The organism is Candidatus Pyrohabitans sp., assembly GCF_054014795.1.
On record NZ_JBPMGE010000028.1, the window covers coordinates 1 to 46891 of the forward strand.

General features: G+C 52.9%; 66 protein-coding genes. 45 read left to right on the plus strand and 21 right to left on the minus strand.

Annotated features, from left to right (window positions below; all coding sequences use genetic code 11):
• The first annotated feature begins 140 nt into the window (after positions 1–140).
• Positions 141–581: a rhomboid family intramembrane serine protease gene (locus ACXJJW_RS03025; protein WP_456474249.1), complete on the plus strand. Its 441-nt coding sequence runs from the start codon at positions 141–143 to the stop codon at positions 579–581.
• On the opposite strand, the gene ACXJJW_RS03030 is transcribed toward ACXJJW_RS03025, so the two are convergent.
• Genes ACXJJW_RS03030 through ACXJJW_RS03050 form a run of 5 tightly spaced genes read right to left on the minus strand, consistent with a single transcriptional unit; the run spans position 553 to position 4409 of the window.
• Complete coding sequence (locus ACXJJW_RS03030) at positions 553–2562, minus strand: monovalent cation:proton antiporter family protein (protein WP_456474250.1); 2010 nt, start codon at positions 2560–2562, stop codon at positions 553–555. The two genes, ACXJJW_RS03025 and ACXJJW_RS03030, sit on opposite strands and share 29 nt — an antisense overlap.
• A gap of 2 nt (positions 2563–2564) precedes the next feature.
• Positions 2565–3032 carry a cation:proton antiporter regulatory subunit gene (locus tag ACXJJW_RS03035; protein ID WP_456474251.1) on the minus strand — a complete coding sequence of 156 codons (468 nt, stop codon included), beginning with the start codon at positions 3030–3032 and terminating at the stop codon, positions 2565–2567.
• Between the two features lie 19 nt (positions 3033–3051).
• Complete coding sequence (locus tag ACXJJW_RS03040) at positions 3052–3555, minus strand: M48 metallopeptidase family protein (protein ID WP_456474252.1); 504 nt, start codon at positions 3553–3555, stop codon at positions 3052–3054.
• A 16-nt stretch (positions 3556–3571) separates the two neighbouring features.
• A complete protein-coding gene (locus tag ACXJJW_RS03045) occupies positions 3572–3949 on the minus strand; it encodes a hypothetical protein (RefSeq protein ID WP_456474253.1) in 378 nt (125 codons plus the stop codon).
• Positions 3930–4409 carry a Mut7-C RNAse domain-containing protein gene (locus ACXJJW_RS03050; protein ID WP_456474254.1) on the minus strand — a complete coding sequence of 160 codons (480 nt, stop codon included), beginning with the start codon at positions 4407–4409 and terminating at the stop codon, positions 3930–3932. Before ACXJJW_RS03050 ends, ACXJJW_RS03045 begins: the two co-directional genes overlap by 20 nt.
• A 72-nt stretch (positions 4410–4481) precedes the next feature.
• On the opposite strand from ACXJJW_RS03050, the gene ACXJJW_RS03055 reads away from it, so the two are divergent.
• The gene (locus tag ACXJJW_RS03055) at positions 4482–5036 is read left to right on the plus strand and encodes a CBS domain-containing protein (protein WP_456474255.1); all 555 of its coding nucleotides are present in this window, start codon (positions 4482–4484) and stop codon (positions 5034–5036) included.
• 12 nt (positions 5037–5048) lie between these two features.
• A complete protein-coding gene (locus ACXJJW_RS03060; RefSeq protein ID WP_456474256.1) occupies positions 5049–5843 on the plus strand; it encodes a CBS domain-containing protein in 795 nt (264 codons plus the stop codon).
• A 2-nt stretch (positions 5844–5845) separates the two neighbouring features.
• On the opposite strand, the gene ACXJJW_RS03065 is transcribed toward ACXJJW_RS03060, so the two are convergent.
• Positions 5846–6046 carry a histone family protein gene (locus tag ACXJJW_RS03065; RefSeq protein ID WP_456474257.1) on the minus strand — a complete coding sequence of 67 codons (201 nt, stop codon included), beginning with the start codon at positions 6044–6046 and terminating at the stop codon, positions 5846–5848.
• Positions 6047–6273: 227 nt separating this feature from the next.
• Between ACXJJW_RS03065 and ACXJJW_RS03070 the strand changes: the two genes are divergently transcribed.
• The 3 genes from ACXJJW_RS03070 (at position 6274) to ACXJJW_RS03080 (ending at position 8125) form a co-directional block, all read left to right on the plus strand.
• A complete protein-coding gene (locus ACXJJW_RS03070) occupies positions 6274–7374 on the plus strand; it encodes a class I SAM-dependent methyltransferase (RefSeq protein ID WP_456474258.1) in 1101 nt (366 codons plus the stop codon).
• Positions 7375–7457: 83 nt separating this feature from the next.
• On the plus strand, positions 7458–7667 hold the full coding sequence (locus ACXJJW_RS03075; protein WP_456474259.1) for a hypothetical protein: 210 nt from the start codon (positions 7458–7460) through the stop codon (positions 7665–7667).
• A complete protein-coding gene (locus tag ACXJJW_RS03080) occupies positions 7664–8125 on the plus strand; it encodes a type II toxin-antitoxin system VapC family toxin (RefSeq protein ID WP_456474260.1) in 462 nt (153 codons plus the stop codon). The genes ACXJJW_RS03075 and ACXJJW_RS03080 overlap by 4 nt, the downstream gene beginning before the upstream one ends.
• 137 nt (positions 8126–8262) lie before the next feature.
• On the opposite strand, the gene ACXJJW_RS03085 is transcribed toward ACXJJW_RS03080, so the two are convergent.
• Positions 8263–8424, minus strand: coding sequence for a hypothetical protein (locus ACXJJW_RS03085; RefSeq protein WP_456474261.1), 162 nt, complete (start codon positions 8422–8424; stop codon positions 8263–8265).
• Positions 8425–8572: 148 nt separating this feature from the next.
• Here ACXJJW_RS03085 and ACXJJW_RS03090 point away from each other — a divergent pair, with 148 nt between their 5' ends.
• Entirely contained in the window at positions 8573–8965 is a 393-nt protein-coding gene (locus ACXJJW_RS03090) for a response regulator (protein ID WP_456474262.1), read from the plus strand.
• Between the two features lie 40 nt (positions 8966–9005).
• Here ACXJJW_RS03090 and ACXJJW_RS03095 read toward each other — a convergent pair whose 3' ends face one another.
• Positions 9006–10196 carry an MFS transporter gene (locus tag ACXJJW_RS03095; RefSeq protein ID WP_456474263.1) on the minus strand — a complete coding sequence of 397 codons (1191 nt, stop codon included), beginning with the start codon at positions 10194–10196 and terminating at the stop codon, positions 9006–9008.
• 95 nt (positions 10197–10291) lie between these two features.
• Here ACXJJW_RS03095 and ACXJJW_RS03100 point away from each other — a divergent pair, with 95 nt between their 5' ends.
• The 9 genes from ACXJJW_RS03100 (at position 10292) to rpl12p (ending at position 16522) form a co-directional block, all read left to right on the plus strand.
• Positions 10292–10876 carry an HAD family hydrolase gene (locus ACXJJW_RS03100; protein WP_456474264.1) on the plus strand — a complete coding sequence of 195 codons (585 nt, stop codon included), beginning with the start codon at positions 10292–10294 and terminating at the stop codon, positions 10874–10876.
• Positions 10867–12135 (plus strand): D-aminoacyl-tRNA deacylase, encoded by a 1269-nt coding sequence (locus ACXJJW_RS03105; RefSeq protein WP_456474265.1) that lies wholly within the window; start codon positions 10867–10869, stop codon positions 12133–12135. Before ACXJJW_RS03100 ends, ACXJJW_RS03105 begins: the two co-directional genes overlap by 10 nt.
• A 29-nt stretch (positions 12136–12164) precedes the next feature.
• Positions 12165–13286: a cell division protein FtsZ gene (gene ftsZ, locus ACXJJW_RS03110; protein ID WP_456474266.1), complete on the plus strand. Its 1122-nt coding sequence runs from the start codon at positions 12165–12167 to the stop codon at positions 13284–13286.
• Positions 13287–13292: 6 nt separating this feature from the next.
• The gene (locus tag ACXJJW_RS03115) at positions 13293–13496 is read left to right on the plus strand and encodes a protein translocase SEC61 complex subunit gamma (RefSeq protein ID WP_456474267.1); all 204 of its coding nucleotides are present in this window, start codon (positions 13293–13295) and stop codon (positions 13494–13496) included.
• An 81-nt stretch (positions 13497–13577) separates the two neighbouring features.
• Complete coding sequence (locus tag ACXJJW_RS03120; protein ID WP_456474268.1) at positions 13578–14048, plus strand: transcription elongation factor Spt5; 471 nt, start codon at positions 13578–13580, stop codon at positions 14046–14048.
• Positions 14032–14511: a 50S ribosomal protein L11 gene (locus ACXJJW_RS03125; protein ID WP_456474269.1), complete on the plus strand. Its 480-nt coding sequence runs from the start codon at positions 14032–14034 to the stop codon at positions 14509–14511. The genes ACXJJW_RS03120 and ACXJJW_RS03125 overlap by 17 nt, the downstream gene beginning before the upstream one ends.
• A gap of 4 nt (positions 14512–14515) precedes the next feature.
• The gene (locus ACXJJW_RS03130) at positions 14516–15163 is read left to right on the plus strand and encodes a 50S ribosomal protein L1 (protein ID WP_456474270.1); all 648 of its coding nucleotides are present in this window, start codon (positions 14516–14518) and stop codon (positions 15161–15163) included.
• 2 nt (positions 15164–15165) lie between these two features.
• Positions 15166–16191 carry a 50S ribosomal protein L10 gene (locus ACXJJW_RS03135; protein WP_456474271.1) on the plus strand — a complete coding sequence of 342 codons (1026 nt, stop codon included), beginning with the start codon at positions 15166–15168 and terminating at the stop codon, positions 16189–16191.
• A 13-nt stretch (positions 16192–16204) separates the two neighbouring features.
• Complete coding sequence (gene rpl12p, locus ACXJJW_RS03140) at positions 16205–16522, plus strand: 50S ribosomal protein P1 (protein WP_456474272.1); 318 nt, start codon at positions 16205–16207, stop codon at positions 16520–16522.
• Positions 16523–16561: 39 nt separating this feature from the next.
• Here rpl12p and ACXJJW_RS03145 read toward each other — a convergent pair whose 3' ends face one another.
• Positions 16562–16849, minus strand: coding sequence for an EMC6-like membrane protein (locus ACXJJW_RS03145; RefSeq protein WP_456474273.1), 288 nt, complete (start codon positions 16847–16849; stop codon positions 16562–16564).
• Positions 16850–16871: 22 nt separating this feature from the next.
• Here ACXJJW_RS03145 and rqcH point away from each other — a divergent pair, with 22 nt between their 5' ends.
• A complete protein-coding gene (gene rqcH / locus ACXJJW_RS03150) occupies positions 16872–18863 on the plus strand; it encodes a ribosome rescue protein RqcH (protein ID WP_456474274.1) in 1992 nt (663 codons plus the stop codon).
• Positions 18860–18994, plus strand: coding sequence for a hypothetical protein (locus ACXJJW_RS03155; protein WP_456474275.1), 135 nt, complete (start codon positions 18860–18862; stop codon positions 18992–18994). The genes rqcH and ACXJJW_RS03155 overlap by 4 nt, the downstream gene beginning before the upstream one ends.
• On the opposite strand, the gene ACXJJW_RS03160 is transcribed toward ACXJJW_RS03155, so the two are convergent.
• The 4 genes from ACXJJW_RS03160 to ACXJJW_RS03175 all read right to left on the minus strand — a co-directional run bounded on the left by ACXJJW_RS03160 (position 18991) and on the right by ACXJJW_RS03175 (position 20934).
• Positions 18991–19242: a PRC-barrel domain-containing protein gene (locus tag ACXJJW_RS03160; RefSeq protein WP_456474276.1), complete on the minus strand. Its 252-nt coding sequence runs from the start codon at positions 19240–19242 to the stop codon at positions 18991–18993. The two genes, ACXJJW_RS03155 and ACXJJW_RS03160, sit on opposite strands and share 4 nt — an antisense overlap.
• A gap of 77 nt (positions 19243–19319) precedes the next feature.
• Positions 19320–19724: a type II toxin-antitoxin system VapC family toxin gene (locus ACXJJW_RS03165; RefSeq protein ID WP_456474277.1), complete on the minus strand. Its 405-nt coding sequence runs from the start codon at positions 19722–19724 to the stop codon at positions 19320–19322.
• Positions 19725–19728: 4 nt separating this feature from the next.
• Positions 19729–19962 (minus strand): AbrB/MazE/SpoVT family DNA-binding domain-containing protein, encoded by a 234-nt coding sequence (locus tag ACXJJW_RS03170; RefSeq protein WP_456474278.1) that lies wholly within the window; start codon positions 19960–19962, stop codon positions 19729–19731.
• Positions 19963–20022: 60 nt separating this feature from the next.
• Positions 20023–20934: a DHH family phosphoesterase gene (locus ACXJJW_RS03175; RefSeq protein WP_456474279.1), complete on the minus strand. Its 912-nt coding sequence runs from the start codon at positions 20932–20934 to the stop codon at positions 20023–20025.
• A gap of 227 nt (positions 20935–21161) precedes the next feature.
• Here ACXJJW_RS03175 and ACXJJW_RS03180 point away from each other — a divergent pair, with 227 nt between their 5' ends.
• Positions 21162–21308: a hypothetical protein gene (locus ACXJJW_RS03180; protein ID WP_456474280.1), complete on the plus strand. Its 147-nt coding sequence runs from the start codon at positions 21162–21164 to the stop codon at positions 21306–21308.
• Here ACXJJW_RS03180 and ACXJJW_RS03185 read toward each other — a convergent pair.
• The 4 genes from ACXJJW_RS03185 to ACXJJW_RS03200 are packed head-to-tail and all read right to left on the minus strand — an operon-like array spanning position 21298 to position 24724.
• Positions 21298–21990 (minus strand): twin-arginine translocase subunit TatC, encoded by a 693-nt coding sequence (locus tag ACXJJW_RS03185; protein WP_456474281.1) that lies wholly within the window; start codon positions 21988–21990, stop codon positions 21298–21300. The two genes, ACXJJW_RS03180 and ACXJJW_RS03185, sit on opposite strands and share 11 nt — an antisense overlap.
• 9 nt (positions 21991–21999) lie before the next feature.
• Positions 22000–23085, minus strand: coding sequence for a formate--phosphoribosylaminoimidazolecarboxamide ligase (locus ACXJJW_RS03190; RefSeq protein ID WP_456474282.1), 1086 nt, complete (start codon positions 23083–23085; stop codon positions 22000–22002).
• Positions 23086–23093: 8 nt separating this feature from the next.
• Complete coding sequence (locus ACXJJW_RS03195) at positions 23094–24230, minus strand: formate--phosphoribosylaminoimidazolecarboxamide ligase family protein (RefSeq protein WP_456474283.1); 1137 nt, start codon at positions 24228–24230, stop codon at positions 23094–23096.
• Positions 24231–24232: 2 nt separating this feature from the next.
• Positions 24233–24724: a multiprotein bridging factor aMBF1 gene (locus tag ACXJJW_RS03200; protein WP_456474284.1), complete on the minus strand. Its 492-nt coding sequence runs from the start codon at positions 24722–24724 to the stop codon at positions 24233–24235.
• A 76-nt stretch (positions 24725–24800) separates the two neighbouring features.
• On the opposite strand from ACXJJW_RS03200, the gene endA reads away from it, so the two are divergent.
• Positions 24801–25298 carry a tRNA-intron lyase gene (gene endA / locus ACXJJW_RS03205; protein WP_456474285.1) on the plus strand — a complete coding sequence of 166 codons (498 nt, stop codon included), beginning with the start codon at positions 24801–24803 and terminating at the stop codon, positions 25296–25298.
• Between the two features lie 3 nt (positions 25299–25301).
• On the opposite strand, the gene ACXJJW_RS03210 is transcribed toward endA, so the two are convergent.
• Positions 25302–25547 (minus strand): hypothetical protein, encoded by a 246-nt coding sequence (locus ACXJJW_RS03210; protein WP_456474286.1) that lies wholly within the window; start codon positions 25545–25547, stop codon positions 25302–25304.
• Positions 25548–25653: 106 nt separating this feature from the next.
• On the opposite strand from ACXJJW_RS03210, the gene asd reads away from it, so the two are divergent.
• From asd to ACXJJW_RS03315, 21 genes are all read left to right on the plus strand, one after another.
• On the plus strand, positions 25654–26703 hold the full coding sequence (gene asd / locus ACXJJW_RS03215; protein ID WP_456474311.1) for an aspartate-semialdehyde dehydrogenase: 1050 nt from the start codon (positions 25654–25656) through the stop codon (positions 26701–26703).
• A 1-nt stretch (position 26704) separates the two neighbouring features.
• A complete protein-coding gene (locus ACXJJW_RS03220; protein ID WP_456474287.1) occupies positions 26705–27688 on the plus strand; it encodes an AAA family ATPase in 984 nt (327 codons plus the stop codon).
• Positions 27689–28576: a DUF58 domain-containing protein gene (locus ACXJJW_RS03225; RefSeq protein ID WP_456474288.1), complete on the plus strand. Its 888-nt coding sequence runs from the start codon at positions 27689–27691 to the stop codon at positions 28574–28576.
• Position 28577: 1 nt separating this feature from the next.
• Entirely contained in the window at positions 28578–29510 is a 933-nt protein-coding gene (locus ACXJJW_RS03230; protein WP_456474289.1) for a VWA domain-containing protein, read from the plus strand.
• Positions 29511–29518: 8 nt separating this feature from the next.
• Positions 29519–30535, plus strand: a complete 1017-nt coding sequence (locus ACXJJW_RS03235; RefSeq protein ID WP_456474290.1) for a cobalt-precorrin 5A hydrolase — start codon at positions 29519–29521, stop codon at positions 30533–30535.
• The gene (locus ACXJJW_RS03240) at positions 30528–31325 is read left to right on the plus strand and encodes an RAD55 family ATPase (protein WP_456474291.1); all 798 of its coding nucleotides are present in this window, start codon (positions 30528–30530) and stop codon (positions 31323–31325) included. Before ACXJJW_RS03235 ends, ACXJJW_RS03240 begins: the two co-directional genes overlap by 8 nt.
• A gap of 498 nt (positions 31326–31823) precedes the next feature.
• Positions 31824–32192: a 50S ribosomal protein L7Ae gene (rpl7ae, locus tag ACXJJW_RS03245; RefSeq protein ID WP_456474292.1), complete on the plus strand. Its 369-nt coding sequence runs from the start codon at positions 31824–31826 to the stop codon at positions 32190–32192.
• Between the two features lie 5 nt (positions 32193–32197).
• A complete protein-coding gene (locus ACXJJW_RS03250; RefSeq protein WP_456474293.1) occupies positions 32198–32419 on the plus strand; it encodes a 30S ribosomal protein S28e in 222 nt (73 codons plus the stop codon).
• An 8-nt stretch (positions 32420–32427) separates the two neighbouring features.
• Positions 32428–32598, plus strand: a complete 171-nt coding sequence (locus ACXJJW_RS03255) for a 50S ribosomal protein L24e (RefSeq protein WP_456474294.1) — start codon at positions 32428–32430, stop codon at positions 32596–32598.
• 3 nt (positions 32599–32601) lie between these two features.
• A complete protein-coding gene (gene ndk / locus ACXJJW_RS03260; RefSeq protein ID WP_456474295.1) occupies positions 32602–33054 on the plus strand; it encodes a nucleoside-diphosphate kinase in 453 nt (150 codons plus the stop codon).
• A 47-nt stretch (positions 33055–33101) separates the two neighbouring features.
• A complete protein-coding gene (gene infB, locus ACXJJW_RS03265; RefSeq protein WP_456474296.1) occupies positions 33102–34880 on the plus strand; it encodes a translation initiation factor IF-2 in 1779 nt (592 codons plus the stop codon).
• Between the two features lie 22 nt (positions 34881–34902).
• Positions 34903–35304 (plus strand): 30S ribosomal protein S6e, encoded by a 402-nt coding sequence (locus ACXJJW_RS03270; RefSeq protein ID WP_456474297.1) that lies wholly within the window; start codon positions 34903–34905, stop codon positions 35302–35304.
• Positions 35305–35319: 15 nt separating this feature from the next.
• Positions 35320–36534, plus strand: coding sequence for a translation initiation factor IF-2 subunit gamma (locus ACXJJW_RS03275; RefSeq protein WP_456474312.1), 1215 nt, complete (start codon positions 35320–35322; stop codon positions 36532–36534).
• A gap of 2 nt (positions 36535–36536) precedes the next feature.
• Positions 36537–36920, plus strand: a complete 384-nt coding sequence (locus ACXJJW_RS03280; protein WP_456474298.1) for a type II toxin-antitoxin system VapC family toxin — start codon at positions 36537–36539, stop codon at positions 36918–36920.
• 13 nt (positions 36921–36933) lie between these two features.
• Entirely contained in the window at positions 36934–38982 is a 2049-nt protein-coding gene (locus tag ACXJJW_RS03285) for a sodium-translocating pyrophosphatase (protein ID WP_456474299.1), read from the plus strand.
• A gap of 33 nt (positions 38983–39015) precedes the next feature.
• On the plus strand, positions 39016–39600 hold the full coding sequence (locus ACXJJW_RS03290) for a DNA-directed RNA polymerase (RefSeq protein WP_456474313.1): 585 nt from the start codon (positions 39016–39018) through the stop codon (positions 39598–39600).
• Between the two features lie 2 nt (positions 39601–39602).
• Positions 39603–39794, plus strand: coding sequence for a transcription elongation factor subunit Spt4 (gene spt4, locus ACXJJW_RS03295; protein ID WP_456474300.1), 192 nt, complete (start codon positions 39603–39605; stop codon positions 39792–39794).
• Entirely contained in the window at positions 39794–40318 is a 525-nt protein-coding gene (locus ACXJJW_RS03300) for a GTP-dependent dephospho-CoA kinase family protein (RefSeq protein ID WP_456474301.1), read from the plus strand. Before spt4 ends, ACXJJW_RS03300 begins: the two co-directional genes overlap by 1 nt.
• Positions 40319–40327: 9 nt before the next feature.
• Complete coding sequence (locus tag ACXJJW_RS03305; RefSeq protein WP_456474302.1) at positions 40328–40678, plus strand: 30S ribosomal protein S24e; 351 nt, start codon at positions 40328–40330, stop codon at positions 40676–40678.
• A 9-nt stretch (positions 40679–40687) separates the two neighbouring features.
• On the plus strand, positions 40688–40846 hold the full coding sequence (locus tag ACXJJW_RS03310; protein WP_456474303.1) for a 30S ribosomal protein S27ae: 159 nt from the start codon (positions 40688–40690) through the stop codon (positions 40844–40846).
• Positions 40847–40902: 56 nt separating this feature from the next.
• Positions 40903–42165, plus strand: coding sequence for a 3-isopropylmalate dehydratase large subunit (locus ACXJJW_RS03315; protein WP_456474304.1), 1263 nt, complete (start codon positions 40903–40905; stop codon positions 42163–42165).
• Positions 42166–42322: 157 nt separating this feature from the next.
• Here the strand turns inward: ACXJJW_RS03315 and ACXJJW_RS03320 are convergent, their stop codons facing one another.
• Positions 42323–43138 (minus strand): CheR family methyltransferase, encoded by an 816-nt coding sequence (locus tag ACXJJW_RS03320; protein ID WP_456474305.1) that lies wholly within the window; start codon positions 43136–43138, stop codon positions 42323–42325.
• The gene (locus tag ACXJJW_RS03325) at positions 43135–44151 is read right to left on the minus strand and encodes a protein-glutamate methylesterase/protein-glutamine glutaminase (RefSeq protein ID WP_456474306.1); all 1017 of its coding nucleotides are present in this window, start codon (positions 44149–44151) and stop codon (positions 43135–43137) included. Before ACXJJW_RS03325 ends, ACXJJW_RS03320 begins: the two co-directional genes overlap by 4 nt.
• A 136-nt stretch (positions 44152–44287) precedes the next feature.
• Between ACXJJW_RS03325 and ACXJJW_RS03330 the strand changes: the two genes are divergently transcribed.
• Positions 44288–45007, plus strand: coding sequence for an RAD55 family ATPase (locus ACXJJW_RS03330; RefSeq protein WP_456474307.1), 720 nt, complete (start codon positions 44288–44290; stop codon positions 45005–45007).
• On the opposite strand, the gene ACXJJW_RS03335 is transcribed toward ACXJJW_RS03330, so the two are convergent.
• Positions 45000–45341, minus strand: coding sequence for a hypothetical protein (locus tag ACXJJW_RS03335; RefSeq protein ID WP_456474308.1), 342 nt, complete (start codon positions 45339–45341; stop codon positions 45000–45002). The genes ACXJJW_RS03330 and ACXJJW_RS03335 overlap by 8 nt on opposite strands.
• Positions 45342–45442: 101 nt before the next feature.
• On the opposite strand from ACXJJW_RS03335, the gene ACXJJW_RS03340 reads away from it, so the two are divergent.
• The 3 genes from ACXJJW_RS03340 to ACXJJW_RS03350 form a co-directional block, all read left to right on the plus strand.
• Entirely contained in the window at positions 45443–45937 is a 495-nt protein-coding gene (locus ACXJJW_RS03340) for a hypothetical protein (RefSeq protein WP_456474309.1), read from the plus strand.
• A gap of 161 nt (positions 45938–46098) precedes the next feature.
• Positions 46099–46767, plus strand: coding sequence for a flagellin (locus tag ACXJJW_RS03345; protein WP_456474310.1), 669 nt, complete (start codon positions 46099–46101; stop codon positions 46765–46767).
• A 44-nt stretch (positions 46768–46811) separates the two neighbouring features.
• Positions 46812–46891, plus strand: an 80-nt coding sequence (locus ACXJJW_RS03350; RefSeq protein ID WP_456474314.1) for an archaellin/type IV pilin N-terminal domain-containing protein, incomplete at its 3' end; no start/stop codon positions are given.

The window sequence follows — 46891 nt, forward strand, 5'->3', positions numbered from 1 at the left end:
CCAATAAATAAAAATACCTCCTTCAGCATACCAGTGGTATGCTGGTCACCTTTGCTATAGTGTTCATAAACATTGGTGTTTACCTCTTCTTCGCAGCTCATGCTTCCTCCCCTCTCACGGTTGAGGAGTTTTCATCCAGCATGGCACTAACCGTGGATGCCCTGGAGAGGGGGGAGTTCAGCAGGTTGATAACCAACCTCTTTTTTCACTTTGACTTTCCTCATCTGGGATACAACATGGTCTTTCTGACAATTTTCGGGATTAGATGTGAGAAAATCTTTGGTTCACGAAAGTTTCTATTAATCTACTTTATTTCCGGCATCTTCTCCTCGCTTTCAATCTTTCTCTATCCCCAGGGCAGTGTTCTGGCAGGCGCTTCAGGAGCAATTTTTGGGATTCTCGGCAGCATACTGGTCGCCCAGCGCACCCTCTATGCCCACGGCTTCGCAACCTCCCTGCTCTACGGCATGGTCTTCTTCATCATAGCTGTCACCACCGGCTTCATGGCCCATCTCCTGGGTCTGATAATGGGCTTTGTTCTGGGGTACGTGCTTACCTACGGTGAGGGGCAGCGCCCCTGATAAGCCTCTCCAGTTTTGCCCTCTCCTCACGTGAACCGAAGACTATGATCACGTCTCCTGCCAGGAGCCTTTCCTCTGGTGAGGGATTGTGAATTATCCTCTCCCCCCGCGCTATTGCAAGAATTGTCGCTCCGGTGCGCTCCCTCACATTCAGCTCAGAGATGCTCTTACCCACAGCGAAATCTCCCTCAGTGACATAAATCTCGTCTATCACCTCCCCCTCCTTTAGCCCCTGGAGTATCCTCTTTTTTGCGCTGCTCCTCACCCTCAGCACCCCCTCACTGCTGAAAACGCTTTCCACCATCCTCTCCACACCACGATAGAAGTTCCTGACGGTTCTCCACGAGAGGTATAGAATCACGAAGAAGAGGAAAAGCACCGCTGAAGATATGGCGATACTGCTGCTGGTGAGGAAGCCCAGTAGAGGTGGGAGAAAGTAAAGGGCAGAGAAGAGAAGTAGAAGCAGAAGGGAGAGGTTCCTGAAGGTGGCTCTGAGCAGGTCGCTGCCCATTGGGAGGTGCCTTCTGCTGAGCAGTGTTATGAGGATATCCACTATCTCCATAACCCGCTGAAGCGCCAGGTAGAGGGGCGGGATTATTAAAATGAAGGTTATCAAAAAGCTGAGCTCTCTGCCAAGATGCATGTGAGCTTCTGCATACCCCACTGCCTTTAAAAGGAGCAGGGCCACTGTAAGGTTGATGAAAACCCGCACCGCCTTTTTCCTTATCAGGGTGTACTCTTCGCCTCCCTGCAGGAGCCTGTACTTGGCCTGACTCATCCACATTGCAGAGTAGCTGAAGAAGTTCTTCAACGCAGAGGGTGCGTGCTTCTCAAGCAGCGATGCCAGGCTCTTCGAGGATTTCAGGGAATAGGGTGCGGCGAAGGTGGTGAGCGCAGCCACTGCAACCACAATTGAGTAGAGAAAGCTGCTGACCACGCCCAGGTCAACGCCCTGCTTTACTATTGCAAAGGAGAACTCGCCTATCGGCACCAGACCAAGGCCAATCGCCAGTGAAGTCTCACCCCGTACACCCAGGAGGTAGCAGGACAGGCTTCTGCTTGCCACCTTGGCGAGGAAGGTCACCATCACCACCAGAATAATCAGCGGAAAATAGGTGAAGATATACCTCACGTCGATGAGCATTCCAACACTCACAAAGAACAGCATGACGAACATGTCCTTTATGGGAGATACGCTTCTCACGATTCTCTCCGCCAGCAGGCTCTCAGAGACTATCGCCCCCATTACAAAGGCACCCAGAGCTAGAGAAAAACCAAGCATCTGTGCAAATACAGCGAAGGAGAAGCACAGAGCCAGGGAAGCCAGAAGGAGCATCTCACCTGTACTGCTCCACCTCTCAACCGCTTCAAGCAGGGCGGGAACAACTTTCACGCCCAGCACATAGGCGGTAAAGAAGAACAGGAATATCTTCATGAGAACCTCAAGCACCACCTGTGCAGATAGTGGGGTAAGCAGGGAGATGCTGGAGAAAAGGGTTAGAAGCACCACTGCCGCAACGTCCTCCACAACCAGAATGCCCAGCATTATGGGTGCATACTCCCTGTGAAGGTGCCCCATGTCTGTAAGCAGCTTAACAACAATTGCGGTGCTGCTTATGGCGAGTGCTGCACCCAGAAATGCTGCGTCTGTGGCGCTAAAACCAAGAGCTATCCCCAGCGTCTGACCCACACCGAGAAGAAACAGCACCCCTGTGAGAGAGGCAATCACAGATACTGCGCCCACTTTGCGGAGCTTTCTTATATTGAACTCAAGACCAAGGGAGAACATGAGGAGCATCAAACCGAGGTCGGCGAAGGCGTTAACAACCTCCTGATTCTCCACGAGCTTCAGAGCATAGGGGCCGGAGGCAACACCCGCGATGATGTAGCCAAGCACCACGGGCTGGCGAAGCCGCGAGAAGGCTGCGCCTATAGAAAAGGAGAGGAGGAGCACTATCGCCAGGTCGCGCAGGATAAGCATATCTAACCCACAAGCTCCTTGAGCTTCTGGATTTCCTCCAGTTTGCCCGCAGCTATAAGCACATCCCCTGCTTTTATCTCTGTCGCAGCATTCGGGTTGGGAATTGTATCCTCACCTCTGACTATTGCAATAACACTCGCGCCCGTGCGCCGCCTTATGTCAAGCTCGCCTATCGTCCTGCCCGCCCCTGTCCTAACCCGGATCCACTCTATCTTAACCCTGCCCGCGAGGGCGCTGCTGAGCACTTCCATGGGCGCGGGTTTGAAGTATGCTCCTGCCAGGATTAACCCCACCTTTCTCGCCAGCTCGTCGCTGAGGGAGATTATTACGGGCTCCTTTCCAGCCTCTTCGTAGTAAATCTCCCTCCGCCCGTCCTCGTGCACCACTATGTCGAGGGTTCTATCCTCTCCAAGCTTCAAAGTGTACTTCTTTCCCACTCCTGGAAGCTCAGCCTCATATATCTCCTCCATAAGAACACCTCCCTCACCTTTACTCTTCCACCTCGTCCTCTTCCATGCTCTTGCATATTAAAAATCCCCGGGCACGCTCCGCATATTTATACTCATTCACCTTCCTCCAGAACACCTTTGAGTGGTTGGGGTGGAGCAGGTGCGTCATCTCGTGAATGAGCACATAGTCCAGAACCCATTCGGGCATACCCCTGAGCCTATCGCTCAGTCTTATTGTCCTTCGCCCCGGATTGCAGCTTCCGAAGCGTGAGTTCATCCTCTTGGAAAACTCTATCCTCTCCACCCTGAGCGAGCCGCCGAAGTAGCGCCTGTTCATAGCCTCAAACTTCCTGCGCAGGTACTCATCATCCTGCTCTGTTCCAAGCCTCCTCTTCATCCTTTCCACAAAAAATTCAACCCAGCGCTTCTCCTCGCTCTCTGAGATGCTCGCAGGCATGTAGACGAGAAGCTCTCTGCCCCTGAGCTTCGCCTCCACGGTTTTCTTTCTCCTCGGACTGCGTATTACCCTGACAGAGAAGTCCATAGAGGTATGTCTCTGCCTAAATATAAAAAATGTACCTCCTCGGCTCCATATTTCCCCTCTCGACCCGGTATCCGCAGTGTGTGCACCTCTTTCCGAGCTTGACCCTGTTTCCGAAGAGGTCAATTCCATGCAGGTCTTCCAGAGGGGAGCCGCACAGGGGGCATAGCCTGGGGCTTCGCCTGGCTTTTCTCTTCTCAACCCTGATTCTAACTCCTGGCGCAGTTGCGAGGATTTTAAGCAGTCTCGCTTTTGAAACCCTGTAGTACCTGTTTTTCTTTTTCAGTCTTTCCAGCACCAGGCTGTGCATCTGGGCAAGGGAGTTCACCTCCCTCTGCGTCCTGAGCACATCCCGTGCAGCTTTTTCAATCTCCTCCCTATCCGGAAGGCGGTACATCACCCTCAATTTCACCCACCCTTTTGGCTATGCTTCGCCAGTGCTTGCCGTGCCAGTAAACCTTGCCGCACTGCGAGCAGCGGTAGAACTCCCTGTGAGCCTCAAGCACACCACTGGGCACCTCTCCCGCGATCTCGCTCCTCTTCACCTCCTCCAGTGCGCCGTTGCATCTCGGGCACAGCGCCTTTGAAGGCGTTTTTTCATAGCTCACCCCCAGCTCCCTCTTAAGCTGGAGGAGCTGCTTCTCAATAGAGTTGCTCTTTATCATCACCACATTAATTCCGCGCCTGCCAGCTTTTTTCACAAGCTTCGCATCCCTGGTTAGAAGTACCCTTGCCTCACTCTCCGCTGCTTTCAGTAATTCTTCATCCTCGGCACTCTTGTTATAGTACACGTCGTATCCGCTCAGGCGGAGCCACCTTGCAAGCTTTCCCAGCATGGCGTCTGCAGCAAAACGCATGCTTTTATATTTCTGAGAACAAAATATTTATACCCCATACATAAATCCACAATCGTAGAAGGAGGTAAACCCATGGACACCGAAGTGAAGGTCAGGGAAGCCATGACGCGACCTGTGGTAACCATCGATGCAAATGCCACAGTCCAGGAAGCTGCAAAGCTGATGGCTGACAACAACATAGGAAGTGTTGTTGTGACCCAGGGAGAGAAGCCCATAGGTATAATAACAGAGCGCGATGTCGCCTACTGTGTCGCAGCCACAGATTTGAAGCCGTCCCTTGTAAAGGTCAGGGACATAATGAGTAAAAAACTTCGCACCATATCGCCTGAGAGAACTCTGACAGAAGCCTCCAGGATAATGGCAAAGTACAACATCCGCCGACTTCCTGTTATAAAGAACAACAAGCTTGTTGGGATAATAACCAACAAGGACATACTCGCCATAGCCCCCGAGCAGATGGAGGTGCTCCGTGAACTCGTAGCGATGAAGCAGGAGGGTGAGGGCATGTCCCGGGAAGTTCCTGAGAAGGGCACCTGCGAGAACTGCGGCGATTATGGAGTAACCCTGTACGAGGTCAACGGCATTTTTGTGTGCGAGACCTGTAAGGAAGACCTGATGGGCGAATGAGGGGGCGGTGTGGTGGGTGAGCTTCCAGAGGTTAGAGAGGTAATGACCACCAGCGTGGTGGCTGTGCATGAAGATGAGCCCGCTACCAAGGTCAGGGCTCTCTTCAGGGAGTATGGATACAGAAGCTTTCCTGTTGTGGACAGCGAAGGGAGGCTTATAGGCATCATAACCAGGGGAGATATAATGAGGATATCCTCAAGCAGGTCAAATCTGCTTGCTGGCGGGCTGATGTCTACGAATGTGTTTACTGCTCTGCCCGACGAGAACATCCTCGAGGCTGCGAGGAAGATGATAGGTATGGATGTGGAGCGCCTGCCTGTGGTCAACTCCAGTACGGATTCAACGCTTGTGGGGATTATAAGCGCCCACGACATTATTGAAGCGCTCCTGGAGAGCGGGCATGAGCCAGTAAAAAAGAGGGTTGCGGATATCATGACCCGGGAGGTTGTGGTCTGCAGCTACGACGACCCTGTAACCAAGGTGTGGGCAAAGATGGACGACACCGGCTTTTCGGGCATGCCGGTGGTAAAGAATGGTGAGATAATCGGAATAATAACCCGAAAGGATATAATAGACGCAGGTTTTGCCAGGATATCACGGGAGGATGATAAGGGCAAAGCCAGAAATCCGGCGAGCGTTGAGAAGGTGATGACAACGCCGGCGGTTACAGTTTACAGGGAGACGGATGTGCGCGAAGCGGGCAGGATTATGGTTGAAAAGCAGATAGGGCGTTTGCCCATAACTGAAAATAAAAAAGTTGTGGGGATTATAGATAGGGACGATGTGATATCTGCGTGGCTACCGTAATCTTACTTAATGGCCAGCTTTATGTCAGAGGCTTTTACGGTTTTCCTTTTGGCATGCTTTGCAAGTTTTCCCGCCTCTGAGGCTATCTCCTCACCTATTTCCTCAAGCATCTCAGCCAGAATCGCCGATGCGTCTCTACCAACACGCATGTTTGTTGCTTTCCTTATAATTCTACCGCATGCAGATACAGGCAGTTCTCCCATAAATAATCACCTCGTGGAGTGGTTTTACCTCATTAAAGATAAATCTTTCGCCTGCTTGGCGATGTGATTTCATTTTATATGAAAGGAGAGGGAGTCTTTTTCTAAAATTTAAAAAGCCTTACTTCGGTAGCTTTGTGTTGCTTTGCAATGGCAAATCAAAAGTTTCCTGGTCGAAGAAGGTTGAAGAGAGGTAGCCTTCTAAGCACACAGGGTAAGGCGAGGCTGCGATGAATGCGAGAGAGGTTATAGCAGAGGAGATAAGGAGGCGCAGGTTAATACCCTTCAGGGATTTTATGGAGCTGGCGCTTTACCATGAGCGCTATGGGTACTACTCCACAGCGAAGGAGAGGATAGGAAAGGGGGGCGATTACTTCACCGCTTCAAATGTTTCGCATCTCTTCGGTGTTATGCTGGCGAGGCAGTTTGAGGAGATGCGCCACCTTCTCGGGGGCGAGGAGTTTACCCTCGTTGAGATGGGCGCGGGTACAGGCTTGCTTGCCCGCGATGTGCTTTCTTCGCTGAGATGTGGGGTGCGCTATGTTATAGTTGAGCGCTCTCCGGCGATGCGCCGCAGGCAGCGTTCGCTTCTTGGCGAATACGATGTAGAGGTGGTGGATTCGCTGCGCAAGCTCAGCGGTGTGGAGGGGTGCCTCTTCTCCAATGAGCTGGTGGACGCCTTTCCTGTGCATGTGGTGGAGGTGCGGGAGGGCGAGCTTCACGAGGTGTATGTCACCCTAGAGGAGGGCGAGTTCAAGGAGATGCTGGTTCCAGCGAGGGAAGAGCTGAAGAGCTACTTTCGCGAGCTGGGCGTTGAACTCAGCGATGGCTTTCGCACTGAGGTTAACCTGGAGGCTCTGCGATGGCTCGACGAGGTGGCGCAGGTGCTGAGGCGGGGCTTTCTCCTTACGATAGACTACGGCTACCCGAGCAGTGAGCTTTACCGGAGCTACCGCAGCGCAGGTACGCTGCTCTGCTACCACCGCCACCGCGCCGTCGAGAGCCCCTATGTGAATGTGGGGGAGCAGGACATCACCTCCCATGTGAACTTCTCAGCCCTGGCGCACTTCGGCAGAAAGTCCAAGCTGGAGGTGGCGGGGTTTACAGACCTGGCAAGCTTCCTGCTCAGCCTGGGTCTTGAGCAGGAGATGCTCACTATACGCGAGGATAAGGGGGAGGAGGCATACCTGCGGGCGCTTCTCCCGTTGAAGAGGCTGCTCATGCCCGGTGGAATGGGCGAGATTTTCAAGGTGCTGGTGCAGTACAAGGGCTTGCAAAAGCCGAAGCTTTCCTGCTTTAAGCTGAAGGTGTTTAAGAGGTGGGAGCTGTAGAATTAATTCATTAGGATGGTCAATCTCATTATAACAAAATCCTTTTCAGTCGCAATATTCAGGTTTATGAGTAAGGTGGTAAGATGACGTCCGTAAAAACCGGGGGAGTCACAATTAAAAATAGGGATAATACTTCTGAGACCGTAAGGCACGCTATAAGGCAGCTTGCGCTGAAATACGGGATGCGTGCGGGCACTCTGGAAGAGGTCAGAAAAATAGTTGGCAAAGCAGAAGCGAAGTCCGGTGAAACCCTTTCCCAGTCGGTTAAGAAAATACGGGAAGAGGTTATATGAAGTACATTGACACATCTGCCTTTGTAAAGTACTACGGAAATCCTGAATTTGAGAGGGGGATAGAAGAGGTTGAGGTTTTATTTGGAAGAGCCAGAGAAGGTGAAGACGTTTTGGTTTCCTCTATCCTCATGGTCGGAGAGACAATTTCTGTTTTTGACAGATGGATTAGAATAAAAGCAATAACAAAGGATGAATTTGATAAAATCTTGGGTAGATTCGTTATGGACGTAAAGGAGCTGAGTGAAACTGGAGCTCTAATTATGGAAACCATCAGTCCGCTGTTCATAACTTTTAGTATCGAATACATAATTAAACACCACATCCCTATAAATGATGCTGTACATCTTTATACCGCCCTCACATGGATGCCAGAAGTAGATGAATTTGTTTGTTGCGACGAAAATCTGCTTAGAGCAGCTAGAGCTGAAGGGCTGAACACCTTTAACCCGGAGGGATAGGTACAAATTCTGGCCATGAAAGAACCATCAGGAAGAGCATCGCCAGCGAGGCTATAAAAAAGCGGCACCGTATTCCCGTTTTAGAAGATAATTAAGGCAATTATGACATAAGAAGGAACACTAATTGAAAATAAACATCAAATTTTAATCAAGTCCTCTGGTTTTTTGATATGTTTTAGTCCGATGAGAATCAACCTTCTGGCTATCTCTGCTCGCTCTAATTTAGTTTCTTTGACAAGCTTTTCAATCTTCTCATAATCTTTCTTTTCAATTCTGGTTGCAATATAGATCTTTGCCATCTTTTATTGTGTTTAGACGAAACCTTTATATTTATTGGTGTACAATGTACACAATTGACACAGTGTAATTTGGAGAGTGGTGGTAACATGAAAAGCGAACTCAATGAGGGATTAGTTTTATTTCATTTTACAGACTGGGTGAGGCAAGTTGGCGAGAATTCTGCTGGTAGATGACGAACCGGATATAAGGTTTATTATCAGGAAAATTCTCGAAAGGGCTGGGCATAGCGTTATAGAGGCCGAAAGTGGTGCTGCCTGCCTAGATATGCTTAAAACTGAACATCCCGACCTGATACTTTTAGATGTGGTTATACCGGAACTCAACGGCTGGGATGTATGCAGGAGGATTAAGTCTGACAGAAGCACCAGGCACATACCTGTTATGATGTTTACAGCGAGAACCATGGAGGAGGATATTGAGAGGAGCCGGGAATGCGGCGCGGAGGCGCATATAAACAAGCCCTTCGAGGTGGAGGAGCTGCTGAAGACTATGGAGAGGTTTTTGAATACCAGGGGAAAGTCCAAATCTGAGAGGTGTTAAAAACAATCTTCATAGAGTTAGAAAATGCTATGGTTTTCTCTCAATATTTCCTTTCTCTTGCCAGGGGTGAAAGAAAAGCCAGGAAAAGCACCACCAGCGAAGACAAAATCAGCGGCATTGCGCGTCCATCTATCCCGGATATCATTTCACTTTCAAAAGTGTCATAAATATATCCCGCGATAAGCGGAAATATCGCTGAACCCGCGTTGGAGAGGGTGTTGGAGAGCCCCACCACGGTGCCGGCTATAGCAGGGTTACCTGCCATGGCGATATTTCGCGTAAGCGGGAGCGTCGCCTTGCCGGTCAGAAGCACTGCCGCGAGGGAGAGGGCGATTCCCAGCTTGCTCGCCGACAGCGCTAGGGAGAATAAACCGGCGCTGGAAAGCAACAAAATAAAAACCAGAACACTGCGAATTCCAAATCTGTCTGAGAGAAAACCAGAGAAGATGCTGCTGGAAACGCCCAGCAGGGTCGCCAGCGTAAGCACATAGCCAAGCTCACCTTTTGTCAAGCCGTGCACCTCGTATAGGAAGATATACAGATATTCATTCATCAGCCCCAGGATTCCACCAATCGCAAAAGAAATTGCCAGAACCCAGGTTGTAAGACGAGAAAAACCACGGAAACTGAGTTTATCCCTTTTCCTTCCATGTCCTGGGTATATTTCCAGAGTGCGGGAGGTGGAGAAAAGGGCGAGGGCGAGCAGTGCTGAGAGTGCATACAGCAGGGCGCCGGTGAGGATAATGTGGGTGCTGCTCAGGGGCAGAAAGCCGTAGAGGGCATAGCCTGCGCCTGAGCCTAAAGCGGCGACGGTGAAGTAGGCGCCCAGGTAGGCTCCTCTCCTGTCTTCAGGTGCAGAGAATCCAACAATGACCTGGAGGGTGGGCCAGAGCATGCCTGAGAAAAAGCCGTGCACTGTGCTGAGCAGCACCGCAAGAAACGCTTCAGGCACATAGGCATAGGCGATGGCAACCAGGGTGATTGGAAACAGGGAAACCCTTACCATATAATTCCTGAGAGCTGGCGACCTGTCTCCAGCAACCCCGGCGAGGGGAGCAGCAATTGCCCTAGAAACCATAAAGCCAGAGGTAATTGCTGTGATTTCAATGGCAGTAGCATGAAGGTCTGCCCTGACTTTAAGCGCCAAAGCTGGTTTGATCAGGTAAAAGGCAACACTTGCGAAAAATACTACAAGAAAGCCGGCCCAGAGCATGTGTTTTTTGTCGTTCATACGTCTCAAGCCTTGGTCATTCTTACAAATTTATATGTTTGCATCTCCTTCGCTGCGCTCTGAAATTTGCTTAGGTTAAAACTCCTGCATAACCCATGCTTCTTGCTGTCATCTTTGACCTCGACGGTACACTGGTGGATTTCAATCTGGACATAAAGCGCATCAAGAGGGAGATTTTTGGCTTCGACGCCTCTCAACCTCTGCTGGAGATGATAGCCACCCTTGCGCCTGAGAGGAGGGAGGAGGCGCTCGCAAAGGTGGTGGAGCATGAGGTTAGGGCTGCGAAGCAGGCTGAGCTGAAGCATGGTGCCAGGGAGGTTCTCCATGGTTTGCGCTCCCGGGGCATAGCCCTCGCTTTGGCCACGAGGAACTGCAGGCGAGCATGGGAGATAATCGCAGAACGCCATCGCTTAGCCTTCGACGCCGTCGTAACCCGTGAGGATGCAGAGCCCAAGCCCTCGCCGGCGCAGTTCCTGCTCGCGCTCAGGCAGCTGAACGTTAGCCCGGAGCATGCCCTCGCTGTGGGAGACCATGCCTTTGACTACCTTGCCGCTCGAGGCGCAGGGGTTAGAATAGCACTGCTCAATACCCGCTTTGCCTCCGCGTACTTAAACAAAGCCGACTTTGTGCTTCACCGCATAGAAGAGCTGGAGCAGGTGGTGGCTGAAGTATGCGATTGATTGTAACCTCGCAGCGCGACATCGCAGGCAGGAACATCTTCAGGGTGCTCCAGGAGGAGATGGGCTTCTCCAGCGCTGGTGAATTTGAGGGCATGCCCCTGCTGAAGAGGGGCAGGGTTATGGCAATAGCCACACAGCGAAAGCAGACAGAGGCCGAACACCTGGATGAACATTTTCCCCACGCTGAGTACTATGTATTCGCCACCCGGCACAAGGCTCAGGCGCAGCGCAAGACGCTCACTGTGCACGTCACCGGCAATCTCGGCAGGGAGGCTAAAGTAGGGGGCTCGCCGGAGACGCTTGCCCACGCTCAGCCCAGCGCAATGAAGCTGACGCTTCAGGAGCTTGCGCAGGCGAAGCATGAGCTCAATCTGGAGTACGAGGTCTCCTTTGAGGCAACTCACCACGGCCCAACACAGCTCGCAAAGCCAGTACTCTTCGTGGAGGTGGGCTCCACAGAGGAAGAGTGGCGGGACACGCAGGCGGTCCGCGTCGTCGCCAGAGCTGCACTCAGGGCGGCGCTTTGCGAGCAGAGCTTCGAAGCCTGCGTTGGCGTTGGAGGGACGCACTATGCCCCCCGCCATACAGAGATTGCCCTCGAGACGAGCTACGCTGTGGGGCACATAATACCCAGCTATGCAATACCCGAGCTCAGCTTTGAGGTTTTTGAGCAGGCGGTGGAAAAGAGCGGCGCCCGCTTTGTCTACCTCGACTGGAAGGGGATGAAGCGACGCGAGCGGGAGAAGGCGCTCGCCTTCGCAAAGAGGCTGGGCATAGAGGTCAGGCGAAGAAAAGACCTGGAAAAGCCCGCTGTTGAGTACTCACCCCTCAGCGTGGACATCCGCCTCCTCAGCGAGGCGGAGAAGCTCGACTCAAGGCGCATGAAGCAGGTGCTCACCTCTCTCGGCGTTGTTGCGGAGAGGGACGCCAGCGGCAGGGTGGTGAAGCTGCTCTCCGGGCGGGATGTGGGGGAGGAGGTTATCCACGCTTGCCTGGAGATTCTCGCAGACAGGGGTGAACTTCGTCTTGCGGACAACGAACTGGTGCTGAGCTATGCTGCCTTTGACCCTGCCAAAGCAGCGAGGCATGGACTGCGCCCCGGCCCGGAGTATGCGAAGCTGAGCAGTGGAGAGGGTGTGGTTGTGGGCGGGCGGAAGATAACGCCTGAGATGGTGCACACCCGGAGGGAAATCCGCATCCCCATAGCTGAATCGCGAACCCTTGAAGTGCTGAGGAAAACGTTTAAATACCGGCGATAGCCATTCATAATCCAGCAGGAGGAATCGCTTTGGATACCATCATTGAGGAAGCCATAAAGAGGGCTGGTAGAGGTTCTCAGAAAGGGACGCCTGTAACGGGAGGAGCCAGAATAGACGATGAGCTTGAGAATATTCTGTCACAGACCAAGGCGAGGATTGCAGTGGTGGGCACAGGGGGTGCAGGAAACAACACCATGACTCGTCTTATGGAAGTTGGCATAGAGGGGGCCGAGACCGTAGCTGTTAATACAGATGCTCAGGATTTGCTCCATACAAATGCGCACAGGAAGCTGCTCATAGGTAAGGAACTCACAGGTGGGCTGGGCGCCGGTTCGGTGCCCCAGATTGGTGAGGAGGCTGCGAAGGAAAGCGAGCAGGAAATCAAGTATGGGCTTGAGGGTGCCGACATTGTGTTCATAACATGCGGGCTGGGAGGAGGCACAGGTACAGGGAGTGCTCCTGTAATCGCCAACATCTCTCAGAAACTGGGTGCTCTCACCGTTGCGATAGTTACATTCCCCTTCGCCATGGAGGGCATGCGCAGGAGAAGCAACGCCGAGATGGGCCTTGAGAAGCTGCGCAGGGAGACTGACACCGTCATAGTTATCCCCAACGACAAGCTGCTTGAGATAGCTCCTAACCTTCCATTGCCGGCGGCATTTAAGGTTGCAGATGAGATACTTGTGCGTGCAGTGAAGGGCATAGCAGAGCTGATTACAAAGCCAGGGCTCATAAACCTGGACTTCGCGGATGTGCGTGCCGTTATGGAAGGCGGCGGCGTTGCGATGATAGGCATGGGTGAGAGCGATACAGAGAACCGCGCAGTAGAGGCCATAGAGAAGGCTATTAACAGCCCACTGCTGAATGTGGACATAACCGGCGCAAAGGGTGCGCTTATCAATGTGGTGGGCGGCGAGGACCTGACTTTATCAGAAGCGCAGCAGGTGGTTCAGGTTGTCTCAGAGCGTCTTGACCCGAGGGCAAATATAATCTGGGGTGCGCAGATAGAGGACGACCTCAAGGGCGTTCTTCGCGTTATGCTGGTCGTTACCGGGGTGCGCTCAAAGCAGATACTCGGCTCAGAGGGCAGCTTTGTCGAGGAGGAAAGGGAGGACCTTAAGTCCAAGCTGGGAATAGACTTTCTGGATTGATGTAAAATGGCACAGGTTGCAGTGGTTCGGAAGCTCAGGCTCAATGAGAGGATAAAGGAGTGGAACCGCGTCATAAAACTCTCCCGGAAGCCCCGGAAGAAGGAGTATCTGAGTGTTGCCAAGGTCACGGGCGCGGGTATAATCCTCATAGGTGCACTGGCGTTTCTCATACGCATGATAATTCATGTGGGGAGTTCCCTGCTCAAGTAAATTATCCATACAAAAAGTTTATATAGAATAAATGTGGATTCTACCTAAGCCTGTTTTTAAATTTTTAACTCGGTGAAGGTCATGGATTCAAAGATTTATGCAGTTCGTACAACAATAGGGCAGGAAAGAAATGTAGCCGATATGATGGGCGCCAGGATAGAGAAGGAGGGTTTTGAGGTCTATGCGGTGCTCGTACCCCATGACATAAGGGGCTACATACTTGTTGAGTCAAAGGACAAGACGGAAATAGAGAAGGCGCTGCGTGGCGTTGCCCACGGAAAGGGCATTGTCCAGGGTGAGCTCTCAGTCAGCGATATTGAGAGGTTCTTCGAGCCCAAGCCAATGGTAACCAAGGTGGAACAGGGCGACATCGTGGAGCTGATAAGCGGACCCTTTAAGGGTGAGAAGGCGCGTGTGGTCAGGGTTGACCTGAAGAAGGAGGAGATCACAGTTGAACTCTTTGAGGCTACTGTACCTATCCCTGTTACGGTGAAGGGCGAGAGCATCAAGGTGATTAGAAAGGAGGCATCGGAAAGTGAAACAGGTGGTTGAGACTCTCGTTGATGGCGGCAAGGCAACGCCGGGACCCCCTCTGGGTCCTGCCCTCGGCCCTCTCGGGGTCAACATCTCTGCTGTTGTGGCGGCGATTAACGAGAAGACAAAGGACTTGGCGGGAATGAAGGTCCCGGTTAAGGTTATAGTCGACTCCAAGACAAAGGCCTTCGAGATAGAGGTTGGCACCCCACCAACCAGCGCGCTTATAATTAAGGAGCTGGGCATAGAGAAGGGCTCCGGCGACGCCAAGATGGACATAGTGGGCAACCTCACCCTGGAGCAGGTGGTGAAGATAGCGCGCCTGAAGCGTGATTCAATGCTGGCAGGTGATTTGAAGGCAGCCGCCAAGGAGATTCTTGGAACCTGCGTCTCCATGGGGGTTACCGTTGAGGGCAAACCAGCGAAAGAGGTACAGCGTGAGATAGACGAGGGCAAATACGACGACAAGTTAAAGGGGTGAAGGAATGGCGATTACTACAGAGAAGATAGTAAAGGCTGTAGGAGAGGCCAGAAAAGCCTCGAAAAAGCGCAACTTTACCCAGAGCTTTGATCTGGCAATAAATCTGCGCGACATAGATATGAGCAAACCAGAGAACAGGATCAATGAAGAGGTTGTTCTCCCCAAGGGCAGGGGCAAGCCCGTTAAGGTGGCTGTTATTGCTGGCGACGAGCTTGCTCACGCCGCCAAGGAGCATGCGGACATGGTGATAACCAAGGAGGAGCTTGAGGAGCTTGCAAAGGACAAGAAGAAAGCGAAAAAGATTGCTAACGATATAGACTTCTTTATCGCTCAGGCTGAACTCATGCCCACCATAGGCAGGTTCCTGGGCCCTGTGCTTGGTCCTCGTGGAAAGATGCCAAAGCCAGTGCCGCCAAATGCGCCTCTGGGTGCGATAGTAGAGAGGCTCAGGCGAACAGTGAGGCTTCGCACAAAGGACAAGCCGGTGATTCATGTAGCAGTTGGAAGCGAGGATATGAGCGACGAGGATATAGCTCAAAATGCTGAGGCGGTGCTCACCCACCTGGATAGAAAGCTGGAGAAGGGCATGAACAACATACGGAGCGTCTACATCAAGACCACCATGGGACCGAGCGTAAGGGTGGAGGTATAGAAATGCAGGCTTCGCATGCCGTGGCTAAGTGGAAGCTGGAGATGGTTGAAGAGCTGGTAAAGCTTATACGCGATTATCCAGTTGTTGGCATAGTGAATATGGAGAACATACCTGCGAGGACGCTTCAGAAGATGCGGGCTAAGCTGAGAGGCGATGTCCTCATCAAGATGTCCCGGAAGTCTATAATGAGCCATGCGATTGAGAAGGCAGCCAAGGAGGAGAAGAGCCTCGAAGGTTTAAAAGACATGCTTAAGGGTCAACCAGCATTGATATTTTCGAGAATCAACCCGTTCAGGTTATACAAGATACTGGAGGAGAACAAGGTACCTGCTCCAGCCAAACCCAACACCATAGCTCCTCGCGACATAGTCGTACCCAAAGGCGAGACACCCTTTGCCCCAGGTCCGCTGCTTGGCGAACTCCAGTCGCTGGGCATTCAGACTGAGATAAAGGGCGGCAAAATAGCTGTGAAGAAAGATGCCGTTGTTGCGAAGGCTGGCGATGTTCTGGATGCAAAGCTGGCGGGAATCCTCAACCGCCTGGGCATAGAGCCCATGGAGGTTGGCCTTGACCTTATCGCAGCCTATGAGGCGGGCACTGTTTTCCTGCCGGATGTGCTGCACATAGATGAGGATGAGGTAAAGGCAAAGCTGGCCCTTGCATACCAGCAGGCAGTCAACCTGAGCATCAACTCTGGCTTCCTCACCAGGGAGACGGCTCCTCTTGCAATCGCCAAGGCGTACCGCGAGGCGCTTGCGGTTGCACTGGAGGCGGCTGTACCTGAGCCGGACATCATGGATAAACTTGTGGCGAGAGCCTACTTGCAGATGTTATCCTTGGCGTCTAAACTCAGCGACGCAGCCCTTGACGAGGAGCTCAGGCAAAAGCTCAGCGCTACTCAGGCAGTTGCTACGCTTCCAAGCGAAGAGCCAGCGAAGGAAGAGCCAGCAGAGACTGAGGAGGAAGAGAAGGAGGAAGAGCCGAGCGAAGAGGAGGCTGCGGCAGGGTTAGGAGCACTGTTCGGATAATGGAGGTGAAGAAATGGAATATGTTTACGCTGCTATGCTTCTCCACGCTGCAGGGCAGGAGATAAATGAAGAGAACATCAAGGCGGTGCTTGAAGCTTCGAAGACGAATGTTGACGATGCCAGGGTTAAAGCCCTGGTCGCCGCGCTTGAGGATGTTGACATAGACGAGGCTATAAAGCAGGCTGCGGTTGCGTCTGTGGCTGCGGCGCCAGCAGCGGCGGCTGCGCCTGCTGCGGCAGAAGAGGCTGCCCCTGCAGAAGAGGAGGAAGAGAAGAAGGAAGAGCCCAGCGAAGAGGAGGCTCTCGAGGGACTGGGAGCACTCTTCGGCTGAAGCCCTCTTTTTTGTTTTTTAATCTTTTTTTATTCTATTTTAGGCTGATAGGTATATGTAGTTGTAGACAAGAATCCATACAAGAATCCATGTAGCAAAGAAGTAGAGGTAGCCCTTGACGGCCCAGTCTTTCAGCGTGAACTCCTTTTCGGAAAGGTTAAAAATTTTGCGGGTTATATAGAAGAATGGATATGCTATCAGAAAGCCCACAATAATTACTGAGACAAAGGTTAAGGTTCCTGTGAATAGGTAGGGCGAGGCTACGCCCATGATGGCGCCCACTAGGACGTGAATCAGGCTTATCCTCCTCTCTATTTCATGTTCCATTGTACAAACCTCCGGTGGTGTTATGAAGACCAGTATGAGCAGCTTCGATATCTTCGCTGCAGTGAGAGAACTTCAGGAGATAATAGGTGCCCGGGTTAATAAAGTTTTTCAACCCACACCGAGTGAGCTGAGGGTTGCGCTCAACGTCAGGGGTAGAGGGAGGGAGGACCTGGTGATAGAGGCCGGGAAGAGGATTCACCTCACCGCCTATCCCAGGCCTGCACCCAGGCAGCCCTCCATGTTTGCCATGGCCCTGCGCAAGCATCTCAGGGGTGCGGTGCTTGAGAAGATTGAGCAGGTGGATTTCGACAGGATTGTGGTGCTGAGCTTTAGGGTAAGGGGGGATAGGAGGTACAGCCTGATTGCAGAGCTGTTCGGTAAGGGGAATGTGTTGCTGACAGACGAGGAGAATGCAATTATTGCGGTCATGATGCCGAAGCGCTACTCCACGCGGGAGCTTGTTGGCAGGGCCAGGTACCGGCTTCCACCCTCGCGGGCAAACCCCTTTGAGCTGAGTGCCGAGGAGATTGCAAACATTGTGCGCGAGTCCAAAGGCGACCTGGTGCGTGCCCTTGCCATGGACTTAGGGCTGGGCGGGCTCTATGCAGAGGAGGTCTGTCTTCGTGCGGGTGTTGATAAAAATCTCAGGGAGATAGGTGCTGAGGAGGCGGAGAGGATCAGAGCGGCGCTGGAGGAGCTCAGGGCGAGGGTAGGGGTGGAGAAGCCTGAGGTGGTGTTCGACGCAGGTGTTGCCATCGACCTGACCCCTGTGCCCCTGAAAATCTATGCCCAGCACGAGAGAAAGAGCTTTGAGAGCTTCAACCTGGCGCTGGACGAGTACTTTACAAAGTATGAGGTGGAGAGGATAGAGAGGCAGCGGGAGGAGAGGTATAGGGCCGAGCTCAACCGTCTGCTCTCCCGCCTTAAGTCGCAGACCAGTACAATAAAGAGGTACCTGCGGGAGGAGAAGGAGCTGCACGCCATGGGGGATGCAATTTACCTTCACTTTCAGGATGTGGAGCGCATTCTCAGCACGCTGAGAAGTGCAAGGGAGAGGTACTCCTGGGAGGAGATAGAGGGCAGGATAAAGCAGGGCAGGGGTAAGGTGAAGGAGGCTGCGCTGATAGAGAGGATTGCCCCGAACCGTGGCAGGGTGGTGCTCTCACTGGGCGGCATGGAGGTGCCCCTGGATATAAGGAAGAGCGCCGCTGAGAATGCCGAGTTTTTCTATGAGAGGAGCAAGAAGCTCAGGAATAAGGCGATAGGGGCAAGGGAGGCTGTGCTCAGGACTGTGAAGGAGATCAGGGAGTTCAAGGCGCGGGGTGTTGAAGCCTTCGAGAGCAAGGTCAGGGCACCCCAGAAGAGGGTGAAGAGGAAGAAGGAGTGGTACGAGAGGTTCCGCTGGTTTGTTTCAAGCGATGGCTTTCTGGTGCTCGGCGGAAGGGATGCGGTGAGTAATGAGGTGCTTGTGAAGAGGCATATGGGTAAGGATGATATATTTGTACATGCTGATATTCACGGTGCGCCGGCGGTGGTGATAAGGACAGAGGGGAAAGAGGTGCCAGAGACGACGATTCAGGAGGCCTTCGACTTTGCAGCGAGTTACTCAAGAGCATGGAAGCAGGGAATAGCGAGCCTGGAGGTGTACTGGGTAAAGCCCGAGCAGGTCAGCAAGCGTGCCGAGAGCGGCGAGTACGTGGCCAAGGGCGCCTTTGTGATTCGGGGCAGACGGAATTACGGCATCGGCAGGGTGCGCATTGCTATAGGTGTTGTGCTGAACGAGGAAGCCCGGGTTATAGGCGGGCCTCCTTCAGCGGTGAGGGCGCAAGCCAGTGCGTATGTGCTCCTCGCCCCGGGGAGGAGTAAGAGCAGGGAAACTGCTGTGCAGATAAAGAGGGTGATTGCCGAGAAGCTGGGTGAGGAGATGCGCAGTAAGGTGGAGGGCATACCCATAGAGGATATTCAGGCATTTCTCCCTCCAGGAACAAGCGACATAGTGGAGGATGAAAGATGAAGGCGGCGGATTACCTGATTGAGCTTCTTGTGACCCTGATAATGGGGCTGATTCTGATAAACCTGGTCTACCATGCGAGAAGGCTGATGAGGAAGCATGGGCTGATGCGCAAGCTCAGGAGAAAACCCTAGAGAAGGCGAAGCTCTTCCCTGCTCTTTTTGAGTATTATAACGTCGTCGGCAGAGGCGATCTCGTAGTAGGGCACCTTAACCGCAGTGGTGTTTATTATCCTCTCCTTTGAGGCCAGGAATTTTCGTTCGCCAACGAGCATGCAGGGCGCATCGTCCACTATGGTTATCTCCAGCACCTCGCCCAGGAATTCGCCGGAAGCGTCTATAACCTCCTTCCCCAGAAGCTCTTCATCTCTGTACATAGGCATTATCTCTTTTTTCAGTGGGAGGGTAAAAACCTTTTGCAGGTGCAGAGGTGTTGTGGTACTTCAGCATCAACTTAAAACTAAACCTTTCGCTGGATATCTTTGAAGATATCATAGTGCCCATCCAGGGAGTAAATTTCTTTAATTCCATTTCGCCTCATGGTAAGCACATTGTACGCATCAACAAAATCAAGTCCAAACTTCGCTGAAATTTCCACCGCCTCTCTGCATGCGCCAGCTTCAACATCCAGCAGCTTCAGCCCGAGGCAGTCTAAAAATGAGAGCACCATATCCGTCGCCTTTCGGTCGTTGAGCTTCTCTCGACCCTCCAAGATGAATTTTATCTCAGCTACCGTCAAAACGCTCGTCGATACCTTTTCTTCACCCCTTTCGACCCTCCCCATTATTTCCACGCACCTGGAATAAAGTTCCCTGGGCTCGCCGGTCATAACGCATAGAGGTATGCTGGTATCAATATACCTCATGCAGTCACCTTTTGAACTTAACCCTCAGTGGAGATTCAGAATGCAGGAGTTCTACTGCATCCCCTTCGCCTTCCAGTGCCCCTGTGCACTCCTTTAGAAAGGACTTCCTGTGCATAGCTTCGACCACCTTTAGTTTGACCCTGTCCTTCGGTCTTATGCTCAACATATCTCTGATTTCTTTTGGTATTACAATCCTTCCCTTCGCGTCCATCTCTCCAATAATTTCCACTTCGCCCATAAATCCCACTTTAAATTAAATCCCACAATAACATATGCCAGAATTCCTGTGAGCTTTCCATCACCCCAGCACCCCGCTCCCGGCTATCCTGTTCACAATCTCCCTGAACACCTCCTTATAGTTCTCCTCTGTGACTTCTCTATCAATCTTCGCCCCTGCTGCGACGTCTCTTCCTCCCCCGCCAAAGAGCTGTGCAATCTTCCGCAGGTTTACCTCTGAGCTGTTCCTGCGGAAGCTCAGCTTGCCGTCAGGGTAGACCACGACCACGAAGTCTGTACCCTTCTCCTGAAGGTAGAGGGAGGCAAGGGTTGAGCTCAGGTACTTCTTGGACAGCGCCATGGCACAGGTGTAGCCGCTGATATTGAAAATCTCCATATGCTCATCGATGTAGGCATAGCCCTTCTGCTTCGCATTCTGATATTGCCTATAGGCCTCCTCAAACTCCTCATTCCAGAACTCGCCTTTAGCGAGGGCTTCAACAAAGCTGAGCTTATCGTAACCCGAGGAGATGACATCGTAGAGCTTCCAGGCAAGCTCACTGCTCTCACGGAAGTCATGGGCATGGGCGAGGCGTGCTATCTCCATTGAAACCTCATCACCAGGCATGAACTCCCGCTGCACAAGCTCAGCGGCGCAGAGTTCTGTGCTGTGGATAAAGCGAAGCCTCAGCTTCATAATCTCCTCCCCACCCTGCCAGTCGTGGTGGTCTATCCAGATTACCTGGCTGGCTTCGCACAGCCTCTCAAGGGCACCTCTGGCAGAGAGCACCTTGGGGTTGTACCCCAGGTCTGCGATTACCACGTTTTCTCCTTTAACCTCTCTGCTCAGCTTCACAATAATCTCCGCAAGGTCGTCGTAGTCAGCGAAATAATGTATTATCTCCTCGCCTGCATCACTGGCGAATCTGCGCATTATTGCATGACTCCCCAAACCATCGAGGTCCTTCTTGTGGGCGATGCATATGTAGGCCATGGGCAGTTTTAGGACGAGGGAGGTAAATAAATATTAGGGTGCGGTTCCTCGAGACCCCTCTGCATACTGCAGTGGGAGTGGTACAGGCAGCCATATTTGCTATCGCCTGCTACAAGCTCTCAAAAATCGAGGCACAGCTGCATATCTTCCCTTTTCCGTATATAACAGCAAAGTTTGCAGTGGTTATATCTTAAGCAATCTATAGAAATATTTTAAAGGGAAGAAGAATGAAGCTCAGATTGCGTGTTGACGAATTAATTAGCATCCTTGTGAAGTCAGAGGAGTCTCTGCTGAGAAAATATGACCTGGATGCCACAAAGCTTAAGAAGCTCCAGAAGTCCCTCCAGGAGGGCAACTGGAGACTTATTCCCTAATTTTTAATAGGAAGCTTGCAACTAAAATACTCATTTCATAGAGTACTATTAAGGGGAATGAGAGGAGAAGCTGGCTCATTGGCGTGGGGTCAGCGGTTATAACTGCAGCCAGAGTTACAATGCCAACATAAACAAACTTGCGCTTTTGTTTTAACGACTCCACGCTCACCAAGCCGCGAAGCGCCAGCCAGGTGACCACGAGGGGGAGTTCAAAGAGCAGGCTGAAGATAACTGTTGTCAGAAAAGCAAAGAAGATAAACTGGTTTATGCTGTAGTAGGCAAGTATTCCAGCTTCAGTGGTAAGTGACGTGAGCACCTTTACCGCCGTGGGTAGGAGCAGAAGGTATGTGAAGCCAAACCCGAGAAGGAGGAGGGCAATACCTGCGAGCAGCCAGAGCGCCACACCCAGCCTCAGTCTGAAGCGCAGTGTTCTGAGGATGAGTAAGGCAGCAATGGGTATAAGGGCAATAATTGTGAGCACCAGTGCTATCTGGAACTTCACCATAACCGTCTCAAGCATCCCTGTGGCGATCAGCCTAGCGCTCTCGGGCAGGATGTCCTGCTTCATCCTGTTTATTATGTACCCCGAGAGATAGAAGAAGAGGAAAAAGAAGGCAAACCCTGTGCCTAAAAGGAACCACGCATGTCTGCGCAGCAGGAGAAGGTATCTGATAAGGGGCATAGGGTCTCCTCAGGTTATGAGAAGCTCCTCCTTATCCTGCTCCAGTGCCAGGCGAAGTTCCAGCGCTATGCGTCTGCCCATGCTCATGTTGTCGCCGTATAACAGATAGCTGTAGGGCGAGCCCGAGATGAATGGATTCGTTCCCGCGACGATGCGCGCTGAGATTTCAAAGGCTATGAACTCCAGGTTGTGTGTAACCATGGTTTCAAGGCAGAAGGGGCCAAGCATACCCGGCGGGGCAATCTCTCTAGAGACCTCCACCAGGCGGTCGCCCATCTCAAGTACGCGTGGTAAAAGCGACTCCCTCGCTACCAGGGGGGCATTTCCCACGACCACATAGCTTGGCTCAATATACGCCCCTGTCTGGTCAATCGCAGGGATGCGGGTTAGGCCGTCGATGTTCGCTTCGTAGCGGCGGTCTATTCCAAAGAGCTCCATTTCGTCTGTTAGGGGAGAGTAGAAGTAGGACAGGTACATGTTTACCCCGGGCACATACTCCTGTATCGTCGCTCTCTCAAGGTCTTCGCGGGTAATTCTTCTGTGGCGTATAAGTCGCTCTGACTTTCTCTTGAAATCCTTGTAGCTGCCCACGATGAAGTAGCCCCTTCCTCCGCGAGCGCCGGGGAATTTCACAAGGCTGAGCCTGTCTATGTCCCGGGGGTCCTTTGTCTCCTTGGGCATCTTTATCCCCGCCCTTGTAAGCCACTGCCTCTCCATGGAGCGGTCAGATTCCCAGCGCAGTATGTGGCGGTTGCCCAGCAGAGGTACGGTGAGCTTATCCTCTATGTTGTCCACACCCACATATGCGATCAGAGAGCCGTGGGGTACCAGCAGGGCATTCCGCTCTCGAAGCTTCTCCATCGTTTTCTCTGAGGTTACCTCAGAGTAGCTCTCGAGGGTTATTATCTCATCCGCCACACGAAATCGACGGTAGAGATCAGCGCGGTCGCGTTTGCACACCACAATGGTGCCAAAGCCTTCCTCCTTCGCCCCCTTGAGAATCTGGAGCGCAGAGTGGCTGCCAATCGTGGCTATCTTAATCCTGCTTCTGTCGTAGCCTCTGTAGATTTCCAGAATATCCTCTCTTTTAAGCATGTCCTCACCTACGTAACAATCTCTTCAACTCTGTGAATCTTCACGGCCTCTTCAATTTCCATCATGACAAGGTCAAGGGGGTCCTCTATTCTCCGGCGGTACTTGAGGCTGAGGTTGCGCATCTCCGGCGATGTGGGCCCCATCGCGGGGTCGCCGGGCACACGCGGCGAGACGTCGAAGACCACAAATTCCAGGGTTTTGTTGTCCTGGGGCGAATACGCTATTGCCCCTTGGAGGGAGAAGGGACCTATCATCTTGGGCGGGTACTCCTTTTCTACCACTCTGCGGAAGCGGTAGGCGGCATCGTAGACAAGGTGCTGCTTGCTTTCCCGCATTGTTATGCCGTAGTGACCTATCTCCTCGTTGGTCACAGGTACGCGAATCTTCAGCTGGTCCCTTGCCGGGAGATTGAGGAATCCCTGAAGGTTGACCTGCCTCCTGTCTGAAAAGCCCACCAGGTCAAAATCGCCAAATATGTCCTCCAGGGCATAGCCCTGGAAGTTGGCATTGAACCTTGCGCCGAGCACATACTCCTCTATTCTTGCTTTGCTGAGCGTTTCCTGGTTTATTATTCCCTGCTTGAGGAGTTCCTCAGCCTGGCGATAGTAGTCTTCAGGCGAATCGGCATAGAAGAATGCCCTCTCCAGCGGGTTGGCTGCCTGCTGCACCTTTACGATGCACAGCCTGTCTATGTCCTCCGGCTTTTCAAAGTGCTTTGGCGTGCGAATACCTGCCTTTTTAAGCAGGTAGTACTGTCCGCGCTCATCTTCACGGTCCTCGGCACGGAGGATAAAGCGGTTGCCGTAGAGGGGCACGCGGAACTCGCCCTCGATTCCGTCATAACCCACATACACCGCAAAGGAGCGATTGGGTATAAAGATGGTGTTGAGCTCGCGGAGGCGCTCCTGCACCTCCTGGTTGAGCATATCCCTGAAGCGCTCCACTGTTATTATCTCGTCATAGAGGTGGCGGTTGTAGGTGGTGTAGAGCTTCTCCCTGCCCTTCTGCACCACAATTACAGTGCGAAAGCCTGCCGCCTTTGCAGCAATCCCAATCTCCTTGGCAGAGTGGGAGCCGAAGATGCCTATGGTAATCTCGCCATCATAGTTTGCGGCGATTTTCTGAATTTCCTCTCGTTTTAGCATAGCTACGACCCCTTCTTCTTTATCTTTATTATGTCGCCAATTGTGAGTTCTCCTTTGGCCTCGCCCGAGGCGGAGTACTCCCCCTCTTCAGAAATCTCCTCCAGGAGTTTTATGTCCAGCGCCCTTTCAAGCTTCTTTGCAATTTCCACGCTGGGTTTCATCCTCCCGGACTCGAGGCGCGCTATTACAGACACCTTCTCATTTATCTTTCTGCCCAGGTCCTCCTGGGTGAGTTTTCTCGCCTCCCTCGCGTGGCGTATTATTAGACTGTAGTCCTCCACAATCTCGATTACTGGCTTGCGCTTGGCACCGTAGGGATACTTCCTTCTGGTCAGGGAAACCCCTTTCCCGGGCTCCCTCCTTGGCATGCGTGACCAGCTCTTTGTCTCCCTGCCGAAGCGCGCACACTGCTTGCAGGTCTTCATCTCTGTGCCTTCGATTACAACTGAGATGGGCTTTCCCCAAATTTTGCGCCCGCACACTTCACACTCCATACTGAGGCCTTCCTGAAAAACTGACGGGTTAATATCTGTGGAGTATTTTTAAATATTTTCCCGTGAATATAGGGGTATGAAGGGCTACCTTTTAGAAGACAGGGTGATTCTCTCTGACCCAAAGGCAATTTCCAGGTTGGTGCAGAAGGGCTACGGGAAGAAGAGCAGCGGCAAACTCTATCTGTCGCTGGTTGAGGCTCTCTACCTTGTGGAGAAGGGCAAACTTGAGGTGTTCAGCGGGGAGCGCGCTTTAAGTCTTGAGGAGCTCCTCGGCTCACCGGAGGAGGACCTGTTTATCAGGTATGTGGCGTATCGTGATCTGCGTGAGCGCGGCTATGTTGTGAAAACCGGCTTCAAATTTGGCTCCCATTTCCGTGTTTATGAGCGCGGGGCTTACCCCGGGGAGCACTCCAGCTTTCTTGTGCATGCGGTGCGCGAGGACAGTGAGCTTAGCTTCACAGAACTCGCCCGCGCAGTTAGACTGGCACACGGGGTTAGGAAAAGGATGCTATTCGCCGTGGTGGATGAGGAGGGTGATGTTACATACTATGCGGTGGAGAGGGTGACGCCGTGAAAGTCAAATCCTGAAGCTGTGGAACGTCTGCCATGTGCTCTTGAGCCTCAGGGCCCTGATGGTGTTTTCAAGCTCCTCATCCTCCAGCTCCCTGAGGGTTTCATCGCTTATTTTAAGGGCTAGCTTCTCCATGCGCCTGAGGAGGGAGATGTACTCTCTGTCAATGCTGTGGTACTCCCCCTTTAGATTCTCAAATTCTCCCAGCAACTCCTTCAGCCCTTCAACCAGCTTCCTCTGCTCCTCCTCCATCCATTGTCTATGTACATAAAAACCATTTAAATGTGCCGACGTTACGCTTTAGCATGCCTTAAACACTTATATAAGAGTCCTGATGATTTAGAGCAAGGTGGTTGTCATGGATAAGTACAGCGTCGCAGTTTTGGGAGCAACTGGAATGGTGGGACAGCGCTTTATTCAGCTGCTCGCGGAGCACCCCTACTTTGAGCTTACCTGCGTAGCAGCTTCGGAGCGGAGCGCGGGTAAGCGCTACGCAAGCGCCGCGAAGTGGTACCTCAGGGGTGATATTCCAGAGGCTGTAAGAGACCTTGAGGTGGTGCCTGTCTCGCCCCGCGAGGTTCATGCAGATATAGTCTTCTCTGCTTTACCGGGCGGTGTTGCCAAGGAGGTTGAGCCGGAGTTTGCCAGGGCGGGCTTCATCGTCGCCAGCAATGCCTCTGCATACCGCATGGCCGAGGATGTGCCTCTGCTCATCCCCGAAGTCAACCCGGAGCATCTCGACATGATAGAGGTGCAGCAGGAACGCAGGGGCTGGGATGGTGCGATAATTACCAACCCCAACTGCTCCACGATAATGGCGACGCTCACCTTCAAGCCCATCTACGACGCCTTTGGCATCGAAGAGGTCGTGGTTACGACGATGCAGGCCCTCTCCGGCGCAGGCTACAACGGCGTTCCCAGCATGGCGATAGTTGACAACCTCATCCCCTACATAGCAAAAGAGGAGGAGAAGGTTGAGACCGAGGCGCTGAAGATTCTGGGCAGGTTCAACGGCGCTGAGATAGAGCAGGCAAGCTTTGAAATTTCCGCCTCCTGCAATCGCGTTGCTGTGCTCGACGGACACACGGAGGCGATTTTCCTGCGCACCTCGCAGGAGGCGACGCCTGAGGAGATAAAGCAGGCGATGCGAAGCTTTAGAGCCAGGCCCCAGGAGCTTCGCCTGCCCACCGCACCGCCAGAGCCGATAATCGTGCGGGAGGAGCAGGACCGTCCGCAGCCCCGCCTGGATAGAAACGCAGGCAACGGCATGGCTGTGACAGTGGGCAGGGTTAGAGAGGACAGGATTCTCGGCGTGAAGTACATGGCTATGGGGCACAACACAATACGCGGTGCTGCCGGAGCGAGTGTGCTCAATGCCGAGCTTCTGGTAAAGACGAGGAAGCTGTGAGATGACAGCGGCGGAGCTCAACCAGGAGGCAAAAGCGAAGGCAAAGCTACTTGGCTATGTGCTCAGAGAGGTGCACAAGGTAATCGTTGGCCAGGAGCGTGTGCTAAGGCGCCTGATGCTCAGTCTCCTCAGCGATGGCCATGTTTTGCTGGAGGGCGTGCCGGGTCTGGCAAAGACGCTAATGATACGCACCTTGGCGAAGACTCTGCGCTGCGACTTCGCGCGGGTACAGTTCACCCCCGATTTACTGCCCGCCGACCTGGTGGGCACAAAGATATATAACCAGGCGACGGCGGAGTTCGAGACAAAGCTCGGCCCCATCTTCACGAACATTCTGCTCGCAGACGAAATAAACCGCGCGCCGCCAAAGGTGCAGAGCGCTCTGCTTGAAGCGATGCAGGAGAGGAGTGTTACCATAGGCGGCGAGAGTTATACACTGCCCAGACCTTTCCTTGTGCTGGCGACGCAGAACCCCATAGAGCAAGAAGGTACATACCCCCTGCCGGAGGCGCAGGTGGACCGCTTCATGTTCAAGGTGAATGTGACCTATCCGAGCGATGAGGAGGAGCTTGAGATAATCACCAGGCACACCTCGGGTGAGGAGATAGAGGTGGAGGCGATACTCACCCCTGAGGACATACTCCAGCTTCAGAGCCATGTGCGCGGAATTTACATCGCCGATGAGATAAAGGAGTACATAGTGAGGATAGCCTTTGCCACACGCAACCCATCGCGTTTTGGTCTGGAGGAGCTTTCGCCCTACATCCAGTACGGTGCCTCACCTCGAGCGTCGATATTCCTCGCCCTCGCCGCGAAGGCCAATGCCCTGCTGGAGGGCAGGGGCTATGTTATACCCGACGACGTAAAGGCGATAGCCGAAGATGTGCTGAACCACAGGCTTATCCTCACCTATGAGGCAGAGGCTGAGGAGGTTTCCTCAGGCGAGATAATAGAGAAGATTTTGAGCGCCGTAGAGGTACCCTGAGTGGAGCCAAGGGAGATTCTGAGGAAGGTAAGGGATATAGAAATCAGGACACACAGGATAGTGGACACCTTCCTGGCGAGCAGGTATCGCAGCACCTTCCGTGGCAAAGGCATAGAGTTTGCGGAGGTGAGGGAGTACCAGTACGGCGATGATGTACGCTACATTGACTGGCGGGTTACGGCCAGGTTCGGGAAGCCCTATGTCAAGGAGTTTGTTGAGGAGCGGGACCTGCTGGTGGTTGCCGTGGTTGATGTCTCAGCCTCCTGCGATTTTGGTACTGGTGCGGCAACGATGAGGGAGCGGGGCATTGAGGTCGCCGCCACTCTGGCGTACTCCGCCTTCAAGCACGGCGACAGGTTTGCGCTTCTTCTGGTCTCCGACAGGGTGGAGAGCTACCTGCCGCCACGAAAGGGCAGGGGTCATGTTTACCGCGTCGTCAGGGAGCTTGTGTATCTTAAGCCCGGGAGTCGGACCACGAAGCTGAGCTCAGGTCTGGAGTTTCTGCGGCGCGTGCTGAAGGAGCGTGCCATAATCTTCATAATCTCTGACTTCTTTGACCCCTCGCTGGAGGAGGCGGTGAAGCAGATGCGGCGCCTTTCTCTGAGGGGCTGCGACGTCATTGCGGTGAAGCTGAGCGATGAGCGAAATTATACCCTTCCAGATGTTGGTCTGGTGGAGGTGCTCGACCCTGAGAGCGGCGAGCGCCTTGTTGTCAACACCTCCCGTGAGGAGTTCAGGAAGGCCTACCTCCGCAGGGCCCTCGCCCAGAGCCATCGCGTGAAGGAGATGCTGCGAAGTGCTGGGGCTGAGATTATAGAAATAGACACCTCTCAGGATGTGCTCAAGCCCCTGCTTCGATTCTTTGTGCAGCGTATCAGGAGGCGCTAGGATGGAGTTTGCAGCTCAGGAGAGGCTCTTCCTGCTCCTGCTCATACCCGCCTATGGGGTCTTCTACTACCTCTCGCTTAAGCGCAGGCGCAGAGTGGCGCTGAAGTTTGCGAACTTCGAGATGCTGCGCAGACTCACGATGCACGGCAAACCAGTGTACGAGAACTACATCCCCCTCGTCCTGCGCCTTATTGCGCTCACCCTTTTAATAATCGCCCTGGCAAAGCCCATGAGTGTGATGAAGGTGGAGACCACCAGCAGTGATATCGTCCTTGCTATAGATGTCTCGGGGAGTATGCGCGCCACAGATTTTGCACCAAATCGTCTGGAGGCTGCGAAGAGCGCAGCCCTGGTTTTCGCCTCAGAGCTGAAGCGAGGCGACCGCCTGGGCGTGGTTACCTTCTCCGGCGTGAGTTATGTGGCGGCGCCCCTGAGTGACAGCCTGGATGAGGTCAGGCAACGCATCGCCGGCATAACCTTTGGACGCGAGGACGGCACTGCAATAGGCGACGGGCTTATAGCTGCCTCGAGTATGCTCGCCGGCAGCGAGGGCAGGAAGCGCGTTGTTGTTCTGCTGAGCGACGGCGAGAACAACCGGGGAATTGCGCCTGAAGATGCGGCGATGTATGCCCAGAGCCTCGGGATAAGGGTTTATACTGTGGGCATAGGCTCGCCCTCCGGCTTTATCCCGGGTACCCTTCAGCCCGTGGGTCTGGATGAGGAGACACTGAAGAGCATCGCCCAGCTTACCGGCGGCGAGTATCACTTCGCCTCGAGCAGCGAGGCTTTGCGGGATGTTTACCGTGAGATTGCCAGAAGTATAACCTTCGAGGAACGCAGAAGTGATATCTCAGGCTATTTTCTCGCAGTGGCGCTTGTAATCTTCATCATCGAGTTTGGGCTGGCGGCGACGAGGTACCGCACCCTGCCCTAGGTGAGCTTATGAGGATTGCTGTGGTCTACCTTACGGAGAATGGAGCAAGGCTTGCGGAGCGCCTTGCAGGCGCGCTGCCGGAGCACAGGGTGGAGGTCTTCGGGAGGCACGGGGGCTATGGCAGGGAGCTCTCTGAACCGCTTTCGCGTTTCTTTGGCAGAACACTGCGCAGCTACGATGCGCTGGTGTGCATAATGGCTCTTGGAATAGTGGTGCGCAGCCTTGCAAAGCATCTCAGAAACAAGCGCACCGACCCGGCGGTGGTGTGCATCGACGAGCTTGGCAGGCATGTGATAAGTGTTGCCTCTGGGCACAGAGGAGCCAATGCCCTTGCGGGGCTTATTGCAAATCGCATTGGAGCGACGCCCGTGATAACCACCTCCACGGATGTGCAGGGCTTAGCATGCGTTGAGGAGATTGATGGACGGTTTGGCGCCGTAGAGGAGGGCGATGTGAAGGCGGTTAATGCGGCGATAGCCAACCATCGCCGCGTCGCTATTTTTACGGAGCTGGCGATAGATGTGGAGCCCTTTGAGAGGTATGGCATTGAAGAGCTTGAGAGCGTGGAGTGCGATGCGTGCATTGTGATTACCAGCAGGCTGGTCTCGCCCCCTTCAAAGCCCTATGTGCTTCTAAGGCCAGAGAACCTCATCCTTGGCATAGGTGCCAGGAGGGGAATTGAAAAGGAGGAGGTGCTGAATGCGATTGAGGCTGCGCTGCGCGATGCTAAGCTGAGCAGGGCGAGTGTTAAGGCTCTTGCCACGATACCCAGGAAGGCAGAGGAGCCGGGGATTGCTCAGGCTGCCGCCTCACTGGGCGTGCGTGTTGTTTCTGTTCCCGTCGATGAGGTTAAGCGGGTGGAGGAGCACTTCCGGGGCAGCGAGCTGGTGAAGCGCAGCGTGGGCGTGGCTGCAGTGGCAGAGCCCTGCGCCTACATAGCCTCTGGCGGAGGAAAGCTCCTCCTGGGCAAAAGGGCCTATGGCAGGGTTACAATAGCAATAGCTGAGGAGGTGAGGGATGCTTAGCTCAGGCATAGCTGAACTCGACCGCATGCTGGGCGGAGGCTTTATCCCTGGTACCAGCGTGGTGGTGCTTGGTGCTACCGGGATAGGAAAGACCCATCTTGGCCTGAGCTTTGCAAACGCCGGCTTGGAGCAGGAGGGGAAGCGGGGTGCAGTTCTCGACCTTACCCTGCGGGGCGATTCCCAGCGCCATCGCGAGTATGCCCGGCGCCTCTACCGCTGGACTCTTGAGGAGGTGCAGGGCGAGCTCGAGCCCTTCTCCCTGGGTGACGGACGGCTGCTTCGCCTTTTAGAAGGCGAGGATGCGCAGTCCGAAAGTGCCCTCAACCGCAGCCTTGCAAGGCTGCTGCGCTTCCTGTACGGCAGCTTCGCCTGCGGTGTCAGGCGCCTGGTGGTGGATGGGGTTGAGCCCCTGGACACAGCGCCTCTGCAGGGAGATGTGCTCTCCTATGTGCAGCGGATGGTGCGCAAGAGCCATGACTGGCTCGCACGCGAAGCGCTGAGGGAGCGCTTCTTCGCCAGCCGCGAGCTTGTGGCTGGGCGAAGCTACGACGCGGGCGGGATAACCACCCTCTACCTGGTGACCACACAGGAGAGCCTTCTCAGCGAGCTTATTAAGCGCGGGCTGAGCAGCTCTGGTTTGGAGGCCAACGCAACAACAGTTATCCTCATGGGGAGGATTATGGCTGGAGGCAGGGTAAAGCGCGCTCTCTACGTGGCGAAGCACCGCGGCGCCGGGTGCAGCGACGAGATAGCTGAGTTCAGAATCACAGAGCGCGGGATAGAGATGTAGCCGAGAAAAAGGCGATATTGTTGTTCCTGTGCCCTTTCACAATGGATACCTTCGTCACACCGCAACTTCGTTGTGGGTAACTTCGTCACCCTTACTTCGTTCGGGTACTTCGGCATCCTATCGTGCTTCGCACGAAACGGATAACTTCGTCACCCTCACTTCGTTCGGGTAACCCTGCTCAGAGTCTGGCTTTTCATCATATAGGAACCCTTTTCCGCCGCCAGAATACTCCCCCTATCCGGTGAGGAAGGGGTAATAGGGGCGGGTGCGGCGCCCCTATATCAGGTGGCTCTTAAGCTCATCATCGCAGGTGATATAAATGAGAAGGTTAACGAACTTGAGGATTACAGGGTCTCAACCACTTACACCCTCTCCACCCCTCACAGTAACCTTTAAAAAGGATGAGGATGAAGTTATCCCACCCTTTGGGGAAACTTTTTATAGATGTTAACCAAGCATGGCTGAGTTGTCATGATGCCGATGAAAGGAGGTAGATGAATGGCTAAAATGTATGTTCGATTTGAGACTCCAAAGGAGCTGGCTGATAAGGCTTATGAGGCGATTGAGCTGGCGAGAAGTACAGGTAAAGTGGGCAAGGGTACCAACGAGGTTACCAAGTACGCGGAGCGCGGGCAGAGTGTGCTCGTTGTGATAAGCGAGGACGTTGAGCCCGAGGAGATTGTTGCCCATCTGCCAGCGCTGTGCGACGAGAAAGGCATACCCTATGTCTATGTGCCCAGCAAGCATGAGCTTGGCAAGGCGGTTGGCATAGAGGTTGCTGCTTCAGCAGCAAGCATAATAACTCCCGGCAAGGCCAAGGAACTTGTGGATGAGATTGCTGATAAGGTGAAGGCCCTCAAGAAGTGATAGTCATGGTGAAGGAAGAAGAAACCAGTGGCTTTGCAGCAGAGGTTGTTGAAGTCATTGGCAGAACAGGGATGACAGGTGAGATTCTCCAGGTTAAGGTGCGCATCCTCGAGGGAAGGGACAAGGGTAGGATAATCCGCAGGAACGTCAAAGGTCCCACCAAAGTAGGAGACGTAATAATCCTCATGGAGACAGAGCGCGAGGCGCGCGAACTCAAGGTGCCGTAGGTGGTATTATGGAAGCCAGAGAGTGCTCCTTCTGTAAACGCCGCATAGAGCCGGGCACAGGGAAGCTGTTTGTGAAGAAGGACGGAAGCATACTCCGATTCTGCTCCAGCAAGTGCGAGAAGAACATGCTCAAGCTGAGGCGCAACCCTCGCAAAATCAAGTGGGTTCGCAGGGGTTAGAGCATGGAGAGAAGCTTTCTGATGGTCAAGCCGGATGGCGTGGTCCGTGGTTTGGTGGGCGAGATTATCTCCCGCATTGAAAGGCGCGGACTGAAGATAGTTGCGGTGAAGATGCTCAGGATAGAGCGCAAGCTTGCGGAGCAGCACTACGGTGAGCACCGTGACAAGCCCTTCTTCGAAGGCTTAATAGGTTACATAACCTCAGGTCCAGTTGTGGCGATGGTGGTTGAGGGCAGAGATGCGATTAAAGTGCTGCGGAGCATGATAGGTGCCACAAATCCTCAGGAAGCTGCTCCCGGGACAATACGCGGCGACTTCGCCCTGGACGTGGGGCGCAATGTGGTGCATGCGAGCGATTCCCCAGCTTCGGCAGAGCGCGAGATACCCCTGTTTTTTGATGAGAGTGAGATTCTGAGCTACTCCCGTACAGATGAGGAATGGGTATACGAGGAGTAGCTATTTATATGAAAAGAAACCAGCGCTGAATTATAAGGCGAGGTAAGATGATTCGTCAGCCCATAGTTTCAGTTCTCGGCCACGTGGACCACGGCAAGACAACCCTTCTGGACAGGATCAGGGGCAGCGCCGTCGCAGCCAGAGAGGCAGGTGGTATAACCCAGCACATAGGCGCGACGGAAATTCCAATAGAGGTAATTGAAAAGCTGTGTGGCGGGCTGCTGAAGCAGCTCAGCATAGGGCTCACCATACCCGGCCTGCTCTTCATAGACACACCCGGCCACGAGGCTTTCACAACACTGCGCAGGAGGGGAGGTGCTCTTGCAGACCTCGCCATCCTCGTTGTGGACATAAATGAGGGCTTCAAAGCACAGACCTTCGAGGCACTCAACATTCTCAAAACCTACCGCACACCCTTTCTGGTGGCTGCGAACAAGATAGACAAGATCCATGGCTGGCAGGTGTTTGAGAACTACCCCTTTGCTCACAGCTATGCCAAGCAGAGCGAAGCTGTCAAGGCACAGCTGGACACGAAGATTTACGAGATAGTGGGCAGGCTGTATGAGGAGGGATTTCAGTGTGAGCGCTTCGACAGGGTGCGCGAATTTGAAAAGCAGATTGCCATTGTGCCCGTGAGCGCAGTTACAGGTGAGGGCATCCCGGAGCTTCTAATGGTGCTCACCGGCCTGGCCCAGAAGTTTCTGGGCAGAAAGCTGGACATAGACACCGAGAAGCCGGGAAAGGGTACAATCCTCGAGGTTAAGGAGGAGGTGGGGCTGGGCACTACCATCGACGTTATAGTCTACGAGGGGAAGATAAAGCGCGGCGACACCATAGTGCTCGCGGGCAGGAGTGATATAATAGTTACAAAGGTGCGCTCACTGCTCAAGCCCAAGCCCCTGGATGAGATTCGTGACCCCCGCTTCCGCTTCGACCACGTCAAGGAGGTTCACGCAAGTGCTGGAGTTAAAATCGCCGCCCCAAGGCTGGAGGACTCAATTGCAGGCTCGCCCGTGGTTGTTGCCGACGCTGACGTGGAGCGTGCAGTGCAGGAGGTCAGAAGCGAGATAGAGGAGATTAAGATAACCACAGATAAGAAGGGCGTGGTGGTAAAGGCAGATACGCTGGGCTCCCTGGAGGCTCTGGTTAACATGCTCCAGAAGGCGGGGATAGCCGTAAAGCATGCGGACGTGGGTGATATTTCGCGGAGAGATGTGCTCATGGCCGAGGCGGTGCGCGAGGAAGACCCGCTTCTGGGCGTTGTGCTTGGCTTCAATGTTAAGGCAAGGCGCGATGCCGAGGCGAGGGCGCAGGACAGGGGCGTGCCAATAATAATCAACAGCGTCATCTACAAGCTCATCGAGGATTATGAGATGCATGTGGAGATGGAGCGCGCCCGCGAGCGTGCCCAGGAGTTCGAGAAGCTCACAAAGCCGGCGAAGATTAAGGTTCTCCCGGGTTATGTTTTCAGGAGCAGCAAGCCTGCCATAGTTGGAATAGAGGTACTCGCAGGCGTTGTGAAGCCGCGCTTTAAGCTTATGAACAGCGAAGGTAAGAGGGTGGGTGTTGTGAAGGGCCTGCAGGAGCGGGGAGAGAGCATACCCCAGGCGACTAAGGGTATGCAGGTGGCGATGAGCATAGAAGGTGCTGTGGTGGGCAGGAACATAAATGAGCGCGACATCCTCTTTACAGATATTCCTGAAAACGAGGCAAAATTAATAAACCAGAAGTACAGAGAATTCCTGACTGAGGATGAAGTATCTGCCTTTGAAGAAATCCTCAGGATAAAGCGCAGAGAGAATCCTTTCTGGGCTGTAGGAGAATAATTATTATTAGGAGGCTTTAGGAATGGCTGAGAAGGTTGCAACAATGGTGCTCTCGGACCCAGAGACGGGTAGAGCATACAAAATTGAGCTCGACGAGGCCAAGATGCGCAGCATAGTGGGGCGCAGGATTGGCGAGGTTATAGATGGCTCTGCATTTGGCATAGCCGGCTACAAGATTCAGCTTACAGGCGGAAGCGACAGGGACGGCTTCCCCATGCGCCGCGATGTTCATGGACGGGTTCGCCCTCGCATACTGCTGCGCTCACCCCCGGGCTTTCACCCGAGGGAGAAGGGCCAGATTCGCCGAAAGCGCGTTCGCGGCAATGTTTATGTGCCCGAGATAGTGCAGATAAACGCCAAGATAGTGGAGAAGGGTAAGAAGAGCATAGAAGAACTCCTCCCCAAGGGAGAGGAGAAAAAGTAAGAGGAGTTGGTTAGCATAGTCCAGTCTGAGATAAACATTGGCTTGGTCGGGCACGTGGACCATGGCAAGACCACGCTTACCCAGGCCCTGTCAGGGAAGTGGACAGATGAGCACAGCGAGGAGATAAAGCGGGGGATCTCCATCAGGCTGGGTTATGCGAATGTTAGCTTCAGAAAGTGCGATAAATGTGATTACTACACCACGAAAAAGCACTGTCCCAGGTGTGGTGAAGAGACGCGCTTCCTGCGTGAGGTCTCCTTTGTGGATTCCCCCGGCCACGAGACGCTCATGGCGACAATGCTGAGCGGCGCTGCGATAATGGACGGCGCCATCCTGGTAATAGCTGCCAACGAGCCGTGTCCCCAGCCTCAAACGAAAGAGCACCTCATGGCTCTGGAGATTATAGGTATTAAAAACATAGTCATAGCCCAGAACAAGATAGACATAGTTAAAAAAGAGCGCGTTCTGGAGAGCTACAGGGAGATAAAGGAGTTCGTCAGGGGTACAGTTGCCGAGAATGCGCCAATAATACCCGTGGCGGCGCAGCACGGGGCCAATATAGATGTGCTTATCCGCGCCATTGAGGAGAAGATACCCACACCCAAGCGCGACGAGAGCAAACCACCCCGGATGTACATTGCGCGAAGCTTTGATGTTAACAAACCCGGAACAAAGCCAGAGGAACTGCGCGGCGGTGTTCTGGGGGGTTCGCTGATTCAGGGCGTGCTTCGCGTGGGCGATGAGATTGAGATAAGACCCGGATACAGGACAACCGAAGCCGGTACAACCAAGTGGCGGGAGCTCACCAGCGAGGTGGTCTCACTGCACGTGGGCAAAAAGCGTGTCGATGAGGTTCGTCCCGGGGGGCTTATAGGGATAGGCACAAAGCTCGACCCCAGTCTGACAAAGGCAGATGGCCTCTCAGGAATGGTCCTGGGCAGGCCGGGTACGCTTCCGCCCACCTGGCACAAGTTCACCCTTGAGGTTCACCTCATGGAGCGGGTTGTCGGGGCCAAGGAGGAGCTCAAGGTGGAGAAGATAAAGACCAGCGAGCCGCTCATGCTCAATGTGGGCACCGGCACGACTGTGGGCACAGTCACCTCCGCCCGTGGCGATGTCGCAGAGATGATGCTAAAGATTCCCGTATGTGCTCAGCAGGGCGACCGCGTTGCAATCTCACGCAGAATAGGTGCGCGCTGGCGCCTTATAGGCTATGGAATAATTGTATAGCCATGCTTGTGCTGCTTGATTCCAACTTCCTGCTCCTTCCCTTTCAGTTTCGTGTGGATATCTTCGCTGAGATAGAGGCTTTAATAAATGCAAAACCCAGGTATGCGGTACCCGAGCAGGTGCTCTTCGAGCTTGAGCAGCTGGCAGAGAGCAGAGGCAAACTTGCAAAGTTTGCAGGAGCTGCGCTTACCCTGGCGAGACAGCGCTGTGAGGTGCTCAGCGTCGAGGCGAGGGATGCCGACGAAGCCCTGGAAAAGCTCGCTGGCAGGGGTACAATAATCTGCACCAACGATAAAGTTTTAAAGGAGAAAGTCAGAAAAAGAGGCTCGGCAGTTATATTCTTGAGAGAGCGCCAGAAGTTATCGGTTGAGGGTTACATTTGCTGAAGGAGGTAAAAGGATGGAAATAGTTATTGCTTCAATTGCGGTCAGCCTATTAGCTCTTGCTTTCGCAGGCTACCTTATAAAGGATGTGCTCCGCTACGATGCTGGTAGCGAGAGGATGCGCAAGATCGCCGGAGCGATTCAGGAGGGCGCTATGGCCTACTTAAACAGACAGTACCGCACCATAGCGATTTTTGCGGTGCTCCTGTTCATAATACTCAGCCTGGCCATAAACTGGCAGACTGGTATAAGCTTTCTGGTGGGTGCCATCTTCTCTGGGGCAGCCGGTTATATAGGTATGAATGTCTCAGTACGCGCCAATGTGCGCGTTGCCAATGCCGCCAAGCGGGGGCTCGGCGAAGCCCTGCCTCTGGCCTTTAGAGGAGGCGCCGTCACAGGTATGTGTGTCGTCGGCCTGGGCCTGCTGGGTGTGAGCATATTCTACTACTTCTTCCGGGATCCCTTCCTCATCATTGGCTTCGGCTTTGGGGGCTCCCTTATAAGCCTCTTTGCGCGAATAGGCGGCGGAATCTATACCAAAGCCGCAGATGTTGGTGCCGACCTTGTGGGTAAGGTTGAAGCTGGCATACCCGAGGACGACCCGCGCAATCCGGCGGTTATTGCTGATAACGTGGGAGATAATGTGGGCGACTGCGCGGGTATGGGTGCTGACCTGTTCGAGACCTATGCGGTTACTGCAATAGGCGCAATGCTTCTGGGCTTTGTGCTCATCCGTGACCCTGTGGCTGTGGAGTATCCCCTCGCCCTGGGGGCTGCTGCAATAGTCGCCTCCATCCTAGGCATATTTTTTGTGCGCTATGGCAATGGAAGCATAATGGGCACCCTCTACAAGGGTGCAATTGCGAGCGGCCTTATCTCAGCGGTGCTGTTCTATATTATAACTGCAAAGCTCTTCCCGCAGGGGCTGAGCTACACCGACCCGATACGGGGAAGTATAAGCGCAAGCACCGCCGACCTGTACCTCGCCGCTCTCGTTGGGCTGGGCATAACCATAGCCATGATAGTGATTACTGAGTACTTCACTTCAACCAAGTTTGCCCCTGTGCAGAGGATAGCCAAGGCGTCGCAGACTGGGCCTGCGACAAATATAATAGCTGGTCTGGCTGTGGGTTACAAGAGCACCACCTTACCTGTGCTTGTTGTCGTCGCTGGTATAATTGCCAGCTATCACTTCGCTGGCTTATACGGTGTCGCCATAGCGGCGATGGCAATGCTCTCTGTAACCGGTATAATTGTCGCGCTGGACAGCTATGGGCCAATCACAGATAACGCCGGCGGAATAGCGGAGATGGCCGACCTGCCCGAGGAGACGCGCAAGGTTACTGATGCTCTGGATGCTGTGGGCAATACCACCAAGGCGGTTACAAAGGGTTATGCCATCGGCAGCGCCGGCCTGGCTGCTCTTGCGCTGTTTGCCGCTTACCTGCAGGAGATAAGCAGGGTTGCAGAGGAGCTTGGGAAGGAGATGGACATCCTTGCCTTCAACATCGCTGACCCCACTGTGCTCGCGGGTTTGCTTATAGGCGGGCTTATACCCTTCCTGTTCGCTGCCTTTGCCATGGAGGCGGTGGGTGCCACAGCTTCCTACGTTGTGGAGGAGGTTCGCCGCCAGTTCCGGGAAATCCCTGGGATAATGGAAGGGAAGGCGGATCCCGACTATGCGCGCTGCGTTGACATAGTAACCAAAGGCGCGCTGCAGAAGATGTCTCTGCCTGCGCTTCTTGCGGTGCTATCTCCCCTGGCGGTGGGCTTCCTTCTGGGCCCCCTCGCTCTGGGTGGCCTTCTCATAGGCAGCATAATCTCTGGTTTACTGCTCGCCCTGACCATGGCAAACGGCGGCGGCGCATGGGATAATGCAAAGAAATTTATTGAAGACGGTAACTATGGAGGAAAGGGGAGCGATACCCACAAGGCTGCGGTGGTAGGCGATACCGTGGGCGATCCCTACAAGGATACCGCAGGTCCAGCGATCAACCCTCTGATTAAGGTGATGAACACCATCGCTGTGATCTTCGCACCCCTGATTGCGAGCATATATCTATAGATAAAAGGAGGAATTCCTATATTCAAGTTGGCTGTGATGAAGGAACTGGTGCGCGTTCCTCCTGAGCGCTTTGGCACTAACTTAGAGAAGACCATACTGGATATCCTCAAGCGGGGCTATGACTACCGCGGGCGCCATGAGGGCGGCTACGAGGGCAGGCTTCATCCAGAGCTGGGAATGATACTGGCTGTTACTGGAATCCGGGAGATCGAGGAAGGCAGGGTGATACCCGGAGATGGAGCAGCCTACCATCCAACAACCTTCGAGGTGCTGGTGTTCAAACCGGAGCTTCATGAGATAGTGGACGGAGAGGTTGTCGAGATAGTGGATTTCGGTGCCTTTGTGCGCTTTGCCTCCTTCGACGGCCTTGTGCACGTTTCACAGCTCACCGACGACTTCATAGTTTACGACAAGAAGCGGGGCGCGCTTGTGGGCAAGGAGACACGCCGTGCCCTTGAGGTGAATGACCGCGTGCGTGCGCGCATAGTTGCGGTTAGTCTGAATCCCGAGAAGACCAAGGAGTCAAAGATAAACCTGACCATGCGTCAGCCCGCGCTGGGCAAGTTTGAGTGGATTATGGAAGAGAAGCAGAAGTCTAAGAAAAAGAAGGAGAAGTAGAGATGCCGAAAAAGGAAAAGGCCTGCAAGGAGTGTGGTAGGCTCTACACCAGCCAGGATGTCTGCGTGTACTGCAATGCTCCCACATCACCCGACTGGCTGGGGTACGTAAGGATTATTAACCCCGAGAAGTCGGCGATTGCCCAGAAACTGGGAATTAAAGCTAAAGGTAAGTTTGCCCTGAGGATTAAGTGATGGAGGACCTGAAGCTACCTGATGAACTTCGCAGTTATCTGCGCAAGCCGATGGGAAAGCTGTTCCGCGGCGAGGGCATAGAGGCGATGAAGGCTGCGAAGGAGGAACTCGGTGAGGGCAGTCTCATCGTGGTGGGTGATGAGAGCTACCGCAATGCCCTTAAGCTTGACCTGAAGCCCAAGCTGGCGGTGGTGGACTACAGGGTAAAGCGCGAGGGTATTGCAGAGTATGAGCTTCGCGGAGAAATAAGAAAGGTGGAGAACCCTGCCGGCTGGATAACCAAGCAGCTATGGGATGCCATACATGAGGCGCTTCAGAGCGAGGGAGAGCAGGTGGTGCTTGTGGACGGCGAGGAAGACCTCGCGGTGCTTCCGTGCATAATCGAGGCAGAGTGGGGTGACGACATCCTCTATGGGCAGCCCGGCGAGGGTGTTGTTCTTGTGCATGCGGATGATGATGCCAAGTACAATGCAGCTTCACTCTTCAAGGTCATACTCAGCAAGGACGAGTGGATTAAGAAGTGAGGTGGTAGTGTGGATATAGAGATTATTGAGGAGAAGGTGAATCCACTTCTGAAAAGGGTTGAACTCAAGGTTAAGGTGAGTCACAATGGCGCCACACCGCGCAGGGCGGAGGTGAAGGATAAGGTTGTTGCCCTGAAGGATGCGAGCCAGGACCGCGTTGTGGTTGAGAGTCTGCATTCCCGCTTTGGTGCTCGCGAGAGCATAGCCAGTGTAATGGTGTATGAGAGCCGAGATGCGATGCTGAGCACTGAGGAGGAGCACGTCCTTAGAAAGAACTTCTCTGAGGAGGAGATTGAAGCCCTGAAGGCTGGCAGGGAGATTGCAGAAAAGACGGCAAAGAAGAAAAAGAAAAGTAAATGAGGCGATATTATGACACAAAAATGGAAGTACTATGAAGTTAAGGGTGATAAGCTGGAAAAAAAGCGCCAGTCCTGCCCGAGGTGTGGTGAGGGCGTTTTTATGGCGGAGCACAGCAATCGTCTTGCGTGCGGGAAGTGCGGCTACACTGTCTGGAAGGAGAAGAAGTAGGTATTTTACTCAGGGAGGGGCTTGACTAACCTTGCGGTAAGGCAGGGAGGCTGAAGATGGGCGCCACCATATCTGAGAAAATTCTTGCTAAAAAGGCTGGCAAGCGCGAGGTTTCGCCGGGTGAGATAGTTGAGGCAGAGGTAGACTATGTCATGGTCAACGACATCACGGGTTTGCCGGCCTTTGATGTTTTCCGGCGCTTTGGTGAGAAGGCAAGGCCAATTAAGGAAAAGACGGTGCTTATTCCTGACCACTATGTGCCCAATAAGGACATTCCCAGCGCTGAGCAGGCAAAGGCGATGAGGGAGTTTGCACATAAATACGACCTGCCCAACTATTTTGAAGTTGGAAGAGGCGGGGTATGCCACCAGCTTATGATAGAACAGGGTTTTGTGGCTCCCGGGAGACTTATCATTGGTGCTGATTCACATACCTGCAGCTACGGCGCTCTCGGTGCCTTTGCCACCGGAGTGGGGTCCACTGAGGCGGCAAGTGCAATGGCTCTGGGAAAGCTCTGGTTCCGCGTGCCAGAGAGTCTGCGCTTTGTTGTGGAGGGCAAGCTAGGCGAGTATGTGATGGGAAAGGATGTAATACTCCACATAATAGGCGATATAGGTGTGGATGGCGCGCTGTACAAGGCAATGGAGTTCTATGGCTCTGCCATCGAAGCCCTGCCCCTCGCAGACAGGATAAGCATAGCAAACATGGCAATCGAGGCAGGGGGTAAGGCAGGGATTATCCCTCCTGATGAGAGGGTTTTCACATACCTTAAGGGGAGGGTGCGCGGTAACTATGAGCCCGTTTATGCAGATACCGATGCAGCCTATGCAGAGACCTTCACCTACGAGGCAGAGGAAATACCCCTCACTGTGGCAAAGCCCTTCCTTCCCAGCAACACCTCACCCGTAGGTGAGCTTTGGGATATAACCATAGACCAGGCGTACCTGGGCTCCTGTACAAATGGGAGAATAGAGGACCTGCGCATCGCTGCAAAGATTCTGCGCGGGCGGAGGGTCCACCAGAATGTGCGTATGATAGTTGTTCCAGCGACACAGGAGGTTTACCGTCAGGCGGTTCGCGAAGGCCTGGTGGAGACCTTTGTCGAAGCGGGGGCATTTGTTTCGGGACCAACCTGCGGCGCATGTCTGGGCGGATATATGGGTGTTCTCGGCAAGGGTGAGCGCGCAATCTCTTCGACGAACCGCAACTTCATAGGCAGGATGGGTCACAAGGAGAGTGAGGTTTACCTGGCGAATCCAGCGGTTGTTGCAGCCAGTGCTGTTGCAGGGCGAATCGCTGATCCCAGGGAGCTGGATTAACTTTTTATTCATTCCCCTTCAGATATCGCACCGTAAGGGGACAGTTTGAGGGGCATGTTTCAGAATTCGAAAAATAATCTACTTATATAACAATTAAGATACGAATGGATACCTCCGGGGAAGTGTGGGGGAGGGGGGCCCTTATGTGCCTCACCTCCTATCTCTTTCTATAAATTCTCTCAATGTTGTTGAACACCTTAAATTTTCTTCTTGCGGGGCCTGAGAGATTTTCAGTCTTCCCCAGAATCAGAAAACCGCCCATGTTCAACGAATCGTAAAAGTCCATAAACAGCCTCTCTTTCAATTCCTTTGAGAAGTATATGACCACATTCCTGCAAATTATCGCATCCATAACCTTATATTTTCTCTCTGAGATCAAATCCTTCCGCTCAAAGGTTATCATCTTACTTATCTCATCTTTTACTCTGTAACCCTCGTCGATTCTTTCAAAATATCTTTTGAGGTACTCCCTCCTCACTCCCTTTACCTCATCCTCGCGATATATGCCACGCCTTGCCTTTTCAAGGCTGTCGATGTCTATGTCTGTCGCCATAATCTTGACCGTGAGGTCTTCTCTTCCTGTAAGCACCTCTCTTATGAGCATCGCAAGAGAGTAGGGCTCCTTGCCATCGGCGCATCCTGCGCTCCACAGGCGGAGCACCCTGTTGCCATTGTTCAGCTTAAGTCTCACCAGCTCAGGCAGCACGCTCTGCTTTATAACCTCAAAGGTCTCTGGATTGCGGAAGAACTCTGTGACATTGACGGTCAGAACCTTTGAGAGCTTTTTGCATTCTTCTCTGTTTCTCTCGAGTATCTTCAGGTACTCCCTGTAGGATGCGATGTCAAGTGCACGCATCCTTATTGCAACCCTTCTCCTCAGATGCTTTTCCTCATAGAATTCGCTGTTAAAGTCTATAATATCTTTAATTCTCCGTTTCAGCAGCGGAAAATAGTCCTGGCTTGTGGATATCATTCTTCCAACATCCTTATAATCTCTACAGGGATTTTGTAGCTGGGCACAACTACCTCTGCTGCACCCACCTCGATAGCGGCTTTTGGCATGCCAAAGACCACACAGGTTTGTTCTGCCTCAGCAATTGTCCTCCCACCCGAAGCTCTGATTTTTTTGAGTCCCTCGGCACCATCGCTGCCCATCCCGGTCAGGAGAACACCTATGGTGTTCTGCCCATAGCTCTCTGCCGCACTCTCCATGGTAATGTCCACCGCTGGCCTTACACTGTGGAGCTTTGGTCCATGAGTGAGCCTTATGCGTCCATTCCTGATGAGCATATGATAATCCCCGGGTGCAACATAGCCCATCCCCTTCTTTATGGCATCTCTATCTTCTGCCTCTTTAACCTCAAACCGGGAAAGGGTATTTAATCTCCTCGCGAAGGATGATGTGAAGCCCGGGGGCATGTGCTGAACTATAAAAATAGGCGGCATATCGGCAGGTAAAGCCTGAAGTATATCTATCAAGGTTCCAGGCCCGCCTGTGGATGCGCCGAACACAATGACTGTGTTTTCATGCCGGATTTTAGGCAGCAGATGCTTCTTTTTTCGGGAAATATAGAGCCTTCTCGGCTTCGCGTGCGCAGCCACACGTATCTTCCTCAAAAGCTCATCCTTTATCTCTTCTATGCTCATTGAGATGCTCTTTCCTCCAGGTTTGGCAATAAAATCGACGGCACCCAGTTCCAGCGCTCTTATGGTTGTTTCTGCACCCTCCTTTGTCAGCGCAGAGAGCATTATCACGGGTGTCGGCATGTGCATCATGATGTGCGCCAGTGCCTCGAGGCCATTAACGCGGGGCATCTCCACATCCATGGTTACCACGTCTGGGCGGAGCTGGCCTACCTTTTTAATGGCATCCTCCCCGTCCCTTGCTGTGCCCACAACCTCGAAGTCTGGGGAGGAGTTAACCATGTCAGAAATCAGCTTTCGCATTAGAGCTGAATCATCCACAACCAGCACCCTCTTCTTCATCCATTACCCCCTGAATTTATACCTACCTTTAGCTTAAATAAGAAATTTTTAAGATTAATCCTTCTGGATATGTTTCGAGAGATGAAAAAAAATCTTTAATTAGCCCTCAAAGAACTCTTCATAAGAGGTAGTTGAGTTGATTGCAACTCTTAGAAAATTGAAGCCTGAAAAGAGGATAAGTACCGGAGTCACAGGGCTGGATGCCCTTATTGAAGGTGGCCTGGTGCCCAACAGGATTTATGTGCTGAGCGGCCCTCCAGGCAGTGGAAAGACCACCTTTGGGGTCCAGTTTCTTGCCCGCGGTGCATGGCAGGGAGAGCGCGGGTTGTTTGTTTCTCTGATTGAGGATGTGGACAACATAGTCGCCGATATGCAGGCATTTTCTTTCAAAATCGGCGAACTAGTTAGCTCGGGAAAACTCCTCTTTATGGACCTTGGCGAGATGCTGGAAACCTCCGCAGAGTTCCCGACATACAAGCAGCTGCTCTCCAGAATTTCAGAGCATGTGAGATTGAGGGGGATTAAAAGGCTCGTTATAGACTCAATTTCTGCCGTGAAATTTATAGGCACTGACCCGAGATTTGAAAAGAAGCAGATGGGGGAGTTTGTGCGTGGACTTCAGAAAATCGGGTGTACCACACTGCTCCTCTCAGAGATGACTGATCCGGAGAGATATCTTCCGGAGCACTTCCTGGCTCATGGGGTTATTTTTCTTCACAATTTCCTCTCCAACTCACAGATGGTACGGGCGATTCAGATAATAAAGATGCGGGGAACAAAGCATGACTGCAACCTGCGCAGGCTTGAAATAACTGAAAAAGGAATAATAGTTGCCAGCCTGCTGAAGACTATCTGAAAAATCTGAGAAATTTTGGCAGGAGCACTGTTTTTACAACCTTCGTCATCGCAGGTTTTGAGATGAAGGATGGCCTGCTGATAAGTCCTATTTCAGTTCGCTTTTCAACTGTTTTACTTTCTTTTATTTTCTTTTTACGTAAAAAACCATCAAATTTACCTTTCTCATAGGCTGCCTCAACTTTCTCCAGGAATTTACCTTTCCGCGCTTCATTAAAAATCTTCTTTTTCTCTTTCCACACCCAGCTTGTCCATTCGTCGTGGGCATGGAAGCCAACCTCAAAACCAAGCCTGTAGGCTCGTAATTCCAGCTTTTCCTTTCTCTTGGCTTCCATGCTAGCTCCTTACCCAGAGGTTATAAATCTTTATTGTTTCGAGTTTCGAAAAAAAAATTATATCTTACCTTATGCTCTCTAGCCAATATTTGGTGTGAGCCTTGAATACGGGTAATCTCGGCGTTCTGGAGGTTTTCCATCGTCTTGCACACATGGAATTTGGCAGTTTTGCTCCTGTAAAGGATAGAGGGATAGATGTTGTTGGATACAACCGAAGTAAATTCATAGGCCTTCAGATAAAGACAAGCAAAAAGCACTTCGACAGATACCTGCCCAGAGGAGCACAGTACAGCTACTGGTGGGAGATTTCCCGGATGCGTCACAGGGAGATACTCGGTGAAAATGTATTCTATATATTCGTTGGGGTACATTTTGACCAGAGTGAGAGGAATGCGATAGATTATGAATTCTTTATAGTCAACACCCTGGAACTTGAAAGATTGTTTGCGGACAGGAAATTTAAATATGATTCGAAAAATCAAAAATGGCGGGTAGAGATTTACCGAGACATGCATTCAAGTAGATTTTTATCCGCATATGATGCATCATGTGATTTCTCTAATTTTTACAATGCATGGCAGCATTTAATCTATTAAAACCATATTCTGGAGGGTTGAAAATTTTATTTTTTTGTTACACACATATTTACACCACAAAATAGCAGTACCATCTGAGGTGTGGTTTCGAGGCTCGAAAAAAAAATTATATATACAATTCTAGGGGTGGTTAGTTTTAAAAACCTAAAAGGAGGGGTTTTATGAAGGTTGGGGGATTTCTAAGAAATCGCAAGGCACAGGTTGGCATTGGCACGCTGATAATCTTCATAGCGATGATTCTCGTGGCGGCGGTAGCAGCGGGCGTCCTGCTCAAGACGTCTGGCGGACTTCAGCAGAAGGCCACTGTGACGGGTGAGCAGGCCACAAAGGAGGTTTCGACTAACATAAAGGTGACCAACGTCGTGGGCTACACCAACAGCACCAGCAACAACCGAATCGACGCCATAATCCTCACTGCGCAGCTTGCCTCCGGCAGCGGTGATGTGAAGTACAGCGATATAGTGCTCACCTACCAGGAGGGCGACACCTATGTCAGCGGTATTGCATATCAGACTACTCTGAGCCTCACAGACGCGCTGGAAAGTGTCAACTCAACCGCGGATTCGCAGAACAAGGCTATCTTTGAAATCCGCAGACTCAAGGACAAGGACAGCAGCGGAAGTGAGAACACAGTCCTCGAGCCTGGAGAGATAATAGAGATAGTTTACTGGCTTGTGGACAACAGCGGTGATGAACTATCCAACAGCAATGCCCTTGCACCTGACGACGAGTTCATCATGACAGTACAGCCAAAGGCGGGCCAGACCACGACGATCAAGAAAACAGTGCCCAGTGTTATCAGCCAGCAGTACATAACAGAGTGGGGGTAGGGAAAATACTTCCCTTCTCTTCATTTTGTGGAGGTGAATGATGTATGGGTGGTAAATTTCTCAGGGACCGCAGGGCACAGGTTGGCATTGGCACTCTGATAATCTTCATAGCGATGATTCTCGT

Excerpts from the sequence above, each read along its gene's own strand:
- ACXJJW_RS03025 (WP_456474249.1), top strand. The coding sequence starts at position 141 with ATGGCACTAACCGTGGATGCCCTGGAGAGGGGGGAGTTCAGCAGGTTG.
- ACXJJW_RS03030 (WP_456474250.1), bottom strand. The coding sequence starts at position 2,562 with ATGCTTATCCTGCGCGACCTGGCGATAGTGCTCCTCCTCTCCTTTTCT.
- ACXJJW_RS03035 (WP_456474251.1), bottom strand. The coding sequence starts at position 3,032 with ATGGAGGAGATATATGAGGCTGAGCTTCCAGGAGTGGGAAAGAAGTAC.
- ACXJJW_RS03040 (WP_456474252.1), bottom strand. The coding sequence starts at position 3,555 with ATGGACTTCTCTGTCAGGGTAATACGCAGTCCGAGGAGAAAGAAAACC.
- ACXJJW_RS03045 (WP_456474253.1), bottom strand. The coding sequence starts at position 3,949 with ATGTACCGCCTTCCGGATAGGGAGGAGATTGAAAAAGCTGCACGGGAT.
- ACXJJW_RS03050 (WP_456474254.1), bottom strand. The coding sequence starts at position 4,409 with ATGCGTTTTGCTGCAGACGCCATGCTGGGAAAGCTTGCAAGGTGGCTC.
- ACXJJW_RS03055 (WP_456474255.1), top strand. The coding sequence starts at position 4,482 with ATGGACACCGAAGTGAAGGTCAGGGAAGCCATGACGCGACCTGTGGTA.
- ACXJJW_RS03065 (WP_456474257.1), bottom strand. The coding sequence starts at position 6,046 with ATGGGAGAACTGCCTGTATCTGCATGCGGTAGAATTATAAGGAAAGCA.
- ACXJJW_RS03070 (WP_456474258.1), top strand. The coding sequence starts at position 6,274 with ATGAATGCGAGAGAGGTTATAGCAGAGGAGATAAGGAGGCGCAGGTTA.
- ACXJJW_RS03075 (WP_456474259.1), top strand. The coding sequence starts at position 7,458 with ATGACGTCCGTAAAAACCGGGGGAGTCACAATTAAAAATAGGGATAAT.
- ACXJJW_RS03080 (WP_456474260.1), top strand. The coding sequence starts at position 7,664 with ATGAAGTACATTGACACATCTGCCTTTGTAAAGTACTACGGAAATCCT.
- ACXJJW_RS03085 (WP_456474261.1), bottom strand. The coding sequence starts at position 8,424 with ATGGCAAAGATCTATATTGCAACCAGAATTGAAAAGAAAGATTATGAG.
- ACXJJW_RS03095 (WP_456474263.1), bottom strand. The coding sequence starts at position 10,196 with ATGAACGACAAAAAACACATGCTCTGGGCCGGCTTTCTTGTAGTATTT.
- ACXJJW_RS03100 (WP_456474264.1), top strand. The coding sequence starts at position 10,292 with ATGCTTCTTGCTGTCATCTTTGACCTCGACGGTACACTGGTGGATTTC.
- ACXJJW_RS03105 (WP_456474265.1), top strand. The coding sequence starts at position 10,867 with ATGCGATTGATTGTAACCTCGCAGCGCGACATCGCAGGCAGGAACATC.
- ACXJJW_RS03115 (WP_456474267.1), top strand. The coding sequence starts at position 13,293 with ATGGCACAGGTTGCAGTGGTTCGGAAGCTCAGGCTCAATGAGAGGATA.
- ACXJJW_RS03120 (WP_456474268.1), top strand. The coding sequence starts at position 13,578 with ATGGATTCAAAGATTTATGCAGTTCGTACAACAATAGGGCAGGAAAGA.
- ACXJJW_RS03130 (WP_456474270.1), top strand. The coding sequence starts at position 14,516 with ATGGCGATTACTACAGAGAAGATAGTAAAGGCTGTAGGAGAGGCCAGA.
- ACXJJW_RS03135 (WP_456474271.1), top strand. The coding sequence starts at position 15,166 with ATGCAGGCTTCGCATGCCGTGGCTAAGTGGAAGCTGGAGATGGTTGAA.
- rpl12p (WP_456474272.1), top strand. The coding sequence starts at position 16,205 with ATGGAATATGTTTACGCTGCTATGCTTCTCCACGCTGCAGGGCAGGAG.
- ACXJJW_RS03145 (WP_456474273.1), bottom strand. The coding sequence starts at position 16,849 with ATGGAACATGAAATAGAGAGGAGGATAAGCCTGATTCACGTCCTAGTG.
- rqcH (WP_456474274.1), top strand. The coding sequence starts at position 16,872 with ATGAAGACCAGTATGAGCAGCTTCGATATCTTCGCTGCAGTGAGAGAA.
- ACXJJW_RS03155 (WP_456474275.1), top strand. The coding sequence starts at position 18,860 with ATGAAGGCGGCGGATTACCTGATTGAGCTTCTTGTGACCCTGATAATG.
- ACXJJW_RS03160 (WP_456474276.1), bottom strand. The coding sequence starts at position 19,242 with ATGCCTATGTACAGAGATGAAGAGCTTCTGGGGAAGGAGGTTATAGAC.
- ACXJJW_RS03165 (WP_456474277.1), bottom strand. The coding sequence starts at position 19,724 with ATGAGGTATATTGATACCAGCATACCTCTATGCGTTATGACCGGCGAG.
- ACXJJW_RS03170 (WP_456474278.1), bottom strand. The coding sequence starts at position 19,962 with ATGGGCGAAGTGGAAATTATTGGAGAGATGGACGCGAAGGGAAGGATT.
- ACXJJW_RS03175 (WP_456474279.1), bottom strand. The coding sequence starts at position 20,934 with ATGGCCTACATATGCATCGCCCACAAGAAGGACCTCGATGGTTTGGGG.
- ACXJJW_RS03180 (WP_456474280.1), top strand. The coding sequence starts at position 21,162 with ATGAAGCTCAGATTGCGTGTTGACGAATTAATTAGCATCCTTGTGAAG.
- ACXJJW_RS03185 (WP_456474281.1), bottom strand. The coding sequence starts at position 21,990 with ATGCCCCTTATCAGATACCTTCTCCTGCTGCGCAGACATGCGTGGTTC.
- ACXJJW_RS03190 (WP_456474282.1), bottom strand. The coding sequence starts at position 23,085 with ATGCTTAAAAGAGAGGATATTCTGGAAATCTACAGAGGCTACGACAGA.
- ACXJJW_RS03195 (WP_456474283.1), bottom strand. The coding sequence starts at position 24,230 with ATGCTAAAACGAGAGGAAATTCAGAAAATCGCCGCAAACTATGATGGC.
- ACXJJW_RS03200 (WP_456474284.1), bottom strand. The coding sequence starts at position 24,724 with ATGGAGTGTGAAGTGTGCGGGCGCAAAATTTGGGGAAAGCCCATCTCA.
- endA (WP_456474285.1), top strand. The coding sequence starts at position 24,801 with ATGAAGGGCTACCTTTTAGAAGACAGGGTGATTCTCTCTGACCCAAAG.
- ACXJJW_RS03210 (WP_456474286.1), bottom strand. The coding sequence starts at position 25,547 with ATGGAGGAGGAGCAGAGGAAGCTGGTTGAAGGGCTGAAGGAGTTGCTG.
- asd (WP_456474311.1), top strand. The coding sequence starts at position 25,654 with ATGGATAAGTACAGCGTCGCAGTTTTGGGAGCAACTGGAATGGTGGGA.
- ACXJJW_RS03220 (WP_456474287.1), top strand. The coding sequence starts at position 26,705 with ATGACAGCGGCGGAGCTCAACCAGGAGGCAAAAGCGAAGGCAAAGCTA.
- ACXJJW_RS03230 (WP_456474289.1), top strand. The coding sequence starts at position 28,578 with ATGGAGTTTGCAGCTCAGGAGAGGCTCTTCCTGCTCCTGCTCATACCC.
- ACXJJW_RS03235 (WP_456474290.1), top strand. The coding sequence starts at position 29,519 with ATGAGGATTGCTGTGGTCTACCTTACGGAGAATGGAGCAAGGCTTGCG.
- ACXJJW_RS03240 (WP_456474291.1), top strand. The coding sequence starts at position 30,528 with ATGCTTAGCTCAGGCATAGCTGAACTCGACCGCATGCTGGGCGGAGGC.
- rpl7ae (WP_456474292.1), top strand. The coding sequence starts at position 31,824 with ATGGCTAAAATGTATGTTCGATTTGAGACTCCAAAGGAGCTGGCTGAT.
- ACXJJW_RS03250 (WP_456474293.1), top strand. The coding sequence starts at position 32,198 with ATGGTGAAGGAAGAAGAAACCAGTGGCTTTGCAGCAGAGGTTGTTGAA.
- ACXJJW_RS03255 (WP_456474294.1), top strand. The coding sequence starts at position 32,428 with ATGGAAGCCAGAGAGTGCTCCTTCTGTAAACGCCGCATAGAGCCGGGC.
- ndk (WP_456474295.1), top strand. The coding sequence starts at position 32,602 with ATGGAGAGAAGCTTTCTGATGGTCAAGCCGGATGGCGTGGTCCGTGGT.
- infB (WP_456474296.1), top strand. The coding sequence starts at position 33,102 with ATGATTCGTCAGCCCATAGTTTCAGTTCTCGGCCACGTGGACCACGGC.
- ACXJJW_RS03270 (WP_456474297.1), top strand. The coding sequence starts at position 34,903 with ATGGCTGAGAAGGTTGCAACAATGGTGCTCTCGGACCCAGAGACGGGT.
- ACXJJW_RS03280 (WP_456474298.1), top strand. The coding sequence starts at position 36,537 with ATGCTTGTGCTGCTTGATTCCAACTTCCTGCTCCTTCCCTTTCAGTTT.
- ACXJJW_RS03285 (WP_456474299.1), top strand. The coding sequence starts at position 36,934 with ATGGAAATAGTTATTGCTTCAATTGCGGTCAGCCTATTAGCTCTTGCT.
- spt4 (WP_456474300.1), top strand. The coding sequence starts at position 39,603 with ATGCCGAAAAAGGAAAAGGCCTGCAAGGAGTGTGGTAGGCTCTACACC.
- ACXJJW_RS03300 (WP_456474301.1), top strand. The coding sequence starts at position 39,794 with ATGGAGGACCTGAAGCTACCTGATGAACTTCGCAGTTATCTGCGCAAG.
- ACXJJW_RS03310 (WP_456474303.1), top strand. The coding sequence starts at position 40,688 with ATGACACAAAAATGGAAGTACTATGAAGTTAAGGGTGATAAGCTGGAA.
- ACXJJW_RS03315 (WP_456474304.1), top strand. The coding sequence starts at position 40,903 with ATGGGCGCCACCATATCTGAGAAAATTCTTGCTAAAAAGGCTGGCAAG.
- ACXJJW_RS03320 (WP_456474305.1), bottom strand. The coding sequence starts at position 43,138 with ATGATATCCACAAGCCAGGACTATTTTCCGCTGCTGAAACGGAGAATT.
- ACXJJW_RS03325 (WP_456474306.1), bottom strand. The coding sequence starts at position 44,151 with ATGAAGAAGAGGGTGCTGGTTGTGGATGATTCAGCTCTAATGCGAAAG.
- ACXJJW_RS03335 (WP_456474308.1), bottom strand. The coding sequence starts at position 45,341 with ATGGAAGCCAAGAGAAAGGAAAAGCTGGAATTACGAGCCTACAGGCTT.
- ACXJJW_RS03345 (WP_456474310.1), top strand. The coding sequence starts at position 46,099 with ATGAAGGTTGGGGGATTTCTAAGAAATCGCAAGGCACAGGTTGGCATT.